The following is a 56011-nucleotide window of genomic DNA, read 5'->3' on the forward strand; positions in this document are numbered from 1 at the left end:
CAGGGCCCGGGCGGCGCGGGCGGCGTCGGCGGCATCGGCGGGCAAGGCGGCGCGGGCGGCCAGGGCGGCGCGGGCGGCGGCCTCGCGTGCATCGACGGCGACACCAAGCCCTGTTACTCCGGCGACCCCGCCACGCAGGGGCTCGGCGAATGCAAGGGCGGCACCGTCGCGTGCGTGAATGGCCAGTGGGACACGACGTGCGCCGGCGAGGTCTTGCCGAGCGGCGCCCCCGAGGTCTGCGACGGCAAGGACGAGGATTGCAACGGCCAGGTCGACGACGGTATCCCCCAGATCACCTGCGGAATGGGCGCGTGCTCCGTCACGGTCGCGGGCTGCGAGAATGGCCTCGTCCCCGAATGCACGCCGCTCCCGCCCGCGACGGGCGACGCCTGCGATGGCACCGACGACGATTGCGACGGCACCATCGACGAGGGATGCAGCTGCATCGACGGCGCCACCCAGGCTTGCTACTCGGGCGGCTCCGGGACGGCGGGCGTCGGCGCGTGCAAAGAGGGCGCGCAGACCTGCGCGGACGGCAAGTGGAGCGCCTGCGAGGGCGAGGTCGTCCCCGTCGACGAGACCTGCGACGGCGCGGACAACGATTGCGACGGGCAAACCGACGAGAACCTCGGACAAACCACCTGCGGCGCCGGCGCGTGTGTCGTCACGGCCCAGAACTGCGTGAACGGCGTGCCCCAGCAGTGCACCCCGCTCCCCGGCCAGCCCGAGCAGTGCAATGGCCTCGACGACGATTGCAACCTCCTCATCGACGATAACCTCGGCACCGTCACGTGTGGCCTCGGCGCGTGTCAGGTCACGGTCGCCGCGTGCGTCGGCGGGCAGCCCAAGGCGTGTGTCCCCAAGCAGCCCCAGGCCGAGGCCTGCGACGGCATGGACAACGATTGCGACGGCACCATCGACGACGGCAACCCCGGCGGCGGCGTCGCCTGCACCACGCCCCTGCCGGGCGTCTGCGCCTCCGGCACGCTCACCTGCACCTCGGGCACGCTGCAATGCGCGCCGAACGTCCAGCCCTCGGCCGAGACCTGCAACGGCCTCGACGACAACTGCAACGGCCAGACGGACGAGGGCAACCCCGGCGGTGGTGCGTCATGCCAAACGGGCCAGCTCGGCATCTGCGCCACGGGCACCTCGGCCTGCCAGGACGGCCAGATCAAGTGCACCGCGATCGTCCAGCCCTCGGTCGAGATCTGCGACGGCCTCGACAACAACTGCAACGGCGCCACCGACGAATCGAACCCCGGCGGCGGCGGCGCGTGCGCCACGGGAGGGCAGGGCGTCTGCGCCACGGGCACGCTGCAATGCCAGAACGGCCAGCTCTCGTGCATGCAGACCACGCAGCCCACGGTCGAGCTCTGTGACAACAAGGACAACGACTGCGACGGCCAGATCGACGAGGGCAGCCCCGGCGGCGGCGGCGCCTGCAACGTGCCCGGCAAGCAAGGCATCTGCGTCGCCGGCACCTTCCAGTGCCAGAGCGGCGCGCTCACGTGCGTCCAGACGAACCAGCCCCAGGCCGAGACCTGCGACGGCCTCGACAACGATTGCGACGGCCAGACCGACGAGTCGAACCCCGGCGGCGGCGGCGCCTGCAGCGTACCCGGCAAGCAGGGCGTCTGCGTCGCCGGCACCCTCCAATGCCAGAACGGCGCGCTCGCGTGCGTCCAGACGAACCAGCCCTCGGCCGAGGTCTGCGACGGCAAGGACAACGATTGCGACGGCGCGACGGACGAGAACAACCCGGGCGGCGGCGGCGCTTGCGTCACGGGCCAGCCCGGCGTCTGCTCGGCCGGCATCACGCAATGCTCCGGGGGCGCGCTCGTCTGCACGGCGACGGTGACGCCCACGGCCGAGACCTGCGACAACAAGGACAACGATTGCGACGGCCTCACGGACGAGAACAACCCGGGCGGCGGTGCGGCCTGCAATACGGGCCAGCCCGGCGTCTGCTCGGCCGGCACCACGTTATGCGCCGGCGGCTCGCTGCTCTGCAGCCAGAACGTCTCTCCGACGGCCGAGATCTGCGACAACAAGGACAACGATTGCAACGGCCAGGTCGACAACGGCAACCCCGGCGGCGGCGCGGCCTGCACCGTCTCGGGCAAGCTCGGCGAATGCGCCAAGGGCGCGGCCGCCTGCACCGCGGGCACGATCGCCTGCGCGCAGACGATCTTCCCGACGACCGAGGTCTGTGGCGACGCGAAGGACAACGATTGCAACGGGACGGTCGACAATGGCTGCGCCCCGCCGTGCGCGCACAGCAAGTGCCAGGCGGGCGGCCCGCTCACGAGCGGCTGCAGCAACGACCCCTGCATCGCGCAGGTCTGCGTGGTCGACTCGTACTGCTGCACCAACGATTGGGATGCCCAGTGCACCGCCGAGGTCGACTTGTACTGCGGCGGTGGGACCACGGCCATGTGCTGCGCGCACAACGTCTGCCAGGTCGGCGTCCCGCTGACCACGAGTTGCAGCGCGTGCGCCGCGGCGGTCTGCGCCGCCGACTCGTGGTGCTGCAACAACGAGTGGGACGACATCTGCGTGGACAAGGTCTACACCTACTGCGGCGTGGCCTGCCCGTGACCTGACGCTGGGCCCTCGGCCCAAAGGAAAAACCCCCGCGGATCGTGCAGATCCCGCGGGGGTTTTTCTTTGGCGTTCGAACGAAACGTCAGCCGACGTCCGTCATGCGCCGGTAGCGGATCCGGTGCGGCTCGTTCGCGTCGGCGCCCTTGCGCCGCTTCAGATCCGCCTCGTAATCCTGGTAGTTCCCCTCGAACCACACGACCTTGCTGTCGCCCTCGAACGCGAGGATGTGCGTCGCGATGCGGTCGAGGAACCAGCGATCGTGGCTGATGAGCACCGCGCAGCCGGCGAACTCGAGCAGCGCCTCCTCGAGCGAGCGCAGCGTGTCGACGTCGAGATCGTTCGTCGGCTCGTCGAGCAGGAGCACGTTGCCCCCGCGGCGGAGCAGTTTTGCCAGGTGCACGCGGTTGCGCTCGCCGCCCGAGAGATCACCGACCTTCTTCTGCTGATCGGCGCCCTGGAAGTTGAACGACGCCACGTACGCGCGCGAGTTCACCTCGCGCTTGCCCACGAGCAGCGTCTGCTCGCCGCCCGAGATCTCCTGCCAGACGCTCTTGTTCGGATCGAGCGCGTCACGCGACTGATCCACGTACGCGAGCTCCACGCTCTCGCCGATCCGGAGCGCGCCCTTGTCGGCCTTCTCGAGGCCCATGATCATCTTGAACAGCGTCGTCTTGCCCGCGCCGTTCGGCCCGATCACGCCGACGATGCCGCCGCGCGGCAGCGAGAACGAGAGATCGTCGATGAGCAGCTTGTCGCCGAACGCCTTCGTCAGGTGATCGGCCTCCACGACCACGTTGCCGAGGCGCGCGCCCGCCGGGATGTGGATCTGGCTCGGCGAGTACTCCTTCGCCTTCTGATCCTCGGCGAGCAGCGTCTCGTAGGCCGCGAGGCGCGCCTTGCTCTTGGCCTGCCGCGCGCGCGGGTTCATCCGCACCCACTCGAGCTCGCGCTCCAAGGTCTTCTGCCGCGAGGACTCCTGCTTCTGCTCGAGCTCGAGGCGCTTCTTCTTCTGCTCGAGCCAGCCCGAGTAGTTGCCCTCGTACGGGTAGCCCATGCCGCGATCGAGCTCGAGGATCCAGCCCGCCACGTTGTCGAGGAAGTAGCGATCGTGGGTCACGGCCACGACGGTGCCCGTGTACTCGGCGAGGAACCGCTCGAGCCACGCCACGCTCTCGGCGTCGAGGTGGTTCGTCGGCTCGTCGAGGAGCAAAAGATCCGGCTTTTCGAGGAGCAACCGGCAGAGCGCCACGCGGCGACGCTCGCCGCCCGAGAGGTGCTCGACCTCGGCGTCCGGGGGCGGCAGGCGCAAGGCGTCCATCGCTCGCTCGAGCACGCGATCGAGCTCCCAGCCGCCCGACGCGTCGATCTTGTCCTGCAGGACCCCGTACTCTTCGAGCAGCTCCTCCATGTTGTCCGGCGACTCGCCGAGCAGCACGCCGATCTCCTCGAAGCGCTTCATCAGCTTGCGCGTCTCGGACACGGCGGCCTCGACGTTCTCGAGCACCGTGCGGCCCGCGTCGAGCTTCGGCTCCTGCGGGAGGAAGCCCACGCGCGTGCCGTCGGCGGGCTTCGCTTCGCCGAGGAAGTCCTTGTCGGTGCCCGCCATGATCCGGAGCAGCGTGCTCTTGCCTGCGCCGTTGTGCCCGAGGACGCCGATCTTCGCGCCCGGGAAGAAGGAGAGCCACAGGCCCTTCAGCACCTCCTTGTTCGGGGGGTGCACCTTCCGGACGTCCTGCATCGTGAAAATGAACTGATGCGCCACGTTTCTCTTACCGCTCTAGCGAGTTGATGAATGGTGAAGTGAGGAGGGGCGGCGAAGGATACTGAAAGCCGACGATTCGTCACGCCCGACGTGCGGGTTCTCCCGAACGTTCAGGCCTTTCCGAGGACCTTCCGGACGAGCGAAAGGTCCTTCTTGCCAAGCTCGCCCGTCACGACGAGCACGGAGAGATACAGCGCGCCGGTCACGAGGCCCTCGATGAGCACGGCCGGTTTGCCGAGCCAAGGCAGCCGCATCCCCACGGCCACCGTCACGGCCGCGGCCACGACGACCCGCACGAGCGAGAGCGGCGCGACGAACGCACCCGCCTCGCGACGCAGCGCGATCGCCGCGATCACGGCCACGAGGCCGAGCGCGATCGACGTCGAGATCGCCGTCCCGAAGAGCATCGGCGGGCCGAACGGGAGGCGCGGCGTCACCACCATGCACCCGAGCGCCACGAGGCAAACCGCGAGCGCGTTGAAGGTCGCGCTCATCCGCTCGCGCCCGAGCCCCGTCAGCGCTGCCGAGCTGATCCCGAGGATCGCGAACGACCCCATCCCGAGCGCGAGCACCCGCAGCACCGGCCCGCCGTGCTCCCAGATCGCGCTCGATTTGTAGGCGAAACGCAGCACGTGCGGGGCGAGCGCCGCGATCGTCCCCGAGACCGCGCCCGTCACCACGAGCGCGATGCGCACGCCGGCCCGCGTGTATTCGGCGACGAGCGGCTCGCTCTTCTCGGCGCGGGCCTTCGCGAGCATCGGGAAGAGCACGAAGCTCACGGACATGAGGAGCTGGTAGGGCAAAAACGAGAAGAGCTGCACGCCGCGGTAGATCCCGATGAGATCGTCGGACGCGGTCGCGGCGAGCCCGAGCCGGCCAGCTTCACGCCCGACGAAGCGGCTGAGCAGAAGGAGGTCGGTCTGGAGCAAGAGGTTCAGCGCGAGCTGGCCGAGCGCGAGCGGGCCGAGAAAGCCGAGGTACTCGCGCGCGCTCGGCCCCGCCGCGCCGCTCTTGCCCACGCCCGAACGTGTGATCGCGATCGGCACGATGAGCGCGGCCGCGGAGACGAACCCCAGCGTCGCGCCGAGCGTCCCGCTCCCGCCGAGTCGCAAGAGCACGAAGGCCCCGGCGCCCATCCCGAGCGTGCGGACGAGCCCGTAGCCCACGTCGAGCCCGGCCTGATCGAGGAAACGCCTGCGCCCGTTCAGCGATCCGACGAGCGGCGCGTAGATGCCGTAGAGCAGCACCACGGCGGCGACGATGCGCAGCGGCGTCGCCACGTGGGGCGCGCCGACCTCGGCCGCGATCGTCCCCGCGGCGAGCGCGAAGCCGAGCGAGAGCACGACCGCGAGCACCACGTGAACACGGAGCGTGCGCGCGAAGGCCGCGTCCACGTTCTCCTCCGCGGCTGTCGAGACCACGCGGGACACGCCCTGGATCGCGGTCGCGACGACGACGTTGTTCAGCACGCCGACGATCGCGAGCACGCGGGAGATCTGCCCGTAGCCGGCCTGCCCGAGCAGCCGTTCGAGGAGGAGCTGCTGGGCGAAGCCGAAGATGATGAACGAGACCTTCGCGAAGGCGATGGCGAGCCCGCCGCGGCCGGCCGTGCGTGCGGCGCTCGGCGCGGCGGGCGCGGCACCGCTTCCGGCAGGCGCGGGGGCGTTCGTCGCGGGGGCGGGCGCGGCGTCTTGCACGGCGGCTTCTTCGCAGAACACGCGGGGGAGAGCAACCGCTCGTTACCGGGCCGGGAGGCGTTCTTCGCGTGGGCTCGAAAAAAGTTCTTGACGGACGAAGCTCCGCGGGTATCCTCGCGGTCCGTTTCGACGACGCCATTCCAGCTTAGCTCAGTCGGTAGAGCAGGCGGCTGTTAACCGCCGGGTCGCTGGTTCGAGTCCAGCAGCTGGAGCCAATCTCCTTCGAACGAAACTGAGGCCTCGGAGAGCAATCTCCGGGGCCTTCGTCATTTTGTCCCACGTTCCCGCGACCTTCGAGGGAGCCGAGAACAAGGAACAGCTCGAGAGACACCATCTCACATCGCCTTCGCCTCGGCCGTCCGGACGGAGTATTCGGTGCCGGACTTGAACGGGATCAGCATCGACGTGAAGCCGTTGCGTGGGTCGCGCATGAAATCCACGTAGGGACGGTAGTCACCTTTCATGACACCGACGTTGTCGGCGACGACCACGGCGCCGGTACGTAGCCGTGGCCGGAGGAGCTTCACCACGTCGACCGACTTCTGCGGGAAGCCATCGATGAGCGCCATGTCGACTTCTCCAGGCAACACGCGGAGTGTTTCGAGCGCATCGCCGACGCGGATCTCGACGATGTCGGCGAGACCGGCCTCCTCGATGTGCATCTGCGCGCGCGCGGCCTTCTCTGGGACGAACTCGGTACCGATGACCTTGCCACCACCGTTCGCACGTACGGCAGCGGCAAGCCAGATCGTCGAGATGCCGAATGACGTGCCGAACTCGACGACGAGCTTCGCCTGAAGCGCGCGCACGGTCTGATGACAGAACGCACCTTGAGGACGCTCGAGCGCGATGAACTTGTCCGCGAAATAGCGCGAGCGGAGAGCCGAGGCGTCATCGAGGGCGACCTTACGCCCCAGAAGGAGGGCGGGCAGCTTCGGGAGATAGTGGAGTGCCAGACCGAAGGATTGCTTATCCGCTTCTTCATGAAGGCGGCGCAACACGCGCGCTACGCGTGAATCGGTGAGCACAGAAAAGGGATCAGGCTTCGTCATCGTTCCTCCTGCTGTCGAATGACAGCGCTCGTGGCTTACCATCGGGCAAAAGAGAGCCCCGTATCGCCCACGGGCTCGACTTCGCGAACGCGTTGGCATGGCAGAGAAGGCAGATCCCGTCGTTGTTGACTGCATTGCGCAATCAAGACAAATTGTTTTTCAGAACGGCCATGGCAGCGAAGCGGCAGAATTCGGGGGCGACACGGATTGCGCATCCGACGGGCTGGACGTTTCGCGGACGTGGGCGAAGCGAATCGGCGTCGGCGAGCGTCTTCGTCGTCGCGCCGTTCGCCGGATCGGCGGTCATCGCATCCACCAAACGACGGAGCCGCGGATCGATCGGCATCGGCAGGCGATGCTTCTCGATCGAGACCGTCGCGAGCTCGTCGAGGAGCACGCTCATCAGGCGCGCGTCCTGTCCTTCGAGGTCGTAGAGCGCGGGACGCGTCGCCAGGCGAAGCAAGAGCTCGCGGAAGAGCGGCGTCACCGACTGCGGCATGTGTTTGCGATTGACGTGATGGTGTGTCCCGAATGCTCGGGCAACATGCGCTGGCGGGCGGTGGCGCTCACGCGCGTTCAACGATGGGGGCTACGCCCGGTAAAACCGGGCTCCGCCCCCAAACTCCCGAAGCGATCGCGGCGGGATTGGCTCGAGTCGGGCTCTCCCCACACGGGCCGCCGAGGAGGCCGAGAGCGCCGAGGGGCCAGTCCTAAGCGCCGACGCCAAAGGTGGAGGCCCGACCGCGGTGCAGGAGGGCGTCGAGCTCGGCGGGTACTACGTGCCCGGCCCCCCGAAAGCGCCGGGAGCGGCTTACGAGCTCGCCCTGGTCACCGTATACTTGGAAACGGTATGGGTCCTCGCGTGGGTGTCGATCGATTGGTTTCGCCTGGGCATACCGACGCCGCCCTCGATGAAATCCGTGAATTGGCTCGGCTTCTGCGAGCGTACGCTGCGGGAGGCCGAACCCGATCCGAGCGAGGACGAGGGGGAGGTCTACACGACGAATGGGCCTCGGAGATCTCCACATGTCCCCGTCGAACGTGACCTCCGTCGAGCGAACCGGCGATCCCGCGGACGGGAGCGGGAGCGGGCTCGGCGAGCGGCTCGGCGATCTCTTCGCGGCGCTCGGGGCCGGCGGTGATGTTTTGCCGCCCGCGACGAGCGGGCTCGAAGAGCACGGCGGATCCGTCGCGATCACGATCGGGCTCGACGACGAGGGGTTTCGCTCGCGATCGAAAGAAGGAGCGCGCCGGGGGGATTCAGCCTCACGACCGCGCTCGGCAATCACTCATCCGTGTAGACCGCTACAACGATGATGTCGAACGAGCTGTTTCCGGCATTGCGCGGGTTGCCGATGTAGAGCTTGTCGTACTTATCGACAGGTGTCTGCGTTCCGGTATGGATGTTCGTGAACGCGGTCTTATCGCTCCCCTTGTGGTCTTCCGCGACGTCGAAGTAGATTTCGTTGTAGTAGCTATTGCTGTTGGGGGCGATGTCCCACCGCAGATGGATCGTCGACTCGGGAACGCTGGTCGTCCCAAAGTCATCGCTGGAACGCCACTTCTGGCCTTTCATGGGCGTGGACAATGAGGTGACCCGTGCAATCACTTTCTCAGGCATGGACGCTTCTACTTCCGTTGAGGTGGAGGGTTCGACGCCATGAGCAACAACCGCGCCCAATGCCAGCCTCCGCTCGGGTCCAACCAATCTGTGCTTTACCTCGCGTACGCTGGCGGGAAAGAAGGTGGATCATCGTCAGGATCGATGCCGAACTTCGACATCTCCCCCTCCCTACGTAGACATGCCATGCTCCTCGCGGGCGGGTATCACATGTCCGTAGAGGTCCAGCATCCCGTCTTCGCACCCCGCTCTTGCATCAGGAAAACTCCATGGCCGGCTTTCGCCGGGCCGCCGCGATGGGCATCGCCGGCGTCGTGTTCGACGTCTTCCTCACCCGGGACCAGCGCGTCGTCGTCAAGGTCGTCCGGCGCGCCGGCGCCGAGGCGCGAGCTCCACGCCGAGATCGGGCGCGCTCCGGGCAACCAGAACCCCGAGATGCTCATCCTTGCCCTGATGGAAGCGAATCCCGTCGGTTGGGCCTTCGGCTCGACCGTGGTGAACGTCGAGCACACGCTCATCGATTCGGATACGGTAAAGCGGTTCCACGACCGCACCATGGCCATCGGCGCTGATACGATGTTCCCGCGCGACGGTGAGCGTGCTTCCGTGGTGATGGGCTTCGACATTCACGCGGGCGCGTGCGCGAGTACGCGGAAGCGTATCTCGAGATGATCGGACAACCGACGCGACCGCCGGAGAACGGATCATGAACTGGGAAGACGTCATCACACACGACCGGCTCCTCGAGCATCGACGATGGGCCATCGCGCGCGACCGGCGCAACCCGGACGACGTGGGTTTGACGATCGATCCCGCGCGTATCGACGATTCTCCGGGCCGCATTCAAGTGAAAGGAATGCGCTTCAGTCATTTCCCGGTGAGGAACGAGACGCTCACCGGGGCGCGCTTCGAGGACTGCCATTTCCTGAAAATGAGGTTCGGCGCCGCGAACATGAACAACATCGAGCTCCTCGGCTGCACCTTCGTCGAGACCGTGATGAATTTCGTACCGTTCGGGTACGCGACGATCCGCCGCTCGACGTTCACGCGGTGTAACCTCGTGAAGGCGGGCTTTCGCGACGCGACGGTGGAAGACACGCGCTTCGAGGCCACGCAGCTCACAGCGGCGAAGTTCGTGCAGTCGACGTTCCGCAACGTGCACCTGCGCGGGTGCCGGATGAACGAGGCTCTGTTCCGGGAGACGACGTTCGAGGATTGCGATCTCCGCGACGTGGATATGTCCGATGGCTGGTTCCAGGGAGCGAATTTCGTGCGCTGCGACCTCCGCGGCGTGACCCTCTGGTCGATGGCGGGGGCCGAGCCTCGATGGCATTTCGAGCAATGCCAGTCCGACGGCCCGCTGCCGCCGCCCGCCGGCGCGCCTAGGGCCCCGTGACGTCCTCGAACACGGGCGGATCACCGCTCATCCCGTCGAGCGCGGCGCCGAGGAGGTTCGCATCGCGAAACCTGACGGCGCGCGTCGTGGCTCCCGTGAAGCGCGCGCCGCTGAGATCCGTCCCCGTAAAGCCGACGCTCTCCAGCGTCGCGCCGGTGAAATCAGCGTGATCGAGCGCCGCGCCAATGGGGTAAACCCTCTCCCACGAGGTCCCGCGAAACGAGGCGCCGCGGCCGTGGACGCGCTGCAAGCCACACGCGACAAAGATCGTCCGCTCGAACGTCGCGCCCTCGAGGTTGGCGTCGTTGAGGTCCGCGTTGCGGAACTCCGAACCGGTGCAATCGGCGCCGTCGAGGCGCGCGCCGCTCAGATCGACGCGCCGCACGGCGGTGCCCACGAGGCGAGCTCCCGAGAGATCGGACCTCGCGAGCGACGCGCCGTCGAGCTTCGCGCCCGAGAGATCGGCGCCCGCGAGCCTGGACTTGGGGAAGGCGATTGCCGTGAGGTCTGCCCCCGCGAGCTTCGCGCCCGAAAGATCGGCAAGGACGAACACAAGCGTTTTTTTTCGATTCGCGTTGAAGTGGGTGATGTCGTCCCACAGGCTGCGGAGCAGCCGCACATCCTCGAGCGGGCCGGGATCCGCCTCGATCGCGCGCAAGCCCGCGATGTCGGCGCCCTCGAGGCGCGACATCGCGAGTGAAAAAGCGTCCACGCGCGCCCCCGCGAGGCTCGCTCCCGTCAAGTCGAGCCCCGAGAGCAGGGCCGCCCCGAGTTCACGCCCCGAGAGATCGACGCCCCGCAAGTCGATCCGCACCCCGAGCCCGAGCGCATTTTTCTGATCGTTGAACGCTTTTGGGTCGCGGAACAGGAGCTCGAGCCATCCATCGCGGTCGTTCGGAGAGAGCATGATCGCTCCTGTATATCGCCGGCGACGGGCGCCCGGAAGTGCGATGAGTTTGGGGCGAAGCCCCAGCTCAGGGGCCATGCAAAGGCGCATCCGCTCCGGCGGTGATACGATGGGGGCGATGCTCTCTCCGCACGACAAGCATGCTTGGCTCGAGCTGCTCCGGCGCGACGTCGAAGCCTTCAATGCGCAAAGGAGCGCGCTGCCGCACCCCACGCGCATCGATCTTCGTGGCGCCGATCTCGCGGGGCTCGATCTCGGCCGGGCCATGCTCGGGTGGTGCGATTTGACCGAGGCTCGGCTCGCGGGCGCGCGTGTCGATGCTCTCGCGCTCGTGAGATCGCGCCTCCAGGGCGCCGACCTCACGGACATCGAGGTGATCGATCCCGAGCAGCGAGAGCGGCTCGAGCTCATCCGTTGCTTGTGGGACGACGTCGGCCTCTTCAACGCGCGGCGGCGGAGCCCCTGCCCGAACCTCATCTCCGCCGATTTGTCGGGCGCCGACCTCGGCGGCGCCAACCTCGGCAGCGTCGTGCTCGATCGGGCCAACCTCGAGGGCGCGGATCTTTCGCGCGCGGATCTCGCGGAGACGGCGCTCGCCGACGCGAACCTCGAGCGCGCGCGTTTCGCGGGCAACGTCCTCAAGGCCACCGACATGCGCCGGTCGCGGCTCGCGGGCGCCGACTTCACGGGCGCGAAGCTCAAGTTCGTCAGGCTCGATCGCGCCCACCTCGACGGCGCGAATTTCGAGCGCGCGGTCTTCGATACCTGTCCCATGCAAGACGCAGAAGGGCGGGGCGTCTCGTTTCGCGCGGCGACCTGGCGCAGCATTTTTCCCATTTGCGCTTCGCTGCCCGAGGCCGATTTCAGCGGTGCCTCGTTCGAGCGCGTGCGGTTCACCGAGACCCGCCTCCGCGGCGCTCGGTTTGCCGGCGCCTCCGCGCGTGCCCTCGAGTTCCGCCGCGCCGATCTCGAGGGCGCGGATCTCGAGAGCATGACGGGCGAGCCTCCCACGTTCGAGGACGTCGTGGGGCATTGAGGCGAAACGCTCGCGGGCCGCAAAATCATCGAATGTCCTCTCACTCGTCGGGTTCGTCATCCTCGTCATCCTCGTCATCCTCGTCATCCTCGTCGATCGACCCTTTCGGCGCGAATGGCTCGAGGACGGCCACGACGTCCGCGAGCGGGGGGCGCCGGCCGGGCGAGGGGTCGAGCCCCTGCGCCACGATGGCCGCGAGCTCGTCCGGGCCCGTCCATGCGCGCCGCTCGCCGCGCCGCATCGCCGCGGCTTGCTCGGCGAAATCGCCGGCGAACGGAGGCTCGCCCGTCGCCCAGCGCGTCAGGATGGCGCACAACGAAAAGACGTCGGCTCGATCCGTCAGCTTCGCTTGGTCGAGGAGGATCTCCGGCGCCATGTAAATGTCGGGCCAAGGAGCCATCGGCGCCGGGGATTTCCATACCTCGTTGCGGGTCGTATCGAACGGCGGATCGTTCCAATATTTCGCCGGTAGGTCGTCCGGCTCCTCTGCTCGCCAAGTCGTGAAGACGTTTTCGAGGTGAAACCCTTTGCCGCCGGGGGCAAGGCGGGCGTCGATCTCGGGGGCCAGCACGTCCGAGAGGCCGTACTCGAGCGTGTCCCGCACGAGCTTGAGCGGGTCCTCGGTGACATGGATTTGGTTGTTCCTCACGTACACGATGCGCATCGTCGTTTCACCTGGTGCTGCCTCCGCCGCCGCCCCCGCCCGCCGGGGGGCTTCACCTTCATCTTGGTGTTATTTAGGCTCGTCTCGGAAATCCACCACGATTCGATCCGACCGGGCACGCCGTTTTCGATCTCGCGTGCGACCGTGACGTGAACGAGCACGGGGTCCTTGCTCCCGGCGGTGTACCCACGGTTTCACATGATCCGATTTCATGGAGTACTCGTCCCGAATGCGGCGCTGTGCAGGCACGTCGTGGCCTCTGCACGTCCGTCGGCTCTGGCGGTGGAGCCAGCTCCTATGAGCATCGGTCGTGGATGCACAGGTTTGCCCGACAGCCACGAACATTGCGCCCAAGTACGGAGGACGGAGAACCCCAGGGCGGGAAGCGGGTCTCCGAATGGTGTATGAGGATCCAGTTGGCCGCCGCATGGGAAGCATGCTACGCGCCCGAGGAGGCGGAAACCCTCGTTTATTTGTCCTAGATGCAGCACGATGGTTCTAGACGACAACACGAGGCTGAACATCGATGGGTTGTGGCTGCGCCTGACGCCGACCGAGCGAGGGCCCCTGCTCGCCACGGACCATCCGCGCGAGGATCCGCGGCTGACGCTGGCGCTCGTCGTGAACGAGGCGCTCAAGGGACGCTGGCCGGACCTCGAAGCAGCGATCGCGGAGCGGCGGAGCACGATCGTCCCCCAGGCGCTGGGCGTCACGCACATACCCCCCGAAACGGTCACGTACGCGGACCGCTTGCAGTGGCGCAACCTCGGCGGGAAGACGAGGCTCGACGAGAAGGACGTGTACTCCCTCGGGACGACGTTCACCGTAGGCGACGTGATCATACCCGGAAAAAACCTCCTGAGGATCCTGTCGAAGCTCCGCGAGCTCCGGGGAGAAGGGCCGCCGGTCGGCGAAGAGGAGGGCGAGGCGCCCCGAGCCCTCACGGAGCCACCTATTTCGCTGCTCACGTCGGACATGGCCGTCGAATTGGACGAGCGCGCCGCGGAGCTCGATCAGGCGGCCGTCCAAGAGGTGCCGAAGACGCCGCGGGAAAGGGGGGCGCTCTCGGCCGGGCGGACCGGCTTGTTCATCGACATGGATGCATCGGGCCTGTTCGAGCCGGGGGACGAGGAAGAAAAACGGAAGTGGCTCGTGGAGGCAGGATTGACTGCGCTGCTAGGCTATTACGACGCCGGCGTGGCGCTCGTGCGCTACCTGCGCGATCCGGCGCGCCGGAGGTACATCCCGGACGCGCCCGAGGACGAGGGGGTGCACGACGCGTGGGTGTCGATCGATTGGTTCCGCCTGGGCGTGCCGACGCCGCCCTCGATGAAACCCGTGAACTGGCTCGGCTTCTGCGAGCGCACGTTGCGCGAGGCCGAACCCGAATCGTTCGAGAGCAAAGGCGAGGTCTTCACCCGGGTCGGCAGCGAGACATACCACATCGAATGGCGCAGGGACCTCTGGAAACCCGCCGTCCTCCGGGCCTCCGTGATCGAGCCACCTTGACCGCGCCCGCGCGCCGGAGAGCCGCGCCCCCGTCAGATCCAGCCCCGAAAGGCGCGCGTCCGCGAGATCACGCCCCGCGAGATCCGCGCCCCGAAGATTGATGCGTACTCCGGGCGCGAGCGCATCCCGCTGCGCGTTGAACGCGGCGACGTCACGCTGCAAGAGATCGATCCACGCATCGCGATCCTCCGGAGAGAGCATGTAGCTCCTCTATCACCACTGCGGGCAGGCGCGCAGACGTGCGTAGGGGGAGGGGGCGCGTGACCCGAAGGCACCCGGGGGTATGAGCGCCCGTTTTGGGGTGAGCCCGATCACGAATAGGCGCGTCTGAAAGTCGCCTGCGCGCGTCTGAAAGTCGCCTGCGCGCGTCTCGAAGTCGCGTGTAGGCGTCTCGAAAGTCGCGCCCACGCGTCTGGAAGTCGCCTGCGCGCGTCTCGCAGCCGCCTGCGCGCGTCTCGCAGCCGCCTGCGCGCGGCGTGGGGTTGGTTGAAGGCGTCTCGAAGTCGCGCCCACGCGTCTCCAAGGCGTGTGCGCGCATCTTCCCGACGCGTGCGAGCGTCCTCCGGGTCGGCTGAAGGCGCCTCCAAGACGCTGCGACGCGACCTTGAATGCAGCTTGGGCGTGATCCGCCCGGTCCCAACCATTCTCTCCCTCGGGCTCGCCCCCCGATGGCAAGGGGAGCAGGGCGACGAGCCCGAGGCCAGCGTCGAGCGCCGCGCCGCCTCGATGCCCGAAGCCGGCGAGCACGCGGCGTGCACCCTCGGGAGCGCTCAATTCATCTTTCGCAGCCTTGCGGTCTCGACGTTCGGAAGCACTCGAAACCGACCATTGCCAGCGAAATCCACCACGCGAGGCCCGCGCAATGCCGGCTGCAGATGCATCAAGCCGCTCGGTTGCCCTCGCGTGCTGACGACGAATCCGAGCACGGACCCATGCTTCGCCTCGTCCTCACTGGCGTACGGCATCACGACAAGCTCGCATCCAGCGGCAAAGGACGCGCAGAGTCGGCGGACCACGGCCAAGTCGACATTCCGTTTCCGATGGGCATCATCAACATTGGATAGAGCGCCTCGAACTCGGCCCCCTCCGCAGTCTTCACCATCGGCACTCGATTCGTATACGACGCAGTGAAGCCACGTCATCAGTCCCCTGTCTTCGTTCGGTTCACCGACAGGCAGGTTTCCCACGATACGGATCCCGATCATGGCGCGCTTCTATCCACGGAAGCGCGCGTCCGTCAACCGGGGTAAAACCTGGACGCCTCGCGTGCTCGCCTGCGTCCACGCTCGCGTCGAGCGGCGCCACGTGCTCGCCCATCGACGGCACGCCGTGCGCTCGACGGCAAGGCCAGCGTCGATGTCCCGACGAGCGGCGCACGTGCCACGTGCTCCTAGGCCGACGGAGCCAGCGCCACCGCGTCGGGACCGGCGGGGAAACGGAGCCTTCCGGTCGCGTCGTTCGCGGCACGCCACACCCCCTCGGCCACATCGGACTCGCTCGTCACGGTAGTGACTTGCCCGAAAGAAGCGAAGATGCGCGCTGCGAAAGGCGCGTATGCTTCGGGGATCAGCCCTTCCATGCGGGACCCCCCGTTGCTCGTGAAGCTCGTGTTCGGGCAATAGCCAGGCTCGACCAGCTTCACCCGCACATCGAATGCCTCGAGCTCGAACGCGAGCGACGCGGTGAACCCTTCGATGGCCATCTTGCTCGCCGTGTACACGGCCACCAGCGGCATGGGCGAAAGCGTCGCGCTCGAGGTCACGTTCACGATCACGCCCGACTTGCGCGCGCGGAATTGCGGCAGCACGGCCTGCGTCATTGCCATCACGCCGAACGTGTTGGTCTCGAACACCTCGCGCGCCGTGCTCATCGGCGTGACCTCGAAGGCGCCCAGGAGCCCGATGCCAGCATTGTTGACGAGCACGTCGATGGGCCCACTCGCCTCGAGCGCAGCCGCGATCTGCTCGGGCTTCGTCACATCGAGCGCGATCACGCGCAGCCGGTCCGATCGGGGTAGAACGTCCTCGCGGGGCGTTCGCATGGTGGCGATGACGTTCCAGCCCTGCGCGTGGAAATGGCGCGCGGTCTCGAGGCCATAGCCGGAAGAGCAACCCGTGATGAGCACCGTTTTCATGTCGGCTCCTTTGCCGCGATGCGCGCGGCGTCCATGGGGAGAATGTAATTGCCGCGAGCCGGACGATCTACCATGGAGAGTCCGAATGTCGTTTGCTAGAGTCCGGACATGAATGATCCTCTCTCGGAAGTCATCGCGCTGCTTCAGCCGCAGGCCGTGTTTTCGAAGCGCATCAGCGGCGCCGGTCGGTGGGGGGTTCGCTACGCGGAGTTTGGCCAGCCGAGCTTCTGTGTCGTGCTCGAGGGTCGCTGCCGTCTCGCGGTGGACGGCCAGCCTGCCGTCACGCTCGAGGCAGGCGACTTCGTCCTCCTGCCGGCGACGCCGGGCTTCACCATGTCGGGCTTCGAACCGGTGACGCCGGAGCGCATCGACCCCAAGGTCACGCCCGCGCCGACGGATGAAGTCCGCCACGGCACGCGTGGTGGACGGCCCGACGTGCGGCTGCTCGGCGGCTATTTCGTCTTCGACTCGCCTGACGCGGCTCTCTTGGTGTCGCTCTTGCCGGCGCTCTTGCACGTGCGTGGTGTCGAGCGGCTGTCGGTGCTGGTGCGGCTCGTCGGAGAGGAATCGAAAGAGCAGAGAGCGGGGCGCGACCTCGTGCTCACGCGGCTCGTGGAGATCCTGCTCATCGAAGCGTTGCGGTCGACGTCGGGCGACGACGCGCCTCCGGGGCTCTTGCGCGGGCTATCCGATGCGCGGCTCGCGCCGGCGATACGGCAAATGCACGGTCAGCTCGCGCGTTCGTGGACGGTGGCGCAGCTCGCGAAGACGGCGGCGCTCTCGCGCTCGTCGTTCTTCGAGCGTTTCATCCGCACCGTGGGCGTGTCGCCGATGGAATACCTGCTCGCCTGGCGGATGGCCGTCGCGAGGGATCTGCTCCGCCGTCACGACATGGGAATCGCCGAGGTCGCCGAGCGCGTCGGCTACAGCTCGGCGAGCACCTTCAGCACGGCGTTCCGCCGCCACGTGGGCCAGCCGCCGAGTCGTTATGCGCGTGCCGGTTAGAACGTCGCATCACACCCTTGCGGCGTCGCGCCGCGCTTGCGTCATGCCGAGCGGAGTGGCATCCTCCGCCTCGGATGACGATGCGTTTCGCAGTTTTCCTGCTCGGCTGAGCGTGGCCCCAGGCCCGCGCAACTCGCTGTGCGCGCTTGCCCGCGTGTGGGCACGCGTGCGCCACGTCTCGGTCCGTTTGCAGGAGAATCGTCATGCCCCATCGCCAGTTCGCGCTCTCGGGAGCGCAGATCGATCAATTCGTCCACGAAGGCTACGTCCGTATCGACGACGCCTTCCCCCGCGACCTCGCCGACGCGTGTCGCGCCATCTTGTGGGCCGCAACGGGCTGTTCGCCCGACGACCCGTCCACCTGGACAAAACCCGTCATTCGACTCGGCGACCAAGCCCATCCGCCCTTCCGAGCGGCTGTGAACACGCCCAGACTCCTCGCCGCCTTCGATTCGCTGGTCGGCGTCGATCGCTGGTTGCCCCGCGCGAGCCTCGGGACGTTTCCCATTCGTTTCCCATCTCCCGACGATCCCGGGGATTGCGGATGGCACATCGATGCCAGCTTCGGCTGGGAGAACGAGCCGGACTTTTTCGCGTGGCGTGCCAACGTCGCATCAAAAGGCCGTGCGCTCTTGATGCTCTTTCTCTTCTCGGACGTCGGTGACGCCGACGCGCCCACGCGCCTTCGCATCGGCTCGCACGTCGAGATCGCACGCCGCCTCGCGCCACACGGAGAGGCTGGTCTCACGCTGCGCGAGCTCGTGAGCACGGGCTTTGCCGAATCCGCGCACCTGCCCGAGGCGCTCGCCACGGGCCCCGCGGGCACCGTCTACCTCTGCCACCCGTTCCTGGTGCACGCCGGGCAGCTGCATCGCGGCCGCGTTCCACGTTTCCTCGCTCAGCCCCCCTTGCTCCCGCGTGTGCCCTTCGAGCCCACCCGTACCGACGGGAACGACTCGCCGGTCGAGAGGGCCATCCGCCTCGCGCTCGACTGAATTCGCCCGCCCATAGCAGGGCCGCGCGGCCGAGACCGGCAGGTTTTACTCTCCGGCGACGGCTTGCGCGGTCCCCTTCTTCGCGAGAATCTCGATCACTTTGGTGGGCCCGAGGCGGAGCCGGTCGTAGCCCGAGGGGTAGGTGGGGTAGTAGCTGTAAATCTCGGTCTCCCCGAAATCACGGTGCTCGTAGAGCGAGACATGGCGCGTGGCCCGGCGATAGGCGGCGAGCAGCGCGCGAAGGAAACGAGCGAGGCCAGGGTCGGGCTCGCGAAGACCGAGCGCGGCGCGGAACCCGTCGTCCCCCGTGAGGAGGACGACCGCGGGCTCGATGTACGGGACGAGCGCGGGCGGCAAGAGGCCCTGAACGGCGACGAGCAGACCGCGGGCGACCGCCTCGTTCTCGCGCGCGTAGCGTTGCGCGCGGCGCTCGTAGTCCTGCCGCCACGCGAAGAACGCCGCGCGACTCTCCGGCACGTCGCGGATGTGCATGAGCTCGCCGAGCCGGCGGTAGAGAAAGTAAAAGGCATCCTTTTCCTTCTCCGTCATGGCGCGGTGGCCCCATTTCTCGATGAAGAGAATGGGATCGAAGACGAAGGTGCTCAGCGTGTAGAGAAAATCGTCGTTCGAGATCCGGTACAGCCCGTGGATGCGGTTCAGGTGCTCCACCATCTCGCGGCTCGCGCGTGATTCGAGGCCGGGCCGGTGGATCTCGTTCAGGATGGCCTTCGTATCGTCGAGCCGCTTCGGGCCCTCGTGCTCGTACTGCCCGGTCGCGTGGAGCAGCTTGCTGATGCTCGGGATCGTGAAGGTCCTGAGCTGCGCGATCTCCATCGCGACGATGATCTCGAACGGGAAGACGTGGTTCGCGAGCGCGTAGACGATGGCCTCGTAGTCGCGCTCAGGATCGAGCCGGGCGATCTCGTCGTCCCAGCGGCGCGTGCGCAGGGGGATGGGCAGCTTCATCGGATGACCTTTCTGGGTTCGAGCATGGCGACGACCGACGCGACGACGACCTCGCGCCGGTGCTCGACGGAGTGAGCGCCGGGCATCCCGAGATCGGCTGCGTGCACCGCGTAACTCGTCACGAGGCTCGCGAGGACGACGGCCGCGTCGCTCGGAGCCGTGGGCAACGCGAGCAGGCCCTCGTCCGACCTCCGACCGAGGTAGCGCTCGACGGCGCGCGTCAAATATCCGCGGACGTTCTCGTCCCAGATGCGCCCGAGCTCGGGCGATTCGAGCGCGCTCGCGTTCATGATGCGCGCCCCTGCCCGATACCTCGTCGCCAGGTCGAACAGCTCGCCGACGACGCCTGCGAGCTCCGTTCGTGCTTCTGCCGTCGTACGGGGAGCGGGCCCGCGGAGCGCGCGCTCGAGGGCTGCCACGCGGCGGCTCTGCTCGAAGAAGGCGCGCAGGAAGGACTCGATCTGGCCGGGCTCGGGGTTCGGCACCGGGAGGTTTCCGGGGGGCTCGTAAGGACCCGGCGAGGCGGCGGCGCGCCGCAGCACCTGCTCGAACAGCGCGTCCTTTCCGCGGAAGTAACGGTAGAGCGCCGGTTCGCTGACCCCGACGGCCGCGGCGACCTCCGACAGCCGCGTGCGCCGATAACCACGTGTCGCGAACAGCGCCTCGGCTTCGTCGAGGATGCGGGTGAACGTTCCTTCGGCCTCTGCGGAGAGCGGCACGGTTTTGATACTTAGTTAGTCGCTCACTAACCACAAGAAAAATGCGGCGACCGGTTGTGAACGCACCCGAACAAATGAAGTTGCAAGTCATCATCAACAAGCGCAGGATGAGGGGCGTGAAGCTAGAAACAGTCGAAGCGCTGGAGCAGCTCGTCGGCAGCAGGCCGCTTCCGGTGTTGATGAAGTCCATCGACACGCTCGACGTGCACTGCGTGCGGCTCCTCGCGCGCTCGCCGTTTGCCGTGCTGGGCTTCGCGGACACCGATGGCCGAGCGCGCGCGTGGCCGGTGGGAGGCCCCCCTGGCTTCGCGCGCTCCATCGAGGGAACGCACCTGCGCTTCACGCTGCCGGAGCCCGCGGTCATCGATGTTCGTACCGGCTGCTCGCTCCTCTTCTTCGTTCCGGGGCTGGGCGAGACGCTGCGCGTGAATGGCCGGCCCTCGCTCGACGGCGCGGAGCTTTTGGTCACCGTCGAAGAAGCCTTCATGCACTGCGCGAAGTCGATTCTGCGGTCCTCGTTGTGGGAGAAGCCGGTTGAAATCTCGCTTCCGCGGCTCGCCGCTCCCTCGGGGCCGTTGGCCGACGCCGAAGTGCTTTCGTTCCTCTCCCACGTACCCTTCGTGACGTTGAGCTCGTGGGATGCGCAGGGCGCGGGCGACACGAGCCCCAAAGGCGATCCGCCCGGGTTCCTCAAAGTCGACGCGCAAGGCCGGCTCGCCGTGGCGGATCGGCCGGGCAATCGGCGCACCGACACCTTCCACAACCTGCTCGAACAGCCACGCGTCGCGCTGCTCGCGCTCCGGCCCGGCGACGATCGCGTGGTGGAGCTCTCGGGCCGCGCCTCGCTCACGACCGAGCCGACCTTGCTCTCGTCGATGGCGGTCGAGAACAAGACGCCGAAGCTGTCGATGCTGCTCGACGTCGAATCCGCGCGCCTCGTCCCCAGCGCGGCCGTGCGCGACGCGCAGCTCTGGAACACGTCGCGCCACGTGCCCCGCAGCGAGCTGCCGAAGATGGCCGAGATCTGCATCGACCACCTGAAGCAAAACAAGCAGAAGGGCCTCGCGGCGTCCGCGGTGCGCGCGCTCGCCTCGAAGACCGTGGTGGGCTGGGCGCTCGAGCACGACTACGAGAAGAACCGCTACTGACGCTTCGGTGGTGCTCCTGCCGCGCGGGTCCAGCGGCGTGCCCGCTCTCGGCTTGACAAGTACGTGCATATGCACCTATATGAGGTGCCATGGCGTCATCGACGCGTGGCCAGCCTTCGGACGCACCTCTCGCCCCGAGCGAGATCCTCTGCAACTGCCTCGCCGTTCGCCAGGCGGCTCGCCAGATCACCCAGCTCTACGACGAGGAGCTCGCGGGCACGGGGCTCCGCTCCACCCAGTATGCCGTGCTCTCCCGCCTCGCGCGCATCGCTCCCGCGACGGTGCAGGATCTCGCGGAGGCGCTCGTGATGGATCGGACGACGCTCGCGCACAACCTGAAGCCCCTCGAACGAGAGGGCCTCGTCGTGATGGGCGTCGCCGAGCACGACCGTCGCGTTCGTCAGCTCCGGCTCACCCCGGCGGGAACGGCGAAGTTGAAAGAAGCGCGCGTCGCTTGGGCGCGCGCGCAGGCCCGATTCGAAGACGCCTACGGCGCGGACGACGCCGCCGAGCTCCGCCGAAAGCTCGCTCGGGCCGTCGAAGCCGCGCGCACCTGACGGTTTCCCCAAGGAGGACCTCGATGCATCGCCGTTCCAGAAAGGTGCATATGCACGTATTCGCATGGGTGATGGTGACCCAGAGCCTCGAAGGAGTCACGCCGTGACCACTTCCTCCACGAAACATCGACCGATCGAGACCTTGCTCATCGTCGGGACCGCCAGCGTCCTCTCGTCGCTCGATCTCTTCGTCGTCAACATCGCGTTCTCGTCGATCAAGCAGAGCTTTGCCGACACCACGAACCAGGCCCTCTCCTGGGTCCTCTCCGCGTACTCGATCCTCTTCGCCGCGATGATGATCCCCGCGGGGCGGCTCGCGGATAGGTACGGACGCAAGCGCGTCTTCCGCCTCGGCCTCGTGGTCTTCGGCGTCGCGAGCGCGGCTTGTGCGCTTGCGCCGAGCGTCTCGATGTTGATCCTCGCGCGCGCCGTCAAGGGCGTCGGCGCCGCGATGATGGTCCCGACGAGCCTCGGCCTCGTCCTCGCGGCCTGTCCGCGCGAGAAGCACACGCAAATGGTCGGCGTGTGGGCGGCGACCGGCGCGGTCGCGGCCGCGCTCGGCCCGGTCGTCGGCGGCGCGCTCGTTCACCTCGACTGGCGCCTGATTTTCCTCATCAACGTGCCTTTCGTTGCCGTGGCGACGTGGCGAAGCAAAGAGCTCGTCGACACCGCGTATGGTAAAACCGACGTGCCGGATCTCCTCGGTTCGTCCCTGCTCGCGCTCGGCATCGGCGCGATCGTCGCGGCGATCTCGTACGCCCCGGACTGGGGCGCCCTGAGCCCGAGCTTCCTCGTGACGACCTCCGTCGGCGTCGTCCTGCTCGCCTGGTTCGTCCGGCGCTGCCGAACCTCCGCGTCCCCCGCGCTCGACCTGCGGCTCTTTCGTATTCCAACCTTTGCAGTCGCAACGATCGGCATGGGCTGCTTCTACATCGGCTTTGCGATGATGCTCCTCGGAGGAACGTTGTTCCTCACCTCGGTCTGGCAATGGGACACGCTCGTCGCGGGCGCGGGATTCGCGTGGGGCCCGGCGACGGCGGCCGTCACGGCGCTCGTCGCGGGGCGGCTCTCCGTGCCGCCGCGGTACGCGACGATCGTGGGCGGATGCCTGTTCGTCCTCGCGGCGATCTGGTGGTACGTGCTGCTCGATCAGGAGCCGACGTGGACGACGCACTTCCTTCCCGCGTCGCTGCTCTTCGGCGCGGCCGCGGGGATCGCGCAGACGGGCTTCCTCGCGGGAGGAACGGCCTCGCTGCCGGCGTCCGAATACGCGACCGGGACGGCCATCCTCAACACGGCGCGCCAGCTCGGCGGCGCCGTCGGCGTCGCGCTCTTCGTCGCGCTGACCGGCACGGCGACCATGGCCTCCCAGTATGCTCCCGCGTGGCTCGCGATCGCGTGCTTCGGGCTCGTCACCTGCCTGTCGGCCTTCGCGCTACGAACTCCCCGCGCGGCTGTGCCCGCCTCCGCCCCCTCGGCTTCGGGATGAGCCAGATGCCCGTCTTGCATGCGCTGCAAGACGGGAGCGCGACGGCGTGGTCGAGCCCGCGCCCAACCCGAAGGATGGGCGCGGGAGCCTGCCCGAGCCTCGTCAGAGGCTCTTGCCGTCGAACTCCTTCACCTTGAACGCGCCGAGGTCCACGTCGTCGAGCGTGCGGACGTTGATCGCGTACATCTCGGTCCCGTCGGGCATCGAGCCGCGGGCGAACGATCGCACCCCACAGCTCGGACAGAACAGGTGATGGATGTTTTTCTTGCCGAACTGATAATCGTTGACGACGTCCCCGCCCGAGAGGACCTCGACCGCCGCGGCCGGCACGAAGGCCAGGAACGAGCCCGTCTTCATGCAAATGGAGCAATTGCACGACACCACGTCCTGGATGTCGGTCTTCACCTCGTAACGAACCTTCCCGCAGTGACACCCGCCCGTGTACGTCTTCGCCTCGGTCATGTGCTCGACTCTCCTCGTGCGTCGTCCTGACGCGCGGCGCAGTTTGTCCGCGCGCTCGTCCCGGGTCCACGGGGAAGTGCATCGTACGTGCTCGCCGGCTTCCCGGCATTCGCAGCGGAAACGAGGCGATGACCGACAAGGAGGCAAGCCCGGTCACGCCGCGAGCGGCATCGAAAACGAGAACGCGCTCCCCCGACCCACCTCGCTCTCCACCCAGATGCGGCCGTGGTGCTGCTCGACGATCGCCTTGGACAGGTAGAGGCCGAGCCCCAGGCCGAGGTAGGAGCCCGCGCGCACGCTCACGCCGGGGACGCGATAAAACCTATCGAAGACATGCGGGAGGGATTCTCTCGGGATGCCCGGCCCCCGGTCCCTCACCGTGACGATCGCCTCCGCGCCGGACTCCTCGAGCGAGAGCTCCACGGGCTCCTCCGGCGCAGAGTACTTGTACGCGTTGGCGAGCAGGTTCGCGATCACCTCGGCCGTCCTGTTCTCGTCCGCGAGGATGTGGACGGGCTGCTCGGGTAGGTGGAGCGAGAGCGGGCGTCGCGCCACCTGCGACTGCTCGGCCCCGGCGCTCGTGCAGATGGCGCGTAGATCGCAGTGCGTCTCCTGGAGCGCGAGCTTGCCCGCGGCGATCGCCGACACGCTCAGCATCTCGTTCACGAGCCGCGTCATGCGATCGATCGAGCGGGAGAGCCGTTCGAGCCGCTCGGCGAGGCGCGGCTCGAGCGAAAGGAGCTCGCGGTGGACGAGCTGCACGTTGAGCTTCATGCAGGTGAGCGGTGTGCGAAGCTCGTGGGAGGCGATCCCGAGGAACATGTCCTTGAGCCTCGACTCGGCCACGGCCGCCGCGTGGAGCTCCGCCGCTCGCCGGCTCTGGATGTCGGCGAGCGTGACGGAGAGCTCGCGCGCGACGCGGAGGACGAAGGCGCCGTAGTCGTCGTCGAGGGCGCGCGCCGAGCGGAGGCCCACGACCAGCATGGCGGCGCGGCCCGACGGCGAGCCGCCCGTCACCGGGATGACCGCCGCGCGCGTCGGCGGGCCCGCGAGCGCGTTCATCACGCAGAGCCCGAGGCCCGACGTCGAGACGAGCCGCATCTCGTTCTCGCGCGCCACGCACGCCATCTCCCAGGGACACCCGGGCGAGAGCGCGATCTCGCGGAGCGCCTCGGGCACCTCGGCCGCGAGCCCCGCGGAGGCGCGCAGCGTGGCCCTCGTGCCGGCCCAGTCGAGCTCGTAGAGGAGTGCGAAGAAGACGTCCCTCAGCGTGTAGGAGAGGGCCTTCGGCATGATCCGGTAGAAGTCGTCCTCCGTCTTCGCCGGGCGGAGCGCCTCGGTGAGCAGGCGGAGCGCGCGCTCGCGCCGCGCGGTGAGCACGGCGCCCGTCGTCTCGATGCCGCACATCAGCGCTCCACACACGGAGCCCTGGTCGTCGCGGATGGGGCTGAACGAGATCGAGACGTACACCTCCTCGAGGTCGTTGCCGCGATCGAGGTGGAGCATGAGATCCTTCCCCGTCACCGGCTGCCCGGTGTGCCAGACCTGGCGCAGCGCCCACTCGAAGAAATCCCAGCTCTCCGGCCACACCTCGCGCGCGGGCCGCCCCATCGCAGCGGGGTGCTTGTGGCCGAGGAGCGCGGAGAACGCGTCGTTGTAGACGACCTGCGCCTGGGCCGGATCGGCCCCGAGGAGCATGCAGAGCGGGATGCCGCTCGGGAGCGCCGTTTCGATGAGTACTCTCACCCGCGGAGGCCAGTCCGAGAGGGGGCCGAGCGGCGTCTTCGACCAATCGAGCCGCGATATGAGTGCCCCCGTCGCGCCGGATCTCGCGATGAGATCGGTCGTCACTTCCCCATCCCCCTTGCATTACATCTGCGGGTCGAGGATCACCTTCGCGAACCCGTCCTCGCGGCGGCTGAGCTTGGCGTACGCCTCGGGCGCGGCGTCGAGCGGCATCCGGTGGGTCACGACCTGGCTCGGGCGGGCCCGGCCGGAGGTGACGAGATCGCGCAGGCGGCTACCATAGCGCATCACCGGCGTCTGGCCCGTTCCAAAGGATATCCCTTTTTCCCAGAGCTTGCCGAACGAGATCTGGATCTCTCCCTTCTTCGCGTGCGGGTTTTTCCCGCCCGGGTCCTCGGGGACATAGAGGCCAACGATGCCGATGTGGCCGGTCGGATTGACCAGCCGGATCAAATCCTCGATGATCCGATTTGGCGCCTCGTGGGACGGGTCCGACCAGTCGACGGCCTGGAATCCGACGGCCTCGATGCCGGACATGACGCCATCCATCTTGGCCGCGGCGGTCCCCCGGGCTCTTCGGAGCGCGACGATCTGCTCCACCGGGTCGCCGCGCATGAAGTCGATGGCCGTCGCGCCCATCGCCTCGGCCCGAGCGAGCCGATCCGGCACGTAATCGACGACGTAGATCTCGTCCGCTCCGCGCAGCGACGCGGAGTACGCCGAGAGGAGCCCGACGGGCCCCGCGCCGAAGACGGCCACGCTCATCCCCGGCTCCACGGCGGCCAGATCCGCGGCGAACCAGCCTGTCGGGAACACGTCGGCGAGGAGCACGAAGTCGGTCTCGAAGATGTCCCCCGGCTCGCCGGGCAGCGAGAGGCAGTTGGTGTCGGCGAACGGCACCCGGAGGTGCTCGGCCTGCCCTCCACGGAAGGGGCCCATTCCCACGTACCCGTACGCGCCGCCGTGCGCGCTCGGGTTGACGTTGAGGCAAGCCGCCGTGTAGCCGCGTTTGCAGTTGAAGCACGTCCCGCAGGAGATGTTGAAGGGCATCACCACCCGGTCGCCCTTTTTCACCCGCTCGACCGCGGAGCCGACCTCCTCCACGACGCCGAGGGGCTCGTGGCCGAGCACGGTTCCCGGCTGCGCGGCGGTGCGGCCTTCGTACATGTGCAGATCACTGCCGCAGATGGCGGCCGAGGTGATCTTCACGATGGCGTCGGTCGGCTCCTCGATGCGCGCATCGGGGACCTCCTCGACCGCGACCTCGAGCCGACCTTTGTAGACGACCGCCTTCACGACATCCCTCGCAAGTCAATGTCGGATCGCCGGATCTCGCGTCAAGCCCAGGCGGGGTCCGCGCTTCATGGCTCCGCGCTCCTTTCGGGAGCGGGTGGCCGGACGCTCGGGAAAGCGACGCGGGAAAACCGCACGTACGGTTTGAACGGGAGTCTTGCTCGACCCAGGTGCGGATGTCTGCGCAAGAAAGAGATAGGATCTCCCAATGCTCGACACGGTGACCCTGGATCAGCTCCGCGTGTTCATCACGGCGGCGGACGAGGGGAGCTTCTCGGCGGCCGCGCGCAAGCTGCGCCGCGTGCAATCGGCGGTGAGCCAGGCGATCGGGAACCTCGAAGCGCAGCTCGGCGTGGCCCTGTGGGATCGCTCGACGAAGCTGCCCACCTTGACCGCCGAGGGCCGCTCCATGCTCCTCGCCGCTCGCCGTGTCGTGGGCGAGGCCGATTCGCTGCGCAAGCTCGCGGCCGGCATGGTCACGGGGCTCGAGGCCTCCGTGTCCCTTTGCGTCGACGCTCTTTTCCCGGTCTGCGCGCTCGTCGATCTCTGTCGCGGCCTCGCGTCCGCATTTCCCTCCGTGGACCTGCGCGTCGACACGCAGCCGACGTCCCTCGTCGCCGCGCGTGTTCTCTCGGGCGCGGCCACGCTCGGCGTCGTGGGCGCGAAGGGCATCCCCTCGGGCCTCGAGCGCCAGGTGCTCTCGCCCATTCGCATGATCCCGGTCGTCTCCGTCGAGCACCCGCTCGCGCGGCACGAGGGCCGCATTCCCGCGTCGCGCTTCGCCGAGCACGTGCAGGTCGTCCTCGCGGCGCCGGAGCAGGGGGATGATCACTCCGTGCTCTCGGTTCGCACGTTCTGCGTCGCCGATCTCGCCACGAAGCACGCCTTCGTGCGGGCCGGGCTCGGCTGGGGCAACTTGCCCGAGCACGTGGTGCAGGCTGACGTACGGTCGAAGCGCCTCGCGCGAATCCAGCCCGAGCCCTGGGGTGAAGGCGAACACGTATTTCATCTTTCTGCCATTTACCGACCGGACGCGGCTTTTGGCCCGGTCCATCGCTGGATACTCGCGGAGCTCCAGAAGCTTTGCCCGCGCGACGCGGGCCTTCCGCATCGACCTCCCGAAGCAAAAAAACGACGGCGAACCCATCGGCCGAGGTGATGGGTTCCATCATTCGAATGCGGATTGCGAAAGGCTTCGCCGGGCCGATAGATTCCCCGCGCACCTCGGCCAAGCTCGAGCTCGGCCGACATCGAGCAGAGGAGACCACCATGTCGAAAGCGATCGCAGCCCCCGGCCGGACCCTTCTGAACCCGGGAGATCACACCCTCATCCTGATCGATCATCAATCGCAGATGGCGTTCGCGACGAAGTCGATCGACACGACGCTCCTCCGCAACAATGCGGGCCTCGTGGCGCACGCCGCGAAGATCTTCGGGGTCTCCACGATCCTGACCACGGTCGCGGAAAAATCGTTCTCCGGACCCATGTTCTCCGAAATCAAGCGGGCGTTCCCGGATGCCGACGTCATCGATCGTACGTCGATGAATACGTGGGAGGATCCGCGTATCGCCGATCGTGTCAACCAGATTGGTAAGGGCCGCATCGTGCTCGGCGGCCTCTGGACCTCCGTGTGCATCGTCGGCCCGGCGCTCTCCGCGATCGATCAGGGCTTCGAGGTGTACGTCATTGCCGACGCATGCGGCGACATCTCGGTCGAGGCGCACGACCGGGCCATGGATCGAATGGTGCAAGCCGGCGCTCGCCCGATGACCTCGCTCCAGTATCTCCTCGAGCTGCAGCGCGACTGGGCGCGCACCGCGACGTACGACGCCGTCACGGGCCTCGCCAAGGAGCTCGGCGGCGCGTATGGTCTCGGCATCACGTATGCCAAGACGATGTTCGGCGGCGGCGAAGGCGGCCACTGAGAGGGTGGTGTTCCAGCACCGCGTAGCGCCGGGGTTTCACCCCGGACCCGAGCAGGGGCTATCCGCCCCTGCACCCGGACCAGGGCAAGCCCTGGACGCGGGGCGACAGCGCGCGATGCGCGCTGTCGACAGGGAAAACGTCCCTGCCAGGCAGGGCAGCGCTGCTGTCTCGGCTGGCAACGTGGTTCGTGGTCTTGCCACAGTCCCGTCGGAAAAACCGCGCATCGCGCGGTTTTTCCGCCCTCGGTCCAGGCCGTGCCTGGTCCGGGGTGAAGGGGGCGGACAGCCCCCTTCTGGGGTGCGGGGCAAAGCCCCGCGCATCCCTTGTCAGTCAGAGGAAGCGAGGAGGTCGACATGGCGGCGGACTTGATTCTCACGAATGGACGATTCACCACGCTCGACGCGGGCGAACCTGCGCCCGAGGCGGTGGCGATCGAGGGCGGCAAGTTCTCCGCCGTCGGCGGCACGAAAGAGATCCTCGCGCTCGCGGACGAGCGCACCCGCGTCGTCGACCTCCGGGGCCGCCGCGTCGTTCCCGGGCTGATCGACAGCCACTTGCACGTCATTCGCGGCGGGCTCAATTACAACATGGAGCTCCGCTGGGACGGCGTGCGTTCGCTCGCTGATGCCATGCACATGCTCGAGCGGCAGGTCGCGGTGACGCCGGCGCCGCAATGGGTGCGCGTGGTCGGTGGTTTCACCGAGCTTCAGTTCGCGGAGAAGCGCCTCCCGACGCTCGACGAGCTGAACCGCGTCGCGCCCGACACGCCCGTCTTCATCCTGCACCTCTACGATCGCGCCTTGCTCAACCGGGCGGCGCTCCGCGTCTGCGGCTACACGAAGGACACGCCGAACCCGCCGGGCGGCGAGATCCAGCGTGATTCGAATGGCGAACCGACGGGCCTCCTCCTCGCGAAGCCCAATGCGCTCATCCTCTACGCCACGCTGGCGAAGGGGCCGAAGTTGCCCCCCGAATACCAGCTCAATTCGACTCGCCATTTCATGCGCGAGATGAACCGGCTCGGCGTGACGGGCGTGATCGACGCGGGCGGCGGCTTTCAGAACTACCCCGAGGACTACGAGATCATCCGCAAGCTCGCGGACGACGGCGAGCTCACGTTGCGCATCGCCTACAACCTCTTCACCCAGAACAAGGGCGGCGAGGTCGACGATTTCCGCAAATGGATCGGCATGGTGAGCCCGGGGCAGGGGGACGACTCGTTCCGGCACAACGGCGCCGGCGAGATGCTCGTCTTCTCCGCGGCCGATTTCGAGGATTTCCGCGAGCCGCGGCCCGATCTCCCTGCGTCGATGGAGACCGAGCTCGAGGGCGTCGTGCGTGTGCTCGTCGAGGGCCGCTGGCCGTTCCGCCTGCACGCCACCTATGACGAGACGATCTCCCGCGCGCTCGACGTCTTCGAGAAGGTGAACCGCGACATCCCGTTCGGCGGCCTGCACTGGTTCTTCGACCACGCCGAGACGATTACCGATCGCAACATCGATCGCGTCGCGGCCCTCGGCGGCGGCATCGCCGTGCAGCACCGGATGGTCTACCAGGGTGAATACTTCGTCGAGCGCTACGGCGCGCGCGCGGCCGAGCACACGCCGCCCGTGCGAAAGATGCTCGCGGCTGGATTGCCCGTCGGCGCCGGCACGGACGCCACGCGCGTCGCCTCCTACAATCCCTGGGTCTCGCTCGCGTGGCTCGTCACCGGCAAGACGATCGGCGGGCTCTCGCTTTACCCCGAGGACAACCGATTGGACCGGGAAACGGCGCTGCGGCTCTGGACCGAGCGAAATACCTGGTTCTCCTCGGAGGAGGGCAAGAAGGGGCAAATCAAGGTCGGACAGCTCGCGGACCTCGCCGTGCTCTCCGCCGATTATTTCACCGTACCCGAGGACGAGATCCAGGACATCGAGTCTGTCCTGACGATCCTCGGCGGCAAGGTGGTCCACGGCGCCGAGGAGCACGCATCGCTCGCGCCGCCCTTGCCGCCCGCCATGCCCGACTGGTCGCCCGTGCGAACGTTCGGCGGCTACCAGCGCCGCGTGGCGCCCTCGCAGGGCCGCGGCCAGGCCCTCGGCACCGCCTGTTTCGACGCGGACGCGTGCTCCGTCCACGGCCACGATCGGGCCCGCGCGCTCCTTTCGCACGTCCCCGCCGGAGACGAGAGTGCATTCTGGGGCGTCCTCGGCTGCTCCTGCTGGGCGTTCTAGAAGGAAAAACCGACCATGATGGCAGGGGCACGCGAGAGCGCCGGGCCCGACGCGTGGGCGCCGCTGCGCCGCGAGGTCTTTCGATCCTTGTGGCTCGGCGCGCTCGCCTCGAATGTCGGGCTCTGGGTCCAGAATGCGGCGGGAAGCTGGGACATGACGTCGTTCGGGACGGCGCCGGTCTACGTCGCGCTGCTCCAGACGGCTTCGAGCTTGCCGGTTTTTCTCATCGGTTTGCCTGCGGCCGCCTTTGGCGACATCTTCGATCGCCGAAAGCTCCTCGCGTCCTTTGCCACGTGGATGGCGCTGGTCTCGGCCCTGCTCGCCGGGCTCTCTTTCGCCGGCCTCCTCGGCCCGACCGGCCTGCTCGCGCTCACGTTCGCCCTCGGCCTCGGCGCGGCGCTCTCGGCGCCGCTCTGGCAGGCCGTTCTCCCGTCGCTCGTCGACAAGGCCGAGCTCGCGTCGGCCGTCACCTTGAGCGGCGTCGCCGTCAACGTCGCGCGGGCGCTCGGCCCTGCCATCGGCGGCATTGGCCTCGCCCTCGCGGGCAGCGGGCCCGTGTATGCGTTCAACGCGCTCGCATTTGGCGTCGTCGTCGTCCAGGTCCTCCGCTGGAAACCTCCCGTCACGAAAGCGACCTTGCCGCCCGAGCGTGTCGCAGGTGCAATCGTGGCGGGGCTTCGTTTTGCGCGCCGGGCGCCCGCGCTTCGGGCGGTGCTCGTTCGCGCGGCCGCATTCATCCTGGCCGGCAGCGCATTGTGGGCGCTCCTCCCCGTCGTCGCGCGGCGCGAGCTCCACATGACCCCGCTCCGCTTCGGCATCTTGCTCGGTTGTATCGGAGCGGGCGCGCTCGCCGGGGCCGCCGTCATGCCCCGCGCGCGCCAGAAGCTCGGCTCCGACGGGCTCGTCGCCATTGCGACGGTCGTGTATGCCGGCTCGATGGCCGTCCTCGCGCACGTCCGGGTCGAGGCGGCGCTTTATGCATCCATGCTCGCCACGGGCGTCGCGTGGATCAGCATCATGTCGAGCTTCAACGTCGCCGCGAGCTCGGCGGCGCCGGGCTGGGTGCAATCCCGCGCGCTCGGCCTTTACCTTCTGGTCTTCCAGGGCGGCCTCGGTCTCGGCAGCTTCGGATGGGGTACGCTCGCCGGGCGCATCGGCAGCGCCGCGACGCTCTCGGTGGCCGCGGCCTGCGTGCTCGCCGGCTCGCTCTCGGCGCTCCGATGGAAGCTCGGCGCCGCGCGGAAGGACGACGTCGCGAGCTTCGACGCCTGGCCCGAGCCCGTGATCGAGGTCCCGATCGACATCGACGCCGGCCCCGTGCTCGTCGAGCGTCGTTATGTCGTCCGACCGGAGCTGCGCGCCGAATTCCTCTCGCTCGCCCCGGATCTCGAATCCCTCCGGCGCCGCGACGGTGCCATCGATTGGGCGATTTATGAAGACCTCGGCGGCAAGGACGGGCTGGTCGAGACGTTTCTCGTCGCCTCGTGGGCCGAGCACCTCCGCCAGCACCGCCGCGCCGTCGCGGCTGACAAGGCGCTCCTCGAACGCATTCGTGCCCTCTCCGAAGACGCAGGCGTCGTGCACCTCGTCGACGCGCGCTCGGCGGCCGCCGCCCGCGCGCGGGGCCTCGAAATCGCGGACCGCGCGCACCGGGAGGAACCGTGACGAACCCCGAACATCGCCTGAGCCACCTCCTCGATCGCTCCCGTGACGCCGGACTGCTCGTGCTTCGCGTGGGCGCGGCCCTCCTCATCTGGGCCTTTCACATGCGCCCGAAGCTCGCCCATTTCGACGAGGAGCTCCGCTCGTTCCCCGATCCGATCGGCATCGGCCACGCGCCGAGCTTCCTGCTCGCGCTCGTCTCGGAGGGGCTTTGCAGCGTCCTCTGCGCGCTCGGCCTCTTGACCCGCCTCTCCGCCTTGCCGATCGTGTTCACGATGGCGATGGTCCTCCTCCTCGCCGTGCGCGGCTTCGAGGGCGCCGACGTGCAGGCCGCACTTCTTTATGCATTGCCGTACCTGACGCTCGCCCTCGTCGGACCGGGTCGCCATTCGATCGATCACTTGCTCCGGCACCGCTACGAGGCGCTCCTCCGTCGATACCTCCACCGCGCTCCTTCGCAGGGGGCTTGATGCGATCCGCTCGGACCTCGGCGCTCGTCCTCGCGACGAGCGTATTCTTCGGCCTCGCGACCACGCCGGCGTCCGCGCCGCGCGCGCAAGACGTCCACGGCGGCGAGCGAACGGCGGCGCCGGCGCCGCGCTATCAGTCCCTGCGATACCTGGAGGATTACAGCTACCTCGCGCACGCGCGTGGCGACGACCCCTTCGATGTCCTCAAATACGTGCCGCTCTGGCCCGGCGGCCACCTCTCCATCGGCGGCCAGCATCGATTGCGGTACGAGTATCTCGCGCCCGTCGATCTCGCGCCGGCCTCGGCCGAGCCGCGGGAGAGCGTCCTCTTCGTGCGCAACCTCCTGCACGCCGATCTCGTGTTTCATCCGCAGATTCGGCTCTTCGCGCAGATTGGAGCGTTCGAGGCGCTCGGCGCCCCCGCGCGCGACGAGCCGCCCGGCGCGGACCTGCTCGACGCGCCGCAGCTCTTCCTGGAGATCCGCGGCAAAGCCTTCGGTGTCAGGGTCGTCGCGCGCGCGGGGCGCCAGGAGATGTCGCTCGGCTCCACGCGCTGGGTGAGCGCGAGGGATGGGACGAACGTCCGGCAATCGTTCGACCTCGCGCGTATCTCCCTCTCGGGCCGCACGTGGAAAAACGACACATTCTTCGGCACCGTCCCGATCCTCGAGCGCGGCGTCTTCGATGACGCGCCCAGCTTCCAGAGCAGGTTCTGGGGCACGTATTTCACGCTTGCCCTGGCCCCCGGGAAAGCTGCGAGCCTCGACGCGTTTTACCTCGGCCGGGACCGGCCCGACGTCACCTATCGCGAGATCAGCGGCCGCGAAGTGCGCCATACGCTCGGCGTCCGCGCGTTCGGCGAACTGGCTTCGGGGTTCGAGTACATCGTGCACGGGCTCTTGCAGGGCGGCACCGTGGGCGACGCGTCGATCCTCGCCTGGGGATTCGCGGGAGGCCTCTGGCAGCGCCTCCCCGGGGCCTTTTCGCCGCTCCGCGTCGGCGTCCGATGGGACGCCCTGAGCGGCGATTCGCGCCCCGGCGACGGCACCGTCTCGACATTCCACCCCCTCTTCCCGAACCAGACGTTCTTCAGCGCGCTGCCCGCGATTTACCCGACGAACCTTTACGAGGTGCACCCGCTCCTGCAATTCGAGAGGGGCGCCGTGAGCGCCGAGGCCGGCTGCACGTTTTTCTGGCGTCAGGCCGTCGAGGACGCCGTCTACCAGCCGCCCGGAGCTCCGTTCATCCGCGCGACGGACTCGCGCGCCCCGTTCACCGCCGCGCAGATGTCCCTCTCGTTCGGCTACCGCGCGGCGCGGCACCTGTCCTTCAATGCGGAATACTCGCACGTGTTCGCGGGCCCTGCGTACGTCGAGGCCGGCGGCGCGGACGTCGACTTTTTTGGTACGTGGACCACGTTCACCTATTGAAACGCCGAGCGTCGCCCCTCGCTTGAGTCCGACGCCCGCTCCGTGCTACAAGCCGCCGGCATGAAACTCGGATACGTCATTCTCTATGTGCAGGACGTCGAGCGGGCCGTCGCCTTTTACGAGCGGGCCTTCGGGCTCGCGCGCCGGTTCGTCCACGAATCCAAGCAATATGCGGAGATGGAGACGGGCGCGACCGCGCTCGCCTTCGCGAGCGAATCCCTCGCCGGATCCCACGGCTTTTCGTTCCGCGCGAGCCGGCCGACCGAGCCCGCGGCCGCGGTCGAGATTGCGCTCACCACGCCCGACGTCCCGGCGGCCTTCGCTGTCGCCGTCGGCGCGGGCGCCGCGGCGATGAGCGCGCCCGAGACCAAGCCGTGGGGACAAACCGTTGCTTATGTGCGGGATCTCGACGGCTTCCTCGTCGAGCTATGCACCCCGATGGGGTGACGGGCGGCGCGGCTCAGGCGCCCGCGGGCGCCTGACGGAGCAGGTAGGCGTCGTGCGTCGCGAGGAACGCGCGCAGTTTGTCCGGGTAATTCGCCGGCACCGCGTTCTTCACGCTCGGCCGCTCCGCGAGCGCGGCTCTCCAGGCCCGCACGCGGGGCGCCTTTTCGAACACGCGCGTGTCCTTGATCGCGTCGATGACCTCGAAGTACCGGAACGCCGAGGCGATGACGGCGTCGAGCATGCTGAACGCGCGCCCGTGGAAATACGGCCCGTCCGAGACCGCGCCTTCGAGGATCTCCACCTTCGACGCGATCGCCTTGCGCTTGGCCTCGAATACCTCGGGATCCTTCGTCGTCTCGAGCGCCCAGATGTCCCCGAGCAGGCCCGAGGCGAGATCGAACCACGCGCGGTCGCGGGCGCGCTCGATCGGATCCTCCGGGTGCAGCTTCGGCCCCGGCTGCGTTTCCTCCAGGTACTCGCAGATCGCGAGGCTCTCGAAGAGCACGGCCTCTTTTCCGTCTTCGTCGCGCACGCGGAGCAGAGGCACCCTGCCGAGCGGCGAGATCGCGAGGAACCAGTCGGGTTTTTTCGACAGATCGATGTCGACCCGCTCGAATGCGACCCCTTTTTCGGCGAGCACGATGGCGGCGCGCTGCACGTAGGGGCAAAGCTCGTGGCTGATGAGGGTGAGGTGGGTCATGGCCGTGCTCTTTCGGTTTGCCGGTTAGCCGTGGGCGAGAGCCTTGGACAGCCGCGGCGCGGGCGCAAGCTTTTCCACCAGCCACGTATCGAGCGCGTACTTGCCGCCGCCGAAGACCATCACGGGCACGCTCAGGGCGAGCGCGAGCAGATGATACTCGAAGCCCTCGCCTTGCTGCGCGCCGAACCAGTTCATGAAGAAGCCGTGCTGCGCATGCGACGTCACGATCGCGCCGAGCATGATCGAGGTGAGCCCGAACGCGGCGACGCGCGAGAATGCGCCGAACGCGAGCAGGACCGCGCCCGCGGATTCGCCCAGGATGACGAGGAAGGCGAGCGGCGCGGGCAGGTGCATGGTGTTCGTGAAAAACCCCATCGTGCCCGAGAAGCCATGTCCGCCGAACCAGCCGAAGAGCTTCTGCGCGCCGTGGGGGAACACCACGAGCGCAAGGACGAGGCGTTGCACGAAGAGGGCGAGGTTCTGCTCCTGGGTCTCGAGAAGTCGCTTCATGACGATCTCCTTTGCCCCTCTTCTTTAACCCGCCCGACGGCCCTCGATTAGGCGAGGCCCGGAGCAAGCACTGTTCTCCTCAGGGCAACAATCCCGCCCCCGCGCGAGGCGCCTTCCTGCTATCGTGCCGGGATGTCGTTCGATCTCGAGTCCCTCGCTTCCATGGCCCTCTTCGCGCGTGTCGTGCAGGCGCGCTCCTTCACGGCCGCCGCGGCGCAGTCCGGCATCGCGAAATCCGCCGTGAGCCGGCGCATCGCGGGCCTCGAGCAGCGACTCGGCGTCGAGCTCCTGCGCCGCTCCACGCGCAAGCTCGCCCTCACGGACGAGGGGCTACGCTTCTACGAGCATTGCAAGAAAATCCTCGAAGCCGCGAGCGCCGCCGAGGACGCCGTCTCCGCCGCGAGCGAGGTGATCCGCGGCAAGATCCGCATCAGCGCGCCGGTGACGTTCTCACGGATGTACCTCGTCCAGGCGCTCGCCGCGTTTCTCCGCGAGCACCCCGAGGTCGAGATCGATCTCGTGCTCGACGATCGATTCGTCGACGTCATCGAGGGCGGATTCGATCTGATCCTGCGCATCGGCCGGCTCAAGGACGCGAGCTTCGTCGCCCGCCGCATCGCCACCGATCGAATCGTCGTCGTCGCCGCGCCGTCGTACCTCGAACGCGCGGGCATTCCGCAGACGCCCGAGGACCTCGTGAATCACAACTGCCTGCGTTACACGCTCGTCCCGGCGAGCGGCGAATGGCGATTCCGCGGCGACGCCATCCCCGTGCACGGAAACCTCGACGTGAACGACGGCGCCACCCTCGTTCAGGCGGCGATCGCCGGCCTCGGCCTCACGGTCGTTCCGATGTTCATGGTGGCGTCCGACGTCGCCGCGGGCCGGCTCGTCCTCGTGCTCGAGGAGCATCGTCGAGGGGAGATCGGCATTCACGCGGTCACGGCCCAGGGCAAAGGGCTGCCCCGGCGCACCCGCGCGCTGCTCGATTTCTTGAGCAAATGGTTCGAGGACCGGTGCTGGGAGGCCCTCCGCGAGAGGGCCCCCCAGCCGGATTGACGGGATCAGCCGCCCGGGCTGAACATGATGGGATACACGACCGTCACGATGCCGCCCTCCGGCTGCGGGAAGGACAGACCATAGAAGGCGCGGACCACGCACGACACCACGCCGCCGTCCGGCATGTCCGAGCCGCCATTGCCCACGTTCGACACCGCGCCGTCGCGGCCGATGACGAATCGAACCGCCACGCGGCCCTGCAGGTTCGGGTTGTTCCGCAGGCCATTTTCGTAGCAAAGGCGGAACCGGCCGAAGTTCTGGCGCACGATGCGCTGGATGACCTCGGGCGGGAGACGACCGCTCACGCTCGTGGCGCCCATGCGCACCTGCGGCGGCTTCGTGCGGTGCGAACCGGACAATTTGCCGTGACCCGAGCCGAAGCCCTGGCCCGTGCCCGTGCCCGCGCCGTGGCCGATCGTGCCGATCGAGCCGAGGCCGATGCCCTCGCCGCGACCACCGCCGCCTTCGCCGATACCGGACAAACCGAGGCCGCCCGCGCCGAACGAATCGCCGATGTTGTCGCCCCACATGTTGCCGCGCGCCGAGAGCGCGTCATTGCCGAGCGAATCGTCGCGGCCCCACGGAGCCGTCGGCGCATTCGGATCGCCGCCGGCGCCCGCGTTGAGCAGGCCGATCATGCCGAACTCGGCCGCGTCGCGCAATGCGGCCTGCCGCGCGATGTGCGGATCGGCGTTGTCCTGCGGGCCCTGCACGCCATAACGGTTGCCGCTCGCCTTCGTGGTCGGGTTCCCCATGGAACCCTCTTCACCCTTCGCCTTCGTGCCGGTGCCGCCTTCCTTGTTGTCGGCGCTGTTCTCCGCCGTCATCTCGGTCGGCTTTTCTTCCTGCTCCTTCTCCGCCGCGGCATTGAGGAACTGCTGGATCATGAACTTTTGATCGTCCGAGACCCCGTCCTCGTCGGTCGCGCCCATCGGCGGCATGAAGAACGCCATCGCGGCGAGCAGGCCCACGTGCACGGCCGTCGACAGACCGTGATAGAGGTAATTCTGCGTGTCGAGCTGCACGTGGCCCGCGACCACGCGGCCCGCGTTCACCGTCGACACCTGGAAGATCAGCCCGTCCACCTCGATCCGCGCCTTCGAGCCCGGAGGCAGCGTCATCTGGAACGCGCCCGAGAGCTCCGCGCACGGCTGGGTTTTCCCGCTGTCGATCGCCTGCTGCACCGTCATCTTCGGCTGGCCGGCGAGCTCGATCGTGCCCTTCGCCCGCGGCAGGAGCACCACCGAGACGCTCCCGCCCTTGTCCGCGAGCACCACGGGCGCGCGCGTCGTGCCGAGTTTTTCCTGCGGAACGAAATAGTCGCACTTGAAGTTCTTCGTCTCCTCCTCGCCCACGTAATACGAGCGCGGCGGCGTCAGGTGCGCGACGTTCAGGATCATTTGATCCCAGAGGATCATGACCTCGACCGACGCAGACGGCGTTTCGACCTCGTCCGACGGGACGTCCGGGCCGCTCTTGACGAGCTGGTACGTGTACGAACCCTCGGGCGCGTCGTGCGGCACTTCATCGTGCGCGGGCGGCTTCGGCTGCGCGAACGGGTTCTGCATGCCAAACGGATCCCCACCGCCGAACGGGCTCGCCGCGGGCGCCGCGCCGAACGGGTTCGCCCCGCCAAACGCCGCGGGCGCCGCGGGCGCGCCGAACGGGTTCGCCGAGGGCGTCGCGAACGGGTTTGCCCCGGGCTTCGACGCGCCGACCGCGACGGCCACGGGCTCGGCCTTTTCCAGCAGGATCTTCGTGCCGCCGATCTGGAGCTGATCGCCCGCCTTGACCTTCACCTTGTTGACGCGCGCGCCATTGACGAGCGTCCCCGGCTCATTGCCGAGATCGATGAGGGTGATGTCCTCGGGCGACGCGACTTCGATCACCGCGTGCATACGCGAGGCCAATTCGTCGTCCACCCGGAGGTGGCTCTTCGGATCCTTTCCGACCTTGACGATGTCTTGCGTCACCGTCTCTCGACGGACGAGCGCGTCATTCTGGTACAGCGCGAACGTGAGCGCGACCTTCTGCTTGCCTTCCATGGTGAGCCAGCCTTTCCTGCCGTGCCGTCCCGCCGAGGCGGGCAAATGCCCCCGCGAGAGGCTCGGGGGGTTAGCGTTTTCGTGCTCGGAGCCTGTTTTCTTCCGTGAGGGGGGCCGATGAACGGGGCCGAGCCCCACATCCGATCGGCGCTTGCTCCCTGCTCGCCTCGATCGACAGCCGTTCGCACCCAAGGTTCCCGACGGCGCGCGATCGATCGGCAGGGGCGTCCGAAAGGCCGCCCCGCGTAGACGGCAGGCCCGCTCCCGGACGTGGCCAGGCGGACGAAAAGAGCTGGTTCGGGTCGGGGGTCAGGGCGCCGTGAGGATCGGCGCGAGCAAGGGCTCGGTGGCGCGGCGGAGCGCACCGCGGGCGCGGTCGTCGTAAGCCTGCGCGTTGGCGCGCGCGGTACGTTCGACATCGAAGTATTCGCCAGTGAGCTGCTCGTCGAGCGAGCGCTCGAGGACGGCGCGGATCGCGCGGGCGCCGTCCTCCGGCTTGCCCCAGGACTGGCCGAACGTCTCGCGCACGATCTTCGTATCGAGCATCGCCCCGGGGTGCACCGCGTTGATCGCGATATCGGGGTATTTTTGCGCGAGATCGAAGGTCCACAGGATGAGCGCGAGCTTGCTCCGGCGATAAGCGCGGAGCCCCTCGTACCCGCGGAGGCTCATGAGATCCTCGAAATCGAGCGGCTCCTGTCCGGAGGAGGCGACGTTGACGATGGCCTTCGGGGGGCGCTGGCAGAGCGAGAGCCAGAGCTCGGTGAGCACCACGGGCGCCAGGTAGTTCACGGCGAAGCGCTTCTCGTACCCGTCTTCGGTCTCCTCGCGCGCGTCCTGTTTCTTGCCGGCCCCGACGCCCGCGTTGTTCACGATGACGTCGAGTGCGGGCAGCTCCGCGGCGAGCGCGCGGACCATGGCCGCGGTCGAGGCGAGCGAGCTCAGATCCGCCACGACGTGGCGCGGACGCGTGCCGGTGACGAGCTCGAATTCCTGCGCCAGCTCGCGCACTTTCTCGGACGATCGCCCGTGGAGAATCACCTCGCTGCCCTGCTCGAGGAGCAGCTTCGCCGTGGCCCGCCCGATACCGTCCGTCGAGCCCGTGACGAGCACTTTCATTCCCGGTGCCGGCATGTCGTCGCTCTCCTCCTTTTTCTCCGTCCCCCGCCAAATGACAATGCGCCCTCGCGCGGGCCCGGGTCAAGCGATAGGCACGGTTCTCGTGTCTCCACGCATCACCGCTCTCCCCGTTCTCGCGGTCTTCCTTTCTCACGCCGCCGCGAACGGCGCGGCTCTTGCCAGGGCGAGCGGGGCGAGAGAAATGCGACACCCACGAACTCGCTCCCTGATCCTCGCCCTCGGATTCGTGCTCTGCCATCCTGCTCTTCCTGCGGATGCCGCCCCAGGTCCCGCGGGGCTAGAGCCCGCTCGATTGCCCGCGCCCGCACGCCTGGTCCAGCCCCGTATTCGTTCCCCGTTCGATAACGCGGGGCGCATGTGGAGCGTGGCGTCGATGATGGCGCCCCGGCGCGCGCACACGGCGACGACGCTTCCGGACGGCCGCGTGCTCGTCGTCGGAGGCCTCGACGGCGATTCGTACCTCGCCACCGCGGAGGTGTACGATCCGATCGCAGCGCAATTCGTTCCCGTTGGAACCTTATCGGAAGCGCGTGCACATCATATCGCGATCCGCCTCGCCGACGGCCGCGTGCTCGTCGCTGGCGGCGAGCGAGCGCCGGGCGCTCCGACGGACAGCGCGGAGGTCTTCGATCCGGCATCGAATACCTGGACACGCGTGGGCTCGATGCAGGCGCCGCGGATCGACCACGCCGCGGCCTTGCTCTCGGATGGTCGTGTCCTCATCGCCGGGGGATATGACGGCGCGCGGACGCTCGCGGTCGTCGACGTGTTCGACCCGGCCGCCTCCGTCTTCCGTCCCGCCGCGCCGATGTCCGCGCCGCGCTCCGCGTTCACGGCCACCGCGCTGCCGGGCGGAAACGTCCTCGTCGCGGCGGGCGTGGGCGGATCGGCGCGGCTCGCGACGGCCGAGATCTACGAGGCGAGGAGTGATCGTTGGCGACAAACCGGTCCGTTGCGGGCGCGGCGCGGCGAGCACGTCGCGGCGCTGCTCGAAGACGGCGGGGTCCTCGTGGCGGGCGGGTTTGTCGGCATTCACGCGGTGGCGACGGCGGAGCGGTGGAGCCCGGTCACGAATTCGTGGACGAGCGCGTCGCCGATGCACGAGACGCGCTTCGGCGACGTGGCGCTCGAGCTCCCGGACGGCCGCGTGCTCGTGGCCGGCGGCGAGAATGACGACGGAGACACGCTCGCTTCGGTCGAGATCTATGATCCCGCGGCAAACACGTGGCTCCTCGCGCCTGCACTCGACAGCCCGCGCAGCCTGATGGCGGCGGCGCTGCTCGACGATGGCTCGGTGCTCTTCACGGGAGGATGGGCGCCGCCGTCGTCGTGGGCGAGCTGCGAGATTCACCTGCCCAAGTAGACGGAATGATCGTTCAGGAAAAACCGTCGGCGCGGAGCTCGGCGACGATCCCGTCGAGCTCCGCGCGGGGGTCGCGGCAGGCGCGCTTGCGCTCGACGATGTCGCCGTCCGTGTCCTTGATGCGGATGCGGAGGGCGTTGAATTCGGTCCACGCCGACCATTCGCGGCCGTCTTCGTGGCGCAGCGTGACCGCGGGCGGAGGTTCGGCGGGCGCGGCGGGCGCGGCGGTCTCGCCGTCGAGATCCTCGGTCCAGGCGGGACCCCGTTCGGGGCGGGGGAGGACCGTTCCGCGCGTGCCGAGTGGAATCGGCGGCCGCGCCGAGGCGCGCCGCTTTCGCCATTCGAACGGCTCGATCTCGATCCGCGTGTCGGATTTTCCGTTCCACGTCCAAGGAACGCCGAACCGATCGAGCGCGTCGCAGATCTCGCGGCCCACGGCCTCGACCGCGGCGGGCCCGTCCTCGCGCGCTCCATAAGCGAGCATGAGCCCGCCGTTCTCGACGCCGCGCTCGGTGTCCTGCTGGTGGTAAAACACGTATCCGCGCGCGCTGGTTTCGGACATCGCCCCCCAGGCCTCGGAGTGGCCGCAGGAGCTACAGCAGGTGAAGTTCTGCGCGGTGAAGATGCCGCGCTTCGTGAGGTCCTCGAAGGCCGCGTCGATGCGGTCGTTCGTGCTCACATCTTTCCACCCGCGCTCCTCGGCCTCGGCCCGGCTCCATAACTTCGCCGCGTAGCCGCGCACCTTCGGGGCGACCTCGTCGTACTTCGGATCGGCGCACATCGCCTTCACCGAATCGAAGAGCTCTTTCTTCGTGGTCCCCGCGCGCATGAGGCTTTTTACGTGGTCGAAGATCCAGCCCGCGTCGTCCGACATGCGCCGGATCGTACCCGGATGGCGCGGATGCGGGAAGATCAGGCGAGCGCGGCGAGGACGTGATCGTGCAGCCTGCCATTCGAGGCCACGCAATGGCCCGAGGCGACGGTCGGCCGGCCCTCGAAATCGGTGAACCGCCCGCCCGCCTCCTCGACGAGGACGGCGAGCGCGGCGATGTCCCATATCTTCACGCCCGCCTCGATCCACGCCTCGGCGCGCCCCGTGAGCACGAGCGCGCAGCCGGCGAGATCTCCGTAGCAGCGGGCCTGCGCCGCGGACAGCACGAGGCGCGACACGCGTTCGCCGAGGGGCGGGGCGAGCAGGCAGCGGGGCTCGCCGAGGGAGAGCGTCGCGTCGGCGAGGTCCGCGATGCCCGAGACGGCGAGGCGCTCGGGCGGCGCCTCTCCGACCTGACGAAACGCGCCGAGCCCCCGGGCCGCCCAGTACGTCTCGCCGAGCGCGGGCAGGGCCATCGCGCCGGCCACGATGGCGCCGCGGTGTTCGAGGGCCACGAGCGGCCCCCAGAACGAGCCGCCGCGCGAGAACCCGCGCGTGCCGTCGAGCGGATCGACGATCCAGCGGGCCTCGTTGTCCGCACCTTCGTGCGCGCCCGTCTCCTCGCCGAGCAGGGCGTGATCGGGGAAGCGCGCGCGGATGGCGGCGAAGATGGCCGCCTCGGCGTCACGATCCGCGGCCGTGACGGGCGTCCGATCGGGCTTCGTCTCCACCCGCACGCCGCGCCGGAAATGCACGAGGCTCGCCGCGGACGCAGCCTCCACCGCGGCCCGCGCCGTGGCGGCTGCTTGCTGGAGATCGATCTCGCTCATGGGATGTACGACGCGGGAGTCGGGAATCGCGCGACGGGTGTCAGGCCGCTTTTTGCTCGGCGTGGGCGGAGAGGGCGTGGAGGAGCTTCTGCACGCTCGCCTTGGCGTCGCCGAAGAGCATGAGCGTGTTGTCGAGGTAGCAGAGCGGGTTGTCGACGCCCGCGTAGCCCGCGGCCATGCCGCGCTTCAGCATGATCACGCGCCCGGCCTTCCACACCTCGAGCACGGGCATGCCGTAGATCGGGCTCTCGGGCTCGTCGAGCGCGCTCGGGTTCACGATGTCGTTCGCGCCGATGACGATGACGACGTCGGTCTCCTCGAAGTCCTCGTTGATCTCCTCCATCTCCTTCACGGCCTCGTACGAGACGTTCGCCTCGGCGAGCAGCACGTTCATGTGCCCGGGGAGGCGGCCCGCGACGGGGTGGATCGCGTAGCGCGCCTTCGTGCCGCGCCGCTCGAGCAGGGTCGTGATCTCCTTGACCGCGTGCTGCGCCTGCGCGACGGCCATGCCGTAGCCGGGCACCACGATCACGCTCTTCGCGCCGAGCAGGAGATCGGCCGCGCCGTCGATGTTCGTCTCGTTCACCTTCTTCGCCGGCTCGCCCTTCTTCGCCGCCGGCACCGCGCCGCCTTGCTCGCCGAAGCCCGCGAAGACCACGTTCCAGATGGAGCGGTTCATCGCCTTGCACATGATGTAGCTCAGGATCGCGCCCGAGCTGCCGACGAGCGCGCCGGTCACGATGAGCAGATCGTTGCCGAGCATGAAGCCCGCCGCGGACGCGGCCCAGCCCGAGTAGCTGTTCAGGAGCGAGACGACGACGGGCATGTCGCCGCCGCCGATCGCGAGCACGAGGTGCGCGCCGAGCACGCTGGCGACGCCCGTGGACACGAGCAGGTAGGGCACGCGCACGTCCGCGCCGCCGCGGAACGCCGCGACGGCGAGGAAGATACACGCGAAGACCATCGACGCGTTCAGCGCGTGGCGGACCGGGAGCACGAGCGGCTTCGAACCGATCGTGCCGCGCAGCTTGAGGAACGCGATGACCGAGCCGGTGAAGGTGATGGCGCCGATGAACACGCCCGCGTGGATCTCCACGTGGTGCGCGACATCGGGCGCCCCGCCGGCGCGCACGCCGTTCATCTCGCTGCCGATGCCCACGAGCGCCGCGGCCGCGCCGACGAAGCTGTGCAGCACCGCCACGAGCTCGGGCATGCTCGTCATGGCGACGCGCGCCGCGAGCACCGCCCCGATCACGGCGCCCGCGCCGATCGCAGCGGCGAGCAAGCCGAGATCCGAGGGCCCGGCCGCGAGGGTGTTGTTCTCGGGCGCCACGACGGCGCCGAGCGTGACGGCGACCGCGAGCAGCATGCCGAGCGTGCCGAGGAGGTTGCCTCGACGAGCCGTCTGCTGCGCGCTGAGCCCGCGTAGGGACATCACGAACAGGAGGCTCGCGACGAGGTAAGCGACGTTCACGAGGGTGATTCGCATCGGCCTCTCACTTGCGGAACATGCGCAGCATCCGCTGCGTCACGAGGAAACCACCGGCCACGTTGATCGACGCGAGGAGCACCGCGACGGCGCCGAGCAGGGCCGCCACGGGCGCGCCCCCTCCGCCGCCGTTCGCCGCGAGCAGCATGCCGCCGATCAGGATGATGCCGCTGATCGCGTTGGTGACGCTCATCAGCGGCGTGTGAAGCGCGGGCGTGACGTTCCAGACGAGGTGCCAGCCGACGACACACGCGAGCAGGAAGACCGTCAGGTGTTGCACGAGCTCCTGGCTTCCGAAGAGGCCGACGGGCGTGAGGAACCCGAGCGCGAGGACCGTGCCGATCCGCGCGGGCCACGGGCTCTCCGGCACCTCCGGCTTCGGATGTGCGTGCGCGGGCGGCTTCGGCGCGGGCGCGGGCGCGCCGCCTCGGATCTCGGGGCGCGGCGGCGGCCACTTGAGCTCTCCGTCGAGCAGGACCAGCATGCCGCGCTGGATCTCGTCGTCGAGCGAGAGCTCCCACGTCTTCTTTTTGCCCATGATCTCGTCGAGCAGGTTGACGATCGTCATCGCGTAGAGCTCGCTCGCCTGGCGTGCCATCCGGCTCGTGAGATCGGTGTGGCCCACGATCGTCACGCCGTACCGCTCCACCGTGCGATCGCGCTCGGTGAGCGCGCAGTTGCCGCCTTGCTCGGCCGCGAGGTCCACGATCACCGAGCCGCGGTGCATGCCCACGACCGCGCCCGAGGTGATGAGCTCGGGCGCCTTTTTCCCGGGGATCAGCGCGGTCGTGATGACGATGTCGCTCGTCCGGCAGTGCTCCGCGATGAGCTGCTGCTCGGCCGCGAGGTACGCCTCGCTCACTTCCTTCGCGTAGCCGCCCTGGCCTTCGCCCGTCTCGCCCTGGAACTCGAACGGGACGAACTCCGCGCCCATGCTCGTGACCTGCTCGCGCACGACCGGACGCGTGTCGAAGGCCTTCACCATCGCTCCCAGCGCGCGCGCGGCGCCGATCGCCGCGAGCCCCGCGACGCCCGCGCCGATGATGAAGACCTGCGCGGGCTTGATGCGCCCCGCGGCCGTCACCTGCCCGCCGAGCAGCCGCCCGTAGTGCGATGCCGCCTCGATCACGGCCCGGTAGCCGTTCACGTTCGCCATGGCGCTCAGCGCGTCGAGCTTCTGCGCGCGCGTGATGCGCGGCACGGCGTCCATCGCGAGCACCGTCGCGTTGCGTTTGGCGAGCCGCTCGACGAGCTCCTTGTTCTGCGCGGGCCAGAGGAACGAGATGAGCTTTTGCCCGGCGCGGAGCTGATCGGCCTCGTGCTCGCCCGTCTCCGGGTGCGCCCCCGGTGGGCGGACCTTCGTGAGCACGTCGGCCTCGCGGAACACGTCGGCCGCCTTCGGCACGACGCGCGCGCCTGCCTCGGCGTACGCCGCGTCCTCGAACCCGGCCGACGCGCCGGCCCCGCTCTCGAGGATCACCTCGAGGCCCATCTTCACGAGCCGCCCGACGGACGCCGGCGTCGCGGCCACCCGCCGCTCGCGCGGCTCGATCTCCTTCAGCACGCCGATGGAGACCTTCCCCGCGCCTTCGGCCTCCTTCGCCGAGCTCCCTGGCTTCTGTGCCCCGCTCGCCGGCTCCGCGGGAAGCACGGCGTTCGCACCCGCCTTCACTTCTTCGACCATTGCGGCGCGCAGTGTACGAGAAATCGTCCGCGCGGGGTAAACTCCGGCGGTGGTTAACGTCGTTCGTGTCCTCGAAGAGGCCGGTCAGACGCTCGTGCTGCGTGATCTCGGCACGCATCACGAGCTCCTGCTCGGCCAAACTCCCATCCTTTCCAGCAAAGCCCTGGAAACCGAGCGGGCGTTCGGCGCCCTCGCCGGGACCGCCCGGGACGACCGTTCGCCGCGGACGATCCTGATCGGCGGGCTCGGGTTCGGCGCGACGCTCGCCGCGGCGCTCGCGGCCGTGGGCCCCGAGACGCGCGTGATCGTCGTGGAAAAACTTCGCGCCGTGGCGGAGATCGTGCGTGGCGAGCTCTCGCACGTGGCGCCGGGCGTGCTCGACGATCCGCGCGTCGAGCTCGTGCACGCCGACGTCGCCGAGGAGATCGGCCGTCGTTCGAACCTCGACGCCATCCTGCTCGACGTCGACAACGGCCCGGGCTGGGCGTCGTTCCGAACGAACGCGCGCCTCTACACGCAGGCGGGCTTGCGCCTCGCCTGGGACGCGCTCCGGCCCGGCGGCGCCTACGCCGTGTGGAGCGGCTATCCCGCCGACGCCTTCCTCGCCGAGCTCCGCAAGTCCGGCTTCGCGCCCTCGATCGTGCCGCTCCACGAGCGCGGCGTCGTGCGCGCGCGGGCGTACGTGGGGAGGCGACCCGGTTGACGGAGGGTGGGGGAGCGCCGCGCGCCGCGTGCTGCCAGGCATACAGAGGCGCTGGCCAGCCGTTCGTCAATGTCACGTCGGGATGGGGAGACGGCGGAGCGTGAGCCGTATGGCAAAGCTCGACAGCCATGCCCCGGATCGCTATCCAAGAAAGGTCTGGTGTCCTGGATACCAGAACTTCCTTGGAGGCTTGTATGCAGCGTTCTTTCCCCGTGATTCCTTCCACGCTCGGCGCGCTCGTGGCGGCAGGCGCCGTGACGCTGGTGCCGTCCACGGCCGCGGCGCTGGGCAGTGACGGCGCGCACGGCGCATCGGTGGGCCTCACGCTGTCGTATTCGATCGGCGCGCGCGCTGCGTTCGGCATTGGTGGGGACCTGCGGTACACGTACTACCAGGACGCACCGGATGGATTCCCGCACGGCTCGTTCGTCGGGCTCGGCGCTTTCTTTCAGGGCACGTATCTGCTCGGCGGCGCGGGTCGCTTCGCGTTCGGCGCGCATGCGAACATGCTCACCGACGTGGTCTTCGACCTCGACACGGAGCTCGGCGCCACGATCCGGACGAAGTCGGAGGAGGGCGAGGAGCCGGGCGGCGTCGGGATCCACCTCGGCCTCGTACCGCTCTTCAACCCCCTCATCCTGGAGACGGGCCCCACGTTCCGGGGGAGCATCGCCATCACGCAGGGGATGCAGAGCGAGTTCATCGTCGGGGGCGACATCCGGGCGCCGGGGCCCTGCGTTTACTTCGATTGCTTCCAGATGGTCTCGGGCCGCCCGCTGCGCCCTGAGCCGAACGCGGAGGCGACCCTCGCGCCGCTGCTCGTCGGCCCGCCCGATCCCACGCGGCCGAGGACGAAGGGGCGCGCCCTCTCGCGCGGCGCGCAAGAGCGGCTGCTCTCCCACTGGGCGCGCACGACGAGCGCCGAATGCGCGTCGGTCCCGGCGTTCCGCGCGCTCGCCCGCGACCTCTCGCGCGCGGGCGCGCCGGATGCCCTGGTCTCGCGCGCGCTCCTCTCCGCGAAGGAGGAGGCGACGCACACCGCGCTTTGCGCCGCGCTCGCGAACGAATGGTCGCCGGCGCGCCTCTCGCCCTTGCTCCCATCCATTCCCGAGGGCAGCGATCGAGACCTCGCCTCGCTCCTTCGCAAGCTCGCCCTCGAATCGTTCTGGGACGGCTGCGTCGGCGAGGGCGCGGCGGCGGCCGAGGCGCGGCGCGCGCTGCGCGACACGACGGACGAGCCCGCGCGCGAGGCGCTCTCCGTGATCGCCCGCGACGAGCAGGGCCACGCGGAGCTCTCGGAGCGGATCGTCGCGTTTTGCCTCTCCGCCGGAGGCAAGCCGGTCCGGGATGCGCTGGTGGAGAGCGTGGAGCGACGGCGATCGATCGAGGAGGTGCGTCTCTCTGCGCATGTCGAGGTCGGGGCGGAGGATGCCGAGGCGCGCGAGTTCGGGGTGCCCGCCGCCGACGTCGAGCGAATCGCCCGTGAGGAAGCGTTCGAGGCGAGCATGCGCCTCGTGGCCTGAGATCACCGATCTCCGGATCGGAACCGCACCTCTACCTGTTTCGCGCCGAGCGCCTTCGCCAGCGCCGAGAGCTGCTTCTCGGCCTGCGCCCGCGCGCGGCGCATCACGTCGGGCGTGCGCGCGGCGGCCTCGATCGCGCGTTGGGCTTGCCGGCGCGCGCTCGCTTCGAGCTGCTCGTTCCGCTTCGCGAGCAGATCCGTCGATCGCGCGAACACGTACGTCCCGTCCTCGTCGAGCATCGCGGAGATCACCTCGGGCTCGGGCAGATCGATCCGCGCGACGCCGGTCTTCGGATCGAACGAGACGTCTTGCTCCCGCATCTTGCCGAGATCCACGCCGACGACAGCGCGCCCGACGGCGACGAGGAGCAGCGCGTCTTTCGCCTCGACGAGCCCGAAGAACGCGCTTTGTCGGTCCGTCAGGTCGACGACCTTCTCCACGTGCACCTCGGCCGTCTCGAGCCGCGACACCTCGCGGATCGCGTTGAGCAGGGACGGCGTGGGCCGCTCCGTGATCACGTGATCCGGCGGCGGGAAGAGCAGCTTCGGCCCGAGCACGACGAGCGCGACGGCGAGCGTCGCTGCCACGAGGTAGGCGAGGAGCCGATACGGGCCGAGGAGCGAACCCAAAAGCTTCAGGGGACGGGGCGAGCGCTCGGAGGAAGGATCGGGCACGATGCACAGTGTAGCAGCGACGGGAGGCTGCTCCATTGGGGGATGCGTCGGGAGCTACGCAGTGGTCGCGCCACGTTCCATGGGAACCTCACGCAATCGATTGAAATTCGAGCGTTGACAATCCCCGATTTTCGTTCTTCAATTGAATCCGGCCCGTGGTTTCCCGCGTCCACGCGCCGGCGCTCCTCGGCTTTCTTGTTCGATTCACGAGCGAATCGTTGGGCGACGCCTGCGCGTGTTTTGCGTGGGGGATCGCCTCCTCTTCGAGGGTCGCCTCGCCTCTGGCGGCAAGTTCCGCCTGTGGCGCACCGGGAAGGCTCGCCAGCGTGACGCCGGCGAACAACAAGGAGAGGAATGTCATGCACACCCTGGGAAATTCCGCGGCCCGCCGCCTCGGTCAGGCCGTTCTTTCGCTCGGCATCCTGCTGGGAGGCCGCGAAGCGCTGGCCAATACTTTGACGCAGAACAGCTCGTGGACGATCGATCGAGCGGGCACGACGGCAAAATATCGCGTCGTCGCATACGGTGACTCCATCTTCGCGGGCTACAATGGGAGCTTGTCGAACGTCGACAAGCGCGCCGCCACCTGGGTTCAGGGTGAATATCTCTCGAATAGCTGGAACAGCGACATCGAGGTCATCAGGCGCACGAAGTCCGGCGCGAAGGCCGACGACATCTACAACAACAAGATCGTCGCCGAAAAATCGCACATGCAGGCGGCGAACACGCGCGTCGTGACGTTCGAGATGTGCGGCAACGACTTCTTGCAGGCGCGCGACAGCTTCGCCGACCAGTCCGGGACGTGTAACTACGGCGTGCTCGACACGGCGCTCGCGAACTGTACCAAGTACCAGGAGCTCGCGATGCAGTTCATCAACGCGAACGCGAACGCCGCGACGAAGAAGAAGATGATCATGAACCTCTACTACCCCGGCTACGACGCCGACAACGGCATGTCGAGCTGCACCGACGCATCGGCGGGGCAGAAGGTCAACAAGCAAACCGCCATGTTCCCGCGCCTGGCGCGCAGCAACTACCGCGCATGCAAGCTCGCGGCGCAATACGGCTTCGACTGCGTCGATGCGTTCGCGGAGTACATGGGCGCCGATTACGATTCCAACGGCGATGGGAAAATCGACTCGGACGGGCTCCGCTACATCCCGGGCGAAACCGAGGATGCCTACGTGACGCGTATCACGAGCACGCTGCGCGGCACGATCCGGGACGCGAACAGCCATTTCGAGAACTCGGGGACGAGCTTCGACTACATCCTCTCCGACGACACGCATCCCTCGTACGCGGGCGGCACCCTTTACGTCGGCCTCTTCGGCGGCACGGGCTCCGGCTCGGGCGCGCCGGAGTATTCGGGCGCGCAGATCGTGGGCGGCAAGAACCCGGTCTGGAACCGCTACGGCCACGAGCGCGCGGGCTGGGCGCACTCGCTCTTCAACCCGCTCGCGCCCTGAGCGATCCATGACGAACCGACGCCCCGCCGAGCGCTCGCGTGGAGCCGTCCGACGGTCCGTCGACCGGGACGGCGTCGTCCACGTCGAGCTCCGGCGGGGCGGTCTTCCCATGGGGCCGATCGCGCTCGGCCTCGTCGCGGCGGGGATCGTCGCGTTTCTGTCGTGGAAATGGCGAGCGGAGACGCCGGCCGAGGTAGCTCCGGGCGCGACGGCGAAGCCCGGACAAACCACGGAGGCCCGCGCGCCCGCGCGTCCCAAGGGCGCGCCGACGCTCCGCCTGGCCACGCGAGCCGCCCCCGCGGCGGACGTCGCGCTGAATGCACGCGTGATCGGCGCTGAGGGTTCCGACCTGGAAGGCGAGGGTGTTCCGGACGAACCTTCCGCTTCTGACGACCCTGCTGGGGCCGCGGAGGAAGGCGCCGGGAATCCAGGGGTCGCGTCGAAGAACAAGACGGGCATTCACGCATTCCCCGCGCCGGGGACGAAACGTATCAAGCAAGGCCTCGTCGTCCCCGACGATTTCCCGCTGCCGCCCGGGTACGTGCGGCATTACCAGGCGACCGACAAGGGCCGGATGCTCGAACCCGTTCTGCTCTACCACCCCGATTACGAGCTCGTCGACGCGAACGGGAAGGTGATCGAGATTCCGCCCGATCGTGTCGTCCCGCCGGACATGGCTCCGGAAGGTTTGCCCCTCGCCACGCTGGAGGTCCCGGCGGACGCCTACGCGGACCGCGACGAACGCGGCCCCGCCTCGAATGCCGATCCCGGACAAACCGGCGTCGAGGAGGAAAAACCGGCGGACGAAGAGCCATGAGCGCGCGCCCCCTCCCGAAGCGCCTGCGCCGATTCTGGACCTCGAAGCGCCTCCGGGATCGGCTCCTCGCCCTCTCGCTCGGCGCATTCGCCTCGGCATACCTATTCGGCGTTTGCAGCCGCACGGCGGGCTCGTCGTACCTCGCCTGTCTGGTCGCCTTCGTGCCCTGGCTCCTCACGCTGGAGCGCGCCGAGCGCCGTCGCGACGCGCTTTTTGCCGGCCTCGTGATGAGCGTCTTTTTCGTGGCGCTCGTCTTCCCCTGGTTCCCCGAAACGGCCGCCTCGTACGCGGGCACCTCGCCGAGCCTCGTCTGGCCGCTCTTTTTGCTCCTCGCGCCCGTGCTCGAACCGCAGTTCGTGGTGTTTGCCCTCGTGCGCCTCGCCGTGCGGCGCGCCGATCGGCCCTACCCCGCGTTCCGGGCAGCGTTCGCAGCCGCGGCGGCGTACGTCGGCGTCGAGCTCGTTTTTCCCAAGCTTTTTTTCGATACCATCGGGCTCGGCCTCCACCCGTCCGCGTCGTTGCGCCAGGGGGCCGAGATCGTCGGCGCGCACGGCCTCTCGTTCGTCTTGCTCCTCGTGAACGAGGGCCTCGCGCTCTCGATCGTACGCCTCGCGCGTGCGCCCAAGGCCCGCGGATTGGCTCATCCGGCCCTGCCGGCGGCGCTCGTGAGCCTCGCCGTCCTCGCCGGCGTGGGGTATGGCCAAGCCCGGCGCGCGGTGCTCGCCGAGGCGAATGCAAGGCCCGCGATCTCGGTCGGGGTTGTCCAGGCGAACATCACGAACTACGACAAGCTACGCGCCGAAAAGGGCGCTTTCGAGACCGTCCGCACGATCCTCGACACGCATTTCGAGCTCTCCGACGCGATTCGCAACCGGAAATCGCTCGACCTCCTCGTGTGGCCCGAGACCGTCTATCCGACGACGTTCGGCGCGCCGAAGAGCGAGGCGGGCGCGGCCTTCGACGAGGAGATCGGCGCCTACGTGGCGAAAACCGGCGTCCCGCTCGTGTTTGGGTCCTACGAGAGCGAAGGGAACGACGAGTACAACGCGGCGTTTTTCTTGACCAACGAAGCGAATGGCAAGGTCGAGCGCGCTTCCTACCGCAAGCGCATGCTCTTTCCATTCACCGAGTGGGTCCCGCCGATGCTCGATTCGCCCTCGCTGCGCAGCATGATGCCCTGGGCGGGGCACTGGAAACGAGGGCCGGGCCCGGAGGTCGTGCGGGTGGGTTCGTCCGGGCACGACGAGGTCACGGCGCTGCCGCTCATCTGCTATGACGTCCTCTTCCCCGGGTTCGTCGCCGAGGCCGCGGAGAAGGGCGCGGATCTCATCGTCACGCTTTCGAACGATTCGTGGTTCCCGGACGGTCGCGCCCCGAGGCTTCACCTCGTGTCCGCCGCGTTCCGCAGCATCGAGACGCGTCTGCCCCAGGTGCGCGCCACGAACTCCGGCATTTCGGCGATCATCTCCGCCGACGGGGAGATTCTCGCCCGGACGCGTTTCGACGAGGAGGAGACGCTCGCCGCCGAGGTCCCGCGCGGCGCGCGTATCGTGACGCCAATGATCACGTTCGGGCACCTGCGCGCGCCTGCGTTGCTCGCGCTCGCCGCGCTCCTCCTCGGGCACGCGTGGTGGTTCAGAGCAGGGCGGCGTAATCCTCGAGCGTCTCGACCGGAACGCCGTACCGAGCGGCGACGTCCTCGAGCCACGGGCCCCGCCGCCGCGCCATGAAGAACGCCGCCGCGCGCGCGGCGAGGTGAAACGACCCGCCGAGCGGCCCCCCATAGCCGAGCGCGCCCGTGATCCACGGGATGTGCCGTCCGAAGAGCTCGAGCTGGAGCTTGCGCAGCAGGAAATAGGCCACGACGCCGAGCACGAGCCCGAGGACGACGCAGGGCACGATGACGAGCTTGTTCAGGCGTTTGGCGCGCCGCGCGAGCTCCGACGCAGCCTCGGCCTCGGCCTCGGGCCCATGCGGCCTCCCCGGAGAGGCCGTGCGGTATGTCGTCTCCAGCGTTCCAGCCATGTGTCCCCCGATTGTATCAGGGGTTCCCGCATCAGGCGAGGAGATGCGTGAGGACGTACGCTGGGATCAGGACGAAATACGCGATGTCCACGACGATCTCGGCGGCGCGCCGCAGCCCCTTGGCGCGGCGCGGGAGCAGGTACGCCAGCCCGAGCGCGAGCACCTCCACGACGATCCGCACGAGCCCCCCGTACACGACGAGCGCGCCGAGCACGCCCAGCCATCGGAGGAGGAATGCGCCGAGGTACGGTCCGAGGCCGAAGAGGTGATATTGCCCGAAGGCGCCGCCATACACGATGTACTGGTGCAGGCGAAAAAGGACGATCGCGAGGCCGAGCGGGATGAGCCCGTATTTCACCACGAAATAAGGCCACCGCCGCCGCCCGAGCGCGCGCCGCGCGTCGGCGAAACGAATGGCCGGGTGATCGAGCGTGGACTTTGCCGCGGGGACATTTTCGCCCAGGGCTTCGAGCAAACGCGCGGGATCGTGGAGCACGAGGCGGCGCTGGAACGAGCGGTTCGAGCCGAGGACGAGCCGGAGGCCCGGACCGGGGATCGGCACGCGCCACGGACGGATGGCCTGGATGGCATCAAAAGGAATCTCGAATCGCTCGCGGCGGAGCGTGAGCGCGAGCCGCGCGGGCCCGACCTCGGCTTTGCCTCGGTGGTTTCGGCCGAGGAGCAGCGCGAGGAGGAGGGGGCCGCCGGAGAAAAGGGCGATGCCGAAAGCGACGGCGATCGGCGGCGCGGTCCTCGTGCCGGTCACGATATCGCGGACGATGTGCGCGGCGACGTAGAGGACGTTGAGGAGGGCGGCGAGGCGGAGGGCCACCGCCAATGTCCGCGTGGCCGGACCGTAGGCGTGGACGGTGAATGCCTCTCGCCCGGGGGGGCTCGTCTCCGCGGCGGATTCGGGCGCGTCGGCCATGCGTGCACGATAGCACGCGATTCAGGCGATATCCTCCAGCTCGCGACCACGCGTCTCCGGCAATGTGAGGAGGATCAGGGCGAGGGCGATCACCGGGAAGACGACGGTGGAAGACACGGCCTTGGCCCATCCCACGGATTCGGCGGCGTACCCGACGAGGACGGGCGTGACGACTTGCGCGGTGCGGCCGAAGAGATGGTTCGACCACCCGAAGGCGTCACTGCGCAGCTCGGTGGGAAAAAGCTCCGCGTTGTAGGCGGCGAGCACGGAGCCCGTCGCGGTGATGCCGCCCATCGCGAGCACGAGTGAGATCAGGACGAGGGAAGGGGCTCCGGCGAGATAACAGCCGGCCGTGCCGGCCACGACCGAGAGGTAAATGATGAGCGAGGCGCTGCGCCGGCCGATGACGTCGAGCAGCTTCGCGGCGAGGAATGCGAACGGCAGCCCGGCGACGGCGGCGATCGAGATGTAAAGGCCCACGCGCCCTTCCGTGTACCCGCGCTCCCCCATCGCGTGTTCTTTCCAGAACATGATCGCGTTCGTGGTGCACGCGTACGTGAGCATCCAGATCACCGCGAGCAGGAGCATCCGGTTCCGGTGCGGCGGCAAGAGGATCTGCGTGAACGGCCGCTTCGCGAGGCTCGTGCCCTCGACCTGCTCCGTGAAGCGGCGCGTCTCGCGCAAGGATCTGCGGGCGACCGCGAGCAGGAAGAGCGGCGCCGTGCCGAGCACGTAGATGCCGCGCCAGCCGAGGGGCGAGTTGATCACGAGGGGCGTGATCCCCGCGCAGACGATGGCGCCGACGCCGGTCAGCGCATTGAGGACGCCGATGTAGAGGCCGCGGCGATCGGCGGGGAACTCCTCGGCGGCGACGACGAGGGAGAGGGCCCACTCGGCGATCAGGAAAAACCGCGCGGCGATCTGCGCGGCGGCGAACGTGAACGGGCCGCGGGCGAGCGCGGTGAGCGCGGTGCAGAGGGCGTAGCCGAGGATCGTGACGGCGAGGACGCCGCGCCGCCCGGCGCGGTCGGCGTACCGGACGAGGCCGTAGGAGAGGATCGAGCCGGCGCAGATGGCCCCGACGAGCCAGCCGGCGTCACTCGGCGAGAGGCCCATTTCGGCGCGGATCGCGGGCAGGAGCTGGGTGAGGGCGAAGGTGTCGAACCCCTCGAAGAAGCTCGCCACGCCGAGGAACACGAAGAGGCGGCGGTGGTACCGATCGTCGCTCATCCGGACCCGCTTTCGTGCGTATCAGGGAAACGAGCCT

The 56011-nt window shown here is 68.5% G+C and carries 51 protein-coding genes, 1 tRNA gene and 1 pseudogene; 25 read left to right on the forward strand and 28 right to left on the reverse strand.

Features of this window, described 5'->3' with window-relative positions; genetic code table 11:
- Window positions 1-2601 (forward strand): MopE-related protein (locus QHF83_RS12220; RefSeq protein ID WP_282417968.1); only part of this gene is annotated, 2601 nt, incomplete at its 5' end.
- A gap of 88 nt (window positions 2602-2689) precedes the next feature.
- Here QHF83_RS12220 and ettA read toward each other — a convergent pair.
- Together ettA and QHF83_RS12230 are read right to left on the reverse strand one after the other, a co-directional pair.
- Window positions 2690-4369: an energy-dependent translational throttle protein EttA gene (gene ettA / locus QHF83_RS12225; RefSeq protein WP_282417969.1), complete on the reverse strand. Its 1680-nt coding sequence runs from the start codon at window positions 4367-4369 to the stop codon at window positions 2690-2692.
- Between the two features lie 110 nt (window positions 4370-4479).
- Window positions 4480-6087, reverse strand: a complete 1608-nt coding sequence (locus QHF83_RS12230; protein ID WP_282417970.1) for a lipopolysaccharide biosynthesis protein — start codon at window positions 6085-6087, stop codon at window positions 4480-4482.
- A gap of 118 nt (window positions 6088-6205) precedes the next feature.
- Here QHF83_RS12230 and QHF83_RS12235 point away from each other — a divergent pair.
- Window positions 6206-6281, forward strand: a tRNA-Asn gene (locus QHF83_RS12235).
- Between the two features lie 120 nt (window positions 6282-6401).
- On the opposite strand, the gene QHF83_RS12240 is transcribed toward QHF83_RS12235, so the two are convergent.
- On the reverse strand, window positions 6402-7118 hold the full coding sequence (locus QHF83_RS12240) for a class I SAM-dependent methyltransferase (RefSeq protein ID WP_282417971.1): 717 nt from the start codon (window positions 7116-7118) through the stop codon (window positions 6402-6404).
- Window positions 7119-7260: 142 nt separating this feature from the next.
- A complete protein-coding gene (locus QHF83_RS12245) occupies window positions 7261-7617 on the reverse strand; it encodes a hypothetical protein (RefSeq protein WP_282417972.1) in 357 nt (118 codons plus the stop codon).
- A gap of 527 nt (window positions 7618-8144) precedes the next feature.
- On the opposite strand from QHF83_RS12245, the gene QHF83_RS12250 reads away from it, so the two are divergent.
- Window positions 8145-8435: a hypothetical protein gene (locus QHF83_RS12250; RefSeq protein WP_282417973.1), complete on the forward strand. Its 291-nt coding sequence runs from the start codon at window positions 8145-8147 to the stop codon at window positions 8433-8435.
- Here the strand turns inward: QHF83_RS12250 and QHF83_RS12255 are convergent.
- Together QHF83_RS12255 and QHF83_RS12260 are read right to left on the reverse strand one after the other, a co-directional pair.
- Complete coding sequence (locus QHF83_RS12255; RefSeq protein ID WP_282417974.1) at window positions 8404-8739, reverse strand: DeoR family transcriptional regulator; 336 nt, start codon at window positions 8737-8739, stop codon at window positions 8404-8406. The two genes, QHF83_RS12250 and QHF83_RS12255, sit on opposite strands and share 32 nt — an antisense overlap.
- Window positions 8740-8945: 206 nt before the next feature.
- Window positions 8946-9365: a hypothetical protein gene (locus QHF83_RS12260; protein ID WP_282417975.1), complete on the reverse strand. Its 420-nt coding sequence runs from the start codon at window positions 9363-9365 to the stop codon at window positions 8946-8948.
- Between the two features lie 80 nt (window positions 9366-9445).
- On the opposite strand from QHF83_RS12260, the gene QHF83_RS12265 reads away from it, so the two are divergent.
- A complete protein-coding gene (locus QHF83_RS12265; protein WP_282417976.1) occupies window positions 9446-10135 on the forward strand; it encodes a pentapeptide repeat-containing protein in 690 nt (229 codons plus the stop codon).
- Here the strand turns inward: QHF83_RS12265 and QHF83_RS12270 are convergent.
- Window positions 10122-11042 (reverse strand): pentapeptide repeat-containing protein, encoded by a 921-nt coding sequence (locus QHF83_RS12270; protein WP_282417977.1) that lies wholly within the window; start codon window positions 11040-11042, stop codon window positions 10122-10124. The genes QHF83_RS12265 and QHF83_RS12270 overlap by 14 nt on opposite strands.
- Window positions 11043-11160: 118 nt before the next feature.
- Here QHF83_RS12270 and QHF83_RS12275 point away from each other — a divergent pair, with 118 nt between their 5' ends.
- Complete coding sequence (locus QHF83_RS12275; protein ID WP_282417978.1) at window positions 11161-12078, forward strand: pentapeptide repeat-containing protein; 918 nt, start codon at window positions 11161-11163, stop codon at window positions 12076-12078.
- A 40-nt stretch (window positions 12079-12118) separates the two neighbouring features.
- On the opposite strand, the gene QHF83_RS12280 is transcribed toward QHF83_RS12275, so the two are convergent.
- Window positions 12119-12727: a hypothetical protein gene (locus QHF83_RS12280; RefSeq protein WP_282417979.1), complete on the reverse strand. Its 609-nt coding sequence runs from the start codon at window positions 12725-12727 to the stop codon at window positions 12119-12121.
- Window positions 12728-13234: 507 nt separating this feature from the next.
- Here QHF83_RS12280 and QHF83_RS12285 point away from each other — a divergent pair.
- Entirely contained in the window at window positions 13235-14251 is a 1017-nt protein-coding gene (locus QHF83_RS12285) for a hypothetical protein (RefSeq protein WP_282417980.1), read from the forward strand.
- A 15-nt stretch (window positions 14252-14266) separates the two neighbouring features.
- On the opposite strand, the pseudogene QHF83_RS53460 reads toward QHF83_RS12285, so the two are convergent.
- A pseudogene (locus QHF83_RS53460) lies at window positions 14267-14452 on the reverse strand (pentapeptide repeat-containing protein); the annotation flags it as partial.
- A gap of 1189 nt (window positions 14453-15641) precedes the next feature.
- A complete protein-coding gene (locus tag QHF83_RS12290; RefSeq protein WP_282417981.1) occupies window positions 15642-16385 on the reverse strand; it encodes an SDR family oxidoreductase in 744 nt (247 codons plus the stop codon).
- 108 nt (window positions 16386-16493) lie between these two features.
- Between QHF83_RS12290 and QHF83_RS12295 the strand changes: the two genes are divergently transcribed.
- Together QHF83_RS12295 and QHF83_RS12300 are read left to right on the forward strand one after the other, a co-directional pair.
- A complete protein-coding gene (locus QHF83_RS12295) occupies window positions 16494-17390 on the forward strand; it encodes an AraC family transcriptional regulator (protein WP_282417982.1) in 897 nt (298 codons plus the stop codon).
- A gap of 203 nt (window positions 17391-17593) precedes the next feature.
- Window positions 17594-18385 carry a phytanoyl-CoA dioxygenase gene (locus QHF83_RS12300; RefSeq protein ID WP_282417983.1) on the forward strand — a complete coding sequence of 264 codons (792 nt, stop codon included), beginning with the start codon at window positions 17594-17596 and terminating at the stop codon, window positions 18383-18385.
- Between the two features lie 45 nt (window positions 18386-18430).
- On the opposite strand, the gene QHF83_RS12305 is transcribed toward QHF83_RS12300, so the two are convergent.
- Both QHF83_RS12305 and QHF83_RS12310 read right to left on the reverse strand, forming a co-directional pair.
- Entirely contained in the window at window positions 18431-19351 is a 921-nt protein-coding gene (locus tag QHF83_RS12305) for an oxygenase MpaB family protein (RefSeq protein ID WP_282417984.1), read from the reverse strand.
- A complete protein-coding gene (locus QHF83_RS12310; protein WP_282417985.1) occupies window positions 19348-20070 on the reverse strand; it encodes a TetR/AcrR family transcriptional regulator in 723 nt (240 codons plus the stop codon). Before QHF83_RS12310 ends, QHF83_RS12305 begins: the two co-directional genes overlap by 4 nt.
- A 116-nt stretch (window positions 20071-20186) precedes the next feature.
- On the opposite strand from QHF83_RS12310, the gene QHF83_RS12315 reads away from it, so the two are divergent.
- The 3 genes from QHF83_RS12315 (at window position 20187) to QHF83_RS12325 (ending at window position 23264) form a co-directional block, all read left to right on the forward strand.
- Window positions 20187-21218: a pyridoxamine 5'-phosphate oxidase family protein gene (locus QHF83_RS12315; protein ID WP_282417986.1), complete on the forward strand. Its 1032-nt coding sequence runs from the start codon at window positions 20187-20189 to the stop codon at window positions 21216-21218.
- 89 nt (window positions 21219-21307) lie between these two features.
- Entirely contained in the window at window positions 21308-21775 is a 468-nt protein-coding gene (locus QHF83_RS12320; protein WP_282417987.1) for a MarR family winged helix-turn-helix transcriptional regulator, read from the forward strand.
- Window positions 21776-21878: 103 nt separating this feature from the next.
- On the forward strand, window positions 21879-23264 hold the full coding sequence (locus QHF83_RS12325; protein ID WP_282417988.1) for an MFS transporter: 1386 nt from the start codon (window positions 21879-21881) through the stop codon (window positions 23262-23264).
- A gap of 102 nt (window positions 23265-23366) precedes the next feature.
- On the opposite strand, the gene QHF83_RS12330 is transcribed toward QHF83_RS12325, so the two are convergent.
- The 3 genes from QHF83_RS12330 to QHF83_RS12340 form a co-directional block, all read right to left on the reverse strand.
- Complete coding sequence (locus tag QHF83_RS12330) at window positions 23367-23726, reverse strand: GFA family protein (RefSeq protein WP_282417989.1); 360 nt, start codon at window positions 23724-23726, stop codon at window positions 23367-23369.
- Window positions 23727-23879: 153 nt separating this feature from the next.
- The gene (locus tag QHF83_RS12335; protein ID WP_282417990.1) at window positions 23880-25577 is read right to left on the reverse strand and encodes a PAS domain-containing sensor histidine kinase; all 1698 of its coding nucleotides are present in this window, start codon (window positions 25575-25577) and stop codon (window positions 23880-23882) included.
- An 18-nt stretch (window positions 25578-25595) separates the two neighbouring features.
- Entirely contained in the window at window positions 25596-26768 is a 1173-nt protein-coding gene (locus QHF83_RS12340) for a glutathione-independent formaldehyde dehydrogenase (RefSeq protein ID WP_282417991.1), read from the reverse strand.
- 205 nt (window positions 26769-26973) lie between these two features.
- On the opposite strand from QHF83_RS12340, the gene QHF83_RS12345 reads away from it, so the two are divergent.
- From QHF83_RS12345 to QHF83_RS12375, 7 genes are all read left to right on the forward strand, one after another.
- On the forward strand, window positions 26974-27924 hold the full coding sequence (locus tag QHF83_RS12345) for a LysR family transcriptional regulator (protein ID WP_282417992.1): 951 nt from the start codon (window positions 26974-26976) through the stop codon (window positions 27922-27924).
- Window positions 27925-28034: 110 nt separating this feature from the next.
- Window positions 28035-28691: a hydrolase gene (locus QHF83_RS12350; protein ID WP_282417993.1), complete on the forward strand. Its 657-nt coding sequence runs from the start codon at window positions 28035-28037 to the stop codon at window positions 28689-28691.
- Window positions 28692-29045: 354 nt separating this feature from the next.
- Window positions 29046-30908 carry an amidohydrolase gene (locus tag QHF83_RS12355; protein WP_282417994.1) on the forward strand — a complete coding sequence of 621 codons (1863 nt, stop codon included), beginning with the start codon at window positions 29046-29048 and terminating at the stop codon, window positions 30906-30908.
- Between the two features lie 15 nt (window positions 30909-30923).
- Complete coding sequence (locus QHF83_RS12360; RefSeq protein WP_282417995.1) at window positions 30924-32573, forward strand: MFS transporter; 1650 nt, start codon at window positions 30924-30926, stop codon at window positions 32571-32573.
- A complete protein-coding gene (locus QHF83_RS12365) occupies window positions 32570-33040 on the forward strand; it encodes a DoxX family protein (protein ID WP_282417996.1) in 471 nt (156 codons plus the stop codon). The genes QHF83_RS12360 and QHF83_RS12365 overlap by 4 nt, the downstream gene beginning before the upstream one ends.
- Window positions 33040-34470 carry an alginate export family protein gene (locus QHF83_RS12370; protein ID WP_282417997.1) on the forward strand — a complete coding sequence of 477 codons (1431 nt, stop codon included), beginning with the start codon at window positions 33040-33042 and terminating at the stop codon, window positions 34468-34470. Before QHF83_RS12365 ends, QHF83_RS12370 begins: the two co-directional genes overlap by 1 nt.
- A 60-nt stretch (window positions 34471-34530) precedes the next feature.
- Complete coding sequence (locus tag QHF83_RS12375) at window positions 34531-34917, forward strand: VOC family protein (protein WP_272422249.1); 387 nt, start codon at window positions 34531-34533, stop codon at window positions 34915-34917.
- A 13-nt stretch (window positions 34918-34930) separates the two neighbouring features.
- Here QHF83_RS12375 and QHF83_RS12380 read toward each other — a convergent pair whose 3' ends face one another.
- Both QHF83_RS12380 and QHF83_RS12385 read right to left on the reverse strand, forming a co-directional pair.
- A complete protein-coding gene (locus QHF83_RS12380) occupies window positions 34931-35617 on the reverse strand; it encodes a glutathione S-transferase family protein (RefSeq protein ID WP_282417998.1) in 687 nt (228 codons plus the stop codon).
- A 24-nt stretch (window positions 35618-35641) separates the two neighbouring features.
- Entirely contained in the window at window positions 35642-36127 is a 486-nt protein-coding gene (locus QHF83_RS12385) for a DoxX family protein (RefSeq protein ID WP_282417999.1), read from the reverse strand.
- 132 nt (window positions 36128-36259) lie between these two features.
- Between QHF83_RS12385 and QHF83_RS12390 the strand changes: the two genes are divergently transcribed.
- Window positions 36260-37186, forward strand: coding sequence for a LysR family transcriptional regulator (locus QHF83_RS12390; protein WP_282418000.1), 927 nt, complete (start codon window positions 36260-36262; stop codon window positions 37184-37186).
- 5 nt (window positions 37187-37191) lie between these two features.
- On the opposite strand, the gene QHF83_RS12395 is transcribed toward QHF83_RS12390, so the two are convergent.
- Both QHF83_RS12395 and QHF83_RS12400 read right to left on the reverse strand, forming a co-directional pair.
- Window positions 37192-39231, reverse strand: coding sequence for an AgmX/PglI C-terminal domain-containing protein (locus tag QHF83_RS12395; RefSeq protein WP_282418001.1), 2040 nt, complete (start codon window positions 39229-39231; stop codon window positions 37192-37194).
- Between the two features lie 309 nt (window positions 39232-39540).
- Window positions 39541-40365, reverse strand: a complete 825-nt coding sequence (locus QHF83_RS12400; RefSeq protein WP_282418002.1) for an SDR family NAD(P)-dependent oxidoreductase — start codon at window positions 40363-40365, stop codon at window positions 39541-39543.
- Between the two features lie 361 nt (window positions 40366-40726).
- On the opposite strand from QHF83_RS12400, the gene QHF83_RS12405 reads away from it, so the two are divergent.
- The gene (locus QHF83_RS12405; protein WP_282418003.1) at window positions 40727-41734 is read left to right on the forward strand and encodes a kelch repeat-containing protein; all 1008 of its coding nucleotides are present in this window, start codon (window positions 40727-40729) and stop codon (window positions 41732-41734) included.
- A 13-nt stretch (window positions 41735-41747) separates the two neighbouring features.
- Here QHF83_RS12405 and QHF83_RS12410 read toward each other — a convergent pair whose 3' ends face one another.
- The 4 genes from QHF83_RS12410 to QHF83_RS12425 are packed head-to-tail and all read right to left on the reverse strand — an operon-like array spanning window position 41748 to window position 46608.
- Window positions 41748-42608: a hypothetical protein gene (locus QHF83_RS12410; protein WP_282418004.1), complete on the reverse strand. Its 861-nt coding sequence runs from the start codon at window positions 42606-42608 to the stop codon at window positions 41748-41750.
- Between the two features lie 38 nt (window positions 42609-42646).
- The gene (locus QHF83_RS12415) at window positions 42647-43435 is read right to left on the reverse strand and encodes an inositol monophosphatase family protein (protein WP_282418005.1); all 789 of its coding nucleotides are present in this window, start codon (window positions 43433-43435) and stop codon (window positions 42647-42649) included.
- A 40-nt stretch (window positions 43436-43475) separates the two neighbouring features.
- Entirely contained in the window at window positions 43476-44924 is a 1449-nt protein-coding gene (locus QHF83_RS12420; protein ID WP_282418006.1) for an NAD(P)(+) transhydrogenase (Re/Si-specific) subunit beta, read from the reverse strand.
- 7 nt (window positions 44925-44931) lie between these two features.
- Window positions 44932-46608, reverse strand: a complete 1677-nt coding sequence (locus QHF83_RS12425; RefSeq protein WP_282418007.1) for a Re/Si-specific NAD(P)(+) transhydrogenase subunit alpha — start codon at window positions 46606-46608, stop codon at window positions 44932-44934.
- Between the two features lie 49 nt (window positions 46609-46657).
- Between QHF83_RS12425 and QHF83_RS12430 the strand changes: the two genes are divergently transcribed.
- Together QHF83_RS12430 and QHF83_RS12435 are read left to right on the forward strand one after the other, a co-directional pair.
- On the forward strand, window positions 46658-47311 hold the full coding sequence (locus QHF83_RS12430) for a hypothetical protein (RefSeq protein WP_282418008.1): 654 nt from the start codon (window positions 46658-46660) through the stop codon (window positions 47309-47311).
- Window positions 47312-47505: 194 nt separating this feature from the next.
- Window positions 47506-48834 carry a hypothetical protein gene (locus QHF83_RS12435; RefSeq protein WP_282418009.1) on the forward strand — a complete coding sequence of 443 codons (1329 nt, stop codon included), beginning with the start codon at window positions 47506-47508 and terminating at the stop codon, window positions 48832-48834.
- Window positions 48835-48836: 2 nt separating this feature from the next.
- Here QHF83_RS12435 and QHF83_RS12440 read toward each other — a convergent pair whose 3' ends face one another.
- Together QHF83_RS12440 and QHF83_RS12445 are read right to left on the reverse strand one after the other, a co-directional pair.
- Window positions 48837-49508, reverse strand: coding sequence for a DUF4230 domain-containing protein (locus QHF83_RS12440; RefSeq protein ID WP_282418010.1), 672 nt, complete (start codon window positions 49506-49508; stop codon window positions 48837-48839).
- 88 nt (window positions 49509-49596) lie between these two features.
- Window positions 49597-49869 (reverse strand): hypothetical protein, encoded by a 273-nt coding sequence (locus QHF83_RS12445; protein ID WP_282418011.1) that lies wholly within the window; start codon window positions 49867-49869, stop codon window positions 49597-49599.
- On the opposite strand from QHF83_RS12445, the gene QHF83_RS12450 reads away from it, so the two are divergent.
- From QHF83_RS12450 to lnt, 3 genes are read left to right on the forward strand one after another with little or no spacing between them, the layout of a single operon-like run.
- Window positions 49868-50974 carry an SGNH/GDSL hydrolase family protein gene (locus QHF83_RS12450; protein WP_282418012.1) on the forward strand — a complete coding sequence of 369 codons (1107 nt, stop codon included), beginning with the start codon at window positions 49868-49870 and terminating at the stop codon, window positions 50972-50974. The two genes, QHF83_RS12445 and QHF83_RS12450, sit on opposite strands and share 2 nt — an antisense overlap.
- A gap of 7 nt (window positions 50975-50981) precedes the next feature.
- Window positions 50982-51791, forward strand: coding sequence for a hypothetical protein (locus QHF83_RS12455; protein ID WP_282418013.1), 810 nt, complete (start codon window positions 50982-50984; stop codon window positions 51789-51791).
- Window positions 51788-53521 (forward strand): apolipoprotein N-acyltransferase, encoded by a 1734-nt coding sequence (lnt, locus tag QHF83_RS12460; protein WP_282418014.1) that lies wholly within the window; start codon window positions 51788-51790, stop codon window positions 53519-53521. The genes QHF83_RS12455 and lnt overlap by 4 nt, the downstream gene beginning before the upstream one ends.
- Here lnt and QHF83_RS12465 read toward each other — a convergent pair.
- The 3 genes from QHF83_RS12465 to QHF83_RS12475 are packed head-to-tail and all read right to left on the reverse strand — an operon-like array spanning window position 53427 to window position 55974.
- The gene (locus tag QHF83_RS12465) at window positions 53427-53816 is read right to left on the reverse strand and encodes a hypothetical protein (RefSeq protein WP_282418015.1); all 390 of its coding nucleotides are present in this window, start codon (window positions 53814-53816) and stop codon (window positions 53427-53429) included. The two genes, lnt and QHF83_RS12465, sit on opposite strands and share 95 nt — an antisense overlap.
- Window positions 53817-53847: 31 nt before the next feature.
- Window positions 53848-54744: a hypothetical protein gene (locus QHF83_RS12470; RefSeq protein WP_282418016.1), complete on the reverse strand. Its 897-nt coding sequence runs from the start codon at window positions 54742-54744 to the stop codon at window positions 53848-53850.
- 21 nt (window positions 54745-54765) lie between these two features.
- Window positions 54766-55974: an MFS transporter gene (locus QHF83_RS12475; RefSeq protein ID WP_282418017.1), complete on the reverse strand. Its 1209-nt coding sequence runs from the start codon at window positions 55972-55974 to the stop codon at window positions 54766-54768.
- Between the last annotated feature and the right edge of the window lie 37 nt (window positions 55975-56011).

The sequence above is a fragment of the Polyangium sp. 15x6 genome, assembly GCF_029960785.1.
In the GTDB taxonomy this organism is placed as follows: Bacteria; Myxococcota_A; Polyangia; order Polyangiales; family Polyangiaceae; genus Polyangium.

Bases quoted from the DNA above. Each gene is read 5' to 3' on its own strand.
- QHF83_RS12425 (WP_282418007.1), bottom strand. From the start codon at position 46,608: ATGGTCGAAGAAGTGAAGGCGGGTGCGAACGCCGTGCTTCCCGCGGAG.
- QHF83_RS12295 (WP_282417982.1), top strand. From the start codon at position 16,494: ATGAATGATCCTCTCTCGGAAGTCATCGCGCTGCTTCAGCCGCAGGCC.
- QHF83_RS12260 (WP_282417975.1), bottom strand. From the start codon at position 9,365: ATGTCGAAGCCCATCACCACGGAAGCACGCTCACCGTCGCGCGGGAAC.
- QHF83_RS12465 (WP_282418015.1), bottom strand. From the start codon at position 53,816: ATGGCTGGAACGCTGGAGACGACATACCGCACGGCCTCTCCGGGGAGG.
- QHF83_RS12410 (WP_282418004.1), bottom strand. From the start codon at position 42,608: ATGTCGGACGACGCGGGCTGGATCTTCGACCACGTAAAAAGCCTCATG.
- QHF83_RS12290 (WP_282417981.1), bottom strand. From the start codon at position 16,385: ATGAAAACGGTGCTCATCACGGGTTGCTCTTCCGGCTATGGCCTCGAG.
- QHF83_RS12395 (WP_282418001.1), bottom strand. From the start codon at position 39,231: ATGGAAGGCAAGCAGAAGGTCGCGCTCACGTTCGCGCTGTACCAGAAT.
- QHF83_RS12415 (WP_282418005.1), bottom strand. From the start codon at position 43,435: ATGAGCGAGATCGATCTCCAGCAAGCAGCCGCCACGGCGCGGGCCGCG.
- QHF83_RS12275 (WP_282417978.1), top strand. From the start codon at position 11,161: ATGCTCTCTCCGCACGACAAGCATGCTTGGCTCGAGCTGCTCCGGCGC.
- QHF83_RS12305 (WP_282417984.1), bottom strand. From the start codon at position 19,351: ATGAAGCTGCCCATCCCCCTGCGCACGCGCCGCTGGGACGACGAGATC.
- QHF83_RS12435 (WP_282418009.1), top strand. From the start codon at position 47,506: ATGCAGCGTTCTTTCCCCGTGATTCCTTCCACGCTCGGCGCGCTCGTG.
- QHF83_RS12455 (WP_282418013.1), top strand. From the start codon at position 50,982: ATGACGAACCGACGCCCCGCCGAGCGCTCGCGTGGAGCCGTCCGACGG.
- QHF83_RS12405 (WP_282418003.1), top strand. From the start codon at position 40,727: ATGTGGAGCGTGGCGTCGATGATGGCGCCCCGGCGCGCGCACACGGCG.
- QHF83_RS12380 (WP_282417998.1), bottom strand. From the start codon at position 35,617: ATGACCCACCTCACCCTCATCAGCCACGAGCTTTGCCCCTACGTGCAG.
- QHF83_RS12420 (WP_282418006.1), bottom strand. From the start codon at position 44,924: ATGCGAATCACCCTCGTGAACGTCGCTTACCTCGTCGCGAGCCTCCTG.
- QHF83_RS12255 (WP_282417974.1), bottom strand. From the start codon at position 8,739: ATGCCTGAGAAAGTGATTGCACGGGTCACCTCATTGTCCACGCCCATG.
- QHF83_RS12355 (WP_282417994.1), top strand. From the start codon at position 29,046: ATGGCGGCGGACTTGATTCTCACGAATGGACGATTCACCACGCTCGAC.
- QHF83_RS12245 (WP_282417972.1), bottom strand. From the start codon at position 7,617: ATGCCGCAGTCGGTGACGCCGCTCTTCCGCGAGCTCTTGCTTCGCCTG.
- QHF83_RS12345 (WP_282417992.1), top strand. From the start codon at position 26,974: ATGCTCGACACGGTGACCCTGGATCAGCTCCGCGTGTTCATCACGGCG.
- QHF83_RS12375 (WP_272422249.1), top strand. From the start codon at position 34,531: ATGAAACTCGGATACGTCATTCTCTATGTGCAGGACGTCGAGCGGGCC.
- QHF83_RS12350 (WP_282417993.1), top strand. From the start codon at position 28,035: ATGTCGAAAGCGATCGCAGCCCCCGGCCGGACCCTTCTGAACCCGGGA.
- QHF83_RS12285 (WP_282417980.1), top strand. From the start codon at position 13,235: ATGGTTCTAGACGACAACACGAGGCTGAACATCGATGGGTTGTGGCTG.
- QHF83_RS12265 (WP_282417976.1), top strand. From the start codon at position 9,446: ATGAACTGGGAAGACGTCATCACACACGACCGGCTCCTCGAGCATCGA.
- QHF83_RS12250 (WP_282417973.1), top strand. From the start codon at position 8,145: ATGTCCCCGTCGAACGTGACCTCCGTCGAGCGAACCGGCGATCCCGCG.
- QHF83_RS12400 (WP_282418002.1), bottom strand. From the start codon at position 40,365: ATGCCGGCACCGGGAATGAAAGTGCTCGTCACGGGCTCGACGGACGGT.
- QHF83_RS12320 (WP_282417987.1), top strand. From the start codon at position 21,308: ATGGCGTCATCGACGCGTGGCCAGCCTTCGGACGCACCTCTCGCCCCG.
- QHF83_RS12475 (WP_282418017.1), bottom strand. From the start codon at position 55,974: ATGAGCGACGATCGGTACCACCGCCGCCTCTTCGTGTTCCTCGGCGTG.
- QHF83_RS12360 (WP_282417995.1), top strand. From the start codon at position 30,924: ATGATGGCAGGGGCACGCGAGAGCGCCGGGCCCGACGCGTGGGCGCCG.
- QHF83_RS12445 (WP_282418011.1), bottom strand. From the start codon at position 49,869: ATGACATTCCTCTCCTTGTTGTTCGCCGGCGTCACGCTGGCGAGCCTT.
- QHF83_RS12240 (WP_282417971.1), bottom strand. From the start codon at position 7,118: ATGACGAAGCCTGATCCCTTTTCTGTGCTCACCGATTCACGCGTAGCG.
- QHF83_RS12300 (WP_282417983.1), top strand. From the start codon at position 17,594: ATGCCCCATCGCCAGTTCGCGCTCTCGGGAGCGCAGATCGATCAATTC.
- QHF83_RS12470 (WP_282418016.1), bottom strand. From the start codon at position 54,744: ATGGCCGACGCGCCCGAATCCGCCGCGGAGACGAGCCCCCCCGGGCGA.
- QHF83_RS12370 (WP_282417997.1), top strand. From the start codon at position 33,040: ATGCGATCCGCTCGGACCTCGGCGCTCGTCCTCGCGACGAGCGTATTC.
- QHF83_RS12270 (WP_282417977.1), bottom strand. From the start codon at position 11,042: ATGCTCTCTCCGAACGACCGCGATGGATGGCTCGAGCTCCTGTTCCGC.
- lnt (WP_282418014.1), top strand. From the start codon at position 51,788: ATGAGCGCGCGCCCCCTCCCGAAGCGCCTGCGCCGATTCTGGACCTCG.
- QHF83_RS12385 (WP_282417999.1), bottom strand. From the start codon at position 36,127: ATGAAGCGACTTCTCGAGACCCAGGAGCAGAACCTCGCCCTCTTCGTG.
- QHF83_RS12390 (WP_282418000.1), top strand. From the start codon at position 36,260: ATGTCGTTCGATCTCGAGTCCCTCGCTTCCATGGCCCTCTTCGCGCGT.
- QHF83_RS12450 (WP_282418012.1), top strand. From the start codon at position 49,868: ATGCACACCCTGGGAAATTCCGCGGCCCGCCGCCTCGGTCAGGCCGTT.
- QHF83_RS12330 (WP_282417989.1), bottom strand. From the start codon at position 23,726: ATGACCGAGGCGAAGACGTACACGGGCGGGTGTCACTGCGGGAAGGTT.